At 60.5% G+C, this 45,350-nt stretch carries 38 protein-coding genes; 10 read left to right on the top strand and 28 right to left on the bottom strand.

Features of this window, described 5'->3' with window-relative positions; genetic code table 11:
• From DYL59_RS26520 to DYL59_RS26585, 14 genes are all read right to left on the bottom strand, one after another.
• Positions 1 to 511 (bottom strand): ribonucleotide-diphosphate reductase subunit beta (locus DYL59_RS26520; protein ID WP_193557583.1); only part of this gene is annotated, 511 nt, incomplete at its 3' end.
• A gap of 225 nt (positions 512 to 736) precedes the next feature.
• Positions 737 to 2,131: a hypothetical protein gene (locus DYL59_RS26525; RefSeq protein WP_135291801.1), complete on the bottom strand. Its 1,395-nt coding sequence runs from the start codon at positions 2,129 to 2,131 to the stop codon at positions 737 to 739.
• A complete protein-coding gene (locus DYL59_RS26530; RefSeq protein ID WP_135291802.1) occupies positions 2,124 to 3,491 on the bottom strand; it encodes a CHAT domain-containing protein in 1,368 nt (455 codons plus the stop codon). Before DYL59_RS26530 ends, DYL59_RS26525 begins: the two co-directional genes overlap by 8 nt.
• A complete protein-coding gene (locus DYL59_RS26535; RefSeq protein WP_135291803.1) occupies positions 3,491 to 4,936 on the bottom strand; it encodes a hypothetical protein in 1,446 nt (481 codons plus the stop codon). The genes DYL59_RS26530 and DYL59_RS26535 overlap by 1 nt, the downstream gene beginning before the upstream one ends.
• A 19-nt stretch (positions 4,937 to 4,955) precedes the next feature.
• Positions 4,956 to 6,275: an alpha/beta fold hydrolase gene (locus tag DYL59_RS26540; RefSeq protein ID WP_135291804.1), complete on the bottom strand. Its 1,320-nt coding sequence runs from the start codon at positions 6,273 to 6,275 to the stop codon at positions 4,956 to 4,958.
• Between the two features lie 345 nt (positions 6,276 to 6,620).
• Positions 6,621 to 7,943, bottom strand: a complete 1,323-nt coding sequence (locus tag DYL59_RS26545) for a carbohydrate porin (protein WP_135291805.1) — start codon at positions 7,941 to 7,943, stop codon at positions 6,621 to 6,623.
• Positions 7,944 to 8,132: 189 nt separating this feature from the next.
• Positions 8,133 to 8,903, bottom strand: a complete 771-nt coding sequence (locus DYL59_RS26550; protein ID WP_135291806.1) for an L-rhamnose 1-dehydrogenase Lra1 — start codon at positions 8,901 to 8,903, stop codon at positions 8,133 to 8,135.
• 28 nt (positions 8,904 to 8,931) lie between these two features.
• A complete protein-coding gene (rhaT, locus tag DYL59_RS26555; protein WP_135291807.1) occupies positions 8,932 to 9,990 on the bottom strand; it encodes an L-rhamnose/proton symporter RhaT in 1,059 nt (352 codons plus the stop codon).
• Between the two features lie 40 nt (positions 9,991 to 10,030).
• The gene (gene rhaM / locus DYL59_RS26560) at positions 10,031 to 10,351 is read right to left on the bottom strand and encodes an L-rhamnose mutarotase (RefSeq protein ID WP_202877208.1); all 321 of its coding nucleotides are present in this window, start codon (positions 10,349 to 10,351) and stop codon (positions 10,031 to 10,033) included.
• A complete protein-coding gene (locus DYL59_RS26565) occupies positions 10,351 to 11,226 on the bottom strand; it encodes an amidohydrolase family protein (protein ID WP_135291808.1) in 876 nt (291 codons plus the stop codon). The genes rhaM and DYL59_RS26565 overlap by 1 nt, the downstream gene beginning before the upstream one ends.
• A 71-nt stretch (positions 11,227 to 11,297) precedes the next feature.
• On the bottom strand, positions 11,298 to 12,731 hold the full coding sequence (aldA, locus tag DYL59_RS26570) for an aldehyde dehydrogenase (RefSeq protein WP_135291809.1): 1,434 nt from the start codon (positions 12,729 to 12,731) through the stop codon (positions 11,298 to 11,300).
• Between the two features lie 10 nt (positions 12,732 to 12,741).
• A complete protein-coding gene (locus DYL59_RS26575; protein WP_135291810.1) occupies positions 12,742 to 13,542 on the bottom strand; it encodes an HpcH/HpaI aldolase family protein in 801 nt (266 codons plus the stop codon).
• Positions 13,543 to 13,553: 11 nt separating this feature from the next.
• Positions 13,554 to 14,738: an L-rhamnonate dehydratase gene (rhmD, locus tag DYL59_RS26580; RefSeq protein ID WP_135291811.1), complete on the bottom strand. Its 1,185-nt coding sequence runs from the start codon at positions 14,736 to 14,738 to the stop codon at positions 13,554 to 13,556.
• A 16-nt stretch (positions 14,739 to 14,754) separates the two neighbouring features.
• Positions 14,755 to 16,050, bottom strand: coding sequence for an MFS transporter (locus DYL59_RS26585; RefSeq protein ID WP_135291812.1), 1,296 nt, complete (start codon positions 16,048 to 16,050; stop codon positions 14,755 to 14,757).
• A gap of 118 nt (positions 16,051 to 16,168) precedes the next feature.
• Between DYL59_RS26585 and DYL59_RS26590 the strand changes: the two genes are divergently transcribed.
• The 3 genes from DYL59_RS26590 to DYL59_RS26600 all read left to right on the top strand — a co-directional run bounded on the left by DYL59_RS26590 (position 16,169) and on the right by DYL59_RS26600 (position 18,608).
• Positions 16,169 to 17,098, top strand: coding sequence for a LysR family transcriptional regulator (locus tag DYL59_RS26590; RefSeq protein WP_135291813.1), 930 nt, complete (start codon positions 16,169 to 16,171; stop codon positions 17,096 to 17,098).
• 92 nt (positions 17,099 to 17,190) lie between these two features.
• Positions 17,191 to 17,709 (top strand): sigma-70 family RNA polymerase sigma factor, encoded by a 519-nt coding sequence (locus DYL59_RS26595; RefSeq protein ID WP_135291814.1) that lies wholly within the window; start codon positions 17,191 to 17,193, stop codon positions 17,707 to 17,709.
• A complete protein-coding gene (locus tag DYL59_RS26600; protein WP_135291815.1) occupies positions 17,706 to 18,608 on the top strand; it encodes a FecR domain-containing protein in 903 nt (300 codons plus the stop codon). Before DYL59_RS26595 ends, DYL59_RS26600 begins: the two co-directional genes overlap by 4 nt.
• Before the next feature lie 126 nt (positions 18,609 to 18,734).
• Here DYL59_RS26600 and DYL59_RS26605 read toward each other — a convergent pair whose 3' ends face one another.
• From DYL59_RS26605 to DYL59_RS26615, 3 genes are read right to left on the bottom strand one after another with little or no spacing between them, the layout of a single operon-like run.
• Positions 18,735 to 19,451: an ABC transporter ATP-binding protein gene (locus tag DYL59_RS26605; RefSeq protein ID WP_135291816.1), complete on the bottom strand. Its 717-nt coding sequence runs from the start codon at positions 19,449 to 19,451 to the stop codon at positions 18,735 to 18,737.
• Positions 19,448 to 20,275, bottom strand: coding sequence for an ABC transporter permease (locus DYL59_RS26610; RefSeq protein ID WP_135291817.1), 828 nt, complete (start codon positions 20,273 to 20,275; stop codon positions 19,448 to 19,450). The genes DYL59_RS26605 and DYL59_RS26610 overlap by 4 nt, the downstream gene beginning before the upstream one ends.
• Positions 20,276 to 20,285: 10 nt before the next feature.
• The gene (locus tag DYL59_RS26615) at positions 20,286 to 21,242 is read right to left on the bottom strand and encodes an aliphatic sulfonate ABC transporter substrate-binding protein (protein WP_135291818.1); all 957 of its coding nucleotides are present in this window, start codon (positions 21,240 to 21,242) and stop codon (positions 20,286 to 20,288) included.
• A 317-nt stretch (positions 21,243 to 21,559) separates the two neighbouring features.
• Here DYL59_RS26615 and DYL59_RS26620 point away from each other — a divergent pair, with 317 nt between their 5' ends.
• Positions 21,560 to 21,775, top strand: coding sequence for a TOBE domain-containing protein (locus DYL59_RS26620; RefSeq protein ID WP_003173733.1), 216 nt, complete (start codon positions 21,560 to 21,562; stop codon positions 21,773 to 21,775).
• A 117-nt stretch (positions 21,776 to 21,892) separates the two neighbouring features.
• Here the strand turns inward: DYL59_RS26620 and DYL59_RS26625 are convergent, their stop codons facing one another.
• On the bottom strand, positions 21,893 to 23,038 hold the full coding sequence (locus tag DYL59_RS26625; protein ID WP_135291819.1) for a MalY/PatB family protein: 1,146 nt from the start codon (positions 23,036 to 23,038) through the stop codon (positions 21,893 to 21,895).
• 91 nt (positions 23,039 to 23,129) lie between these two features.
• Entirely contained in the window at positions 23,130 to 28,055 is a 4,926-nt protein-coding gene (locus DYL59_RS26630; RefSeq protein ID WP_135291820.1) for a dermonecrotic toxin domain-containing protein, read from the bottom strand.
• Positions 28,056 to 28,549: 494 nt separating this feature from the next.
• On the opposite strand from DYL59_RS26630, the gene ggt reads away from it, so the two are divergent.
• Positions 28,550 to 30,274, top strand: a complete 1,725-nt coding sequence (gene ggt, locus DYL59_RS26635; RefSeq protein ID WP_135291821.1) for a gamma-glutamyltransferase — start codon at positions 28,550 to 28,552, stop codon at positions 30,272 to 30,274.
• A 119-nt stretch (positions 30,275 to 30,393) separates the two neighbouring features.
• On the opposite strand, the gene DYL59_RS26640 is transcribed toward ggt, so the two are convergent.
• The 3 genes from DYL59_RS26640 to DYL59_RS26650 form a co-directional block, all read right to left on the bottom strand.
• Positions 30,394 to 30,918, bottom strand: a complete 525-nt coding sequence (locus tag DYL59_RS26640) for an AAA family ATPase (RefSeq protein WP_135291822.1) — start codon at positions 30,916 to 30,918, stop codon at positions 30,394 to 30,396.
• Positions 30,915 to 31,478, bottom strand: coding sequence for a nicotinamide riboside transporter PnuC (gene pnuC, locus DYL59_RS26645; RefSeq protein ID WP_135291823.1), 564 nt, complete (start codon positions 31,476 to 31,478; stop codon positions 30,915 to 30,917). Before pnuC ends, DYL59_RS26640 begins: the two co-directional genes overlap by 4 nt.
• Before the next feature lie 194 nt (positions 31,479 to 31,672).
• The gene (locus DYL59_RS26650) at positions 31,673 to 33,307 is read right to left on the bottom strand and encodes a methyl-accepting chemotaxis protein (protein WP_135291824.1); all 1,635 of its coding nucleotides are present in this window, start codon (positions 33,305 to 33,307) and stop codon (positions 31,673 to 31,675) included.
• Positions 33,308 to 33,527: 220 nt separating this feature from the next.
• On the opposite strand from DYL59_RS26650, the gene DYL59_RS26655 reads away from it, so the two are divergent.
• Both DYL59_RS26655 and DYL59_RS26660 read left to right on the top strand, forming a co-directional pair.
• The gene (locus DYL59_RS26655; protein WP_135291825.1) at positions 33,528 to 34,358 is read left to right on the top strand and encodes an undecaprenyl-diphosphate phosphatase; all 831 of its coding nucleotides are present in this window, start codon (positions 33,528 to 33,530) and stop codon (positions 34,356 to 34,358) included.
• On the top strand, positions 34,355 to 34,738 hold the full coding sequence (locus DYL59_RS26660; protein ID WP_135291826.1) for a DUF1294 domain-containing protein: 384 nt from the start codon (positions 34,355 to 34,357) through the stop codon (positions 34,736 to 34,738). Before DYL59_RS26655 ends, DYL59_RS26660 begins: the two co-directional genes overlap by 4 nt.
• Here the strand turns inward: DYL59_RS26660 and DYL59_RS26665 are convergent.
• The 3 genes from DYL59_RS26665 to DYL59_RS26675 all read right to left on the bottom strand — a co-directional run bounded on the left by DYL59_RS26665 (position 34,727) and on the right by DYL59_RS26675 (position 37,810).
• Complete coding sequence (locus tag DYL59_RS26665) at positions 34,727 to 35,083, bottom strand: MmcQ/YjbR family DNA-binding protein (RefSeq protein WP_135291827.1); 357 nt, start codon at positions 35,081 to 35,083, stop codon at positions 34,727 to 34,729. The genes DYL59_RS26660 and DYL59_RS26665 overlap by 12 nt on opposite strands.
• Entirely contained in the window at positions 35,080 to 35,988 is a 909-nt protein-coding gene (locus tag DYL59_RS26670) for a LysR substrate-binding domain-containing protein (RefSeq protein ID WP_135291828.1), read from the bottom strand. Before DYL59_RS26670 ends, DYL59_RS26665 begins: the two co-directional genes overlap by 4 nt.
• Before the next feature lie 253 nt (positions 35,989 to 36,241).
• The gene (locus DYL59_RS26675) at positions 36,242 to 37,810 is read right to left on the bottom strand and encodes a hypothetical protein (RefSeq protein ID WP_238340768.1); all 1,569 of its coding nucleotides are present in this window, start codon (positions 37,808 to 37,810) and stop codon (positions 36,242 to 36,244) included.
• A gap of 353 nt (positions 37,811 to 38,163) precedes the next feature.
• Between DYL59_RS26675 and DYL59_RS26680 the strand changes: the two genes are divergently transcribed.
• Together DYL59_RS26680 and DYL59_RS26685 are read left to right on the top strand one after the other, a co-directional pair.
• On the top strand, positions 38,164 to 38,775 hold the full coding sequence (locus tag DYL59_RS26680; protein WP_135291829.1) for an FMN-dependent NADH-azoreductase: 612 nt from the start codon (positions 38,164 to 38,166) through the stop codon (positions 38,773 to 38,775).
• 229 nt (positions 38,776 to 39,004) lie between these two features.
• Positions 39,005 to 40,042 (top strand): alpha/beta hydrolase family protein, encoded by a 1,038-nt coding sequence (locus DYL59_RS26685; protein WP_135291830.1) that lies wholly within the window; start codon positions 39,005 to 39,007, stop codon positions 40,040 to 40,042.
• Here the strand turns inward: DYL59_RS26685 and DYL59_RS26690 are convergent.
• From DYL59_RS26690 to DYL59_RS26700, 3 genes are all read right to left on the bottom strand, one after another.
• Positions 40,036 to 41,211, bottom strand: a complete 1,176-nt coding sequence (locus tag DYL59_RS26690; RefSeq protein ID WP_135291831.1) for an MFS transporter — start codon at positions 41,209 to 41,211, stop codon at positions 40,036 to 40,038. The genes DYL59_RS26685 and DYL59_RS26690 overlap by 7 nt on opposite strands.
• A 163-nt stretch (positions 41,212 to 41,374) precedes the next feature.
• Positions 41,375 to 42,961 carry an ABC-F family ATPase gene (locus tag DYL59_RS26695; RefSeq protein ID WP_135291832.1) on the bottom strand — a complete coding sequence of 529 codons (1,587 nt, stop codon included), beginning with the start codon at positions 42,959 to 42,961 and terminating at the stop codon, positions 41,375 to 41,377.
• Between the two features lie 168 nt (positions 42,962 to 43,129).
• Entirely contained in the window at positions 43,130 to 44,368 is a 1,239-nt protein-coding gene (locus DYL59_RS26700) for an MFS transporter (protein ID WP_135291833.1), read from the bottom strand.
• A gap of 153 nt (positions 44,369 to 44,521) precedes the next feature.
• Here DYL59_RS26700 and DYL59_RS26705 point away from each other — a divergent pair, with 153 nt between their 5' ends.
• Positions 44,522 to 45,334, top strand: a complete 813-nt coding sequence (locus tag DYL59_RS26705) for a class I SAM-dependent methyltransferase (RefSeq protein ID WP_135291834.1) — start codon at positions 44,522 to 44,524, stop codon at positions 45,332 to 45,334.
• The last annotated feature ends 16 nt before the right edge of the window (positions 45,335 to 45,350 follow it).

Genomic DNA, 45,350 nt, shown 5'->3' on the forward strand with positions numbered 1-45,350 from the left:
AGCGGTATACGGCCAGTACCAGGTTGTTGGCCACCAGGGAGTCGGCGGTGGAGAAGAAGCCCAGGTTGCGCATGACGATGCGGCGCTCGTCGTCGGTCAGGCCTTCGGGGTTTTTCCACAGGGCGATGTCGGCGGTCATGTTGACCTCTTGCGGCATCCAGTGGTTGGCGCAGCCGTCGAGGTATTTTTGCCAGGCCCAGTCGTACTTGAAGGGCACGAGTTGGTTGAGGTCGGCGCGGCAGTTGATCATGCGCTTTTCGTCAACGGCGACGCGGGCGGCGGAGCCTTCGAGCTCGGCGAGGCCTTCGGCGACGTCGAGTTTGTCCAGGGCGGCCTTGGCACGCACGATGGCGGCCGAGTCGTTGGCGGTGACGTTGCGCGCTTCCAGTGCCGCAGCAGCGCCGGCACCGTCGAGGCGGTCCATGTTGGCTTCGCTTGCATGGCCGGCGTTGGCGCCCTTGATCACCGCTGCACCGGTGTCTTCGTTGTCGACTTCATCCCAACTCAGCATCGAAATATTCCTTCCTGGTCTGTTCTGACGGTGTGTGAACCCGTCCATAAATAGGCAATTTGCAGGCTTCAAGGCATTGAAATACTGCTCATAGTGTGGTCGGTAAATACCGATGCTGCACACTATGTAGTGGTGTGTTTTGTTTGTGGGCACACTATATGGGGTGTAACAAGGTTGGTCAACGCGACATCGTGTCATCGACACGTTGACCTGGGTGCGGTCCTGTCAGGGCAGGCACACGGTGGGGTCGCCCAGGGTCACCATGGCCAGGCGGTCCATGGCGAGGAGCTTGGCCTTGAGCATTTTGGCGACGGCGTCTGGTTTGTGGTTGTTGTAGGCCTTGACGCCGTTGGAGTGCTCCAGCAAATACCCCGCGACCGCTGAATAGTAGCCATCGATCGCCATGCCAATGGGTTGCCGTGGATTGGCATGCAGCGCGCGGGTCAGCGGATTGACGATCATCTGCTGAACCAGGACCTGCCCGGTATCGGGATCCCGTAGGGTCCAGTCGAAGGTCGGCTCGACATGCCCGACGAACGCCCCCAGCGGTTGCTTGGCGCCCAGCAGAGTACGTGGCAGCGAGGCGGTACAGGGGCCGATCTCGGCAACCTTGCCGAGCATTTCTCCCAGAGACGACTGCGGGTCCACCAGGCCTCTGAACTCCGAAGGTTTATCGGCCCCTGCGGAGCAGCAGGCATGGGCGTACCAAATCGCACCGCTAGGGTTCCAGTGTTGTTGCAGCATCTGTACGTTCAACAGGCTTTGGTCGACATCCACCAGCAGCCCCAATTGCGCCGCCAGCTGTGCTGGTGAGTCCAGCGGGAAGGTGGCGCCATGACTGGTGGTGAGCACAAACGCCGGTTGTGCCTGTTTCAGCGCCTGGTAGAAGCTTTGCAGCCGAGCTTGCTCATCGGTCAGGTAGGCGGGCGTAAACCCGTAGCCCGTCAATGTATCGGACACCCGCTTGGCGATGGTCTTGGCCATCAAATAGCTGATGTCCGGATGGCCGTGGTTGACCGCCCACACCACGGGCGTGTCGAAGTGGCGCGTGTTGCCTGGCCAGTGGTTGAGCAAACCGTTGATGTAGTTCTCCAGGCCTGCCTTGTCCAAGTCCAGGCGCCCGACAAAGGCGTCGGTCTGTAAGCGGTACTGGAAACTCCATGGAATCTCCTTGGGAGAGCCAATGATCAACAGGTAGCGCGGGACCTTGTAGTCACCGATGCCACGGTCGCCGGCCAGATGGGGGTCTGCCGGTGACTTATCGGCGAAGTAGCGACGAAGCTGGCCGGTATTGGCCAGCTCGCTGCGGTAGCGAAAAACTGGTGCATTACCGCGTTGCACCAGCAGCGCCTTGACACATTCGGGCGCATCTGCAGCCTGGGCTTTCTGTTCGTCTGTCCAGTCGTCACTGTCAGGCAACACCAAGCCCCAACCGACTTCCTTGTTTTGCCAATCTTCAAGGTCGGCGGCCGGAGGAACGACGCCGTCCAAGTTAAATTGGTCTTCACTGTCGACATTCACCGACAACGACCAGGCACTGGCAGTCGCAGACACGTCGCCGCTGGCTACCTTGTCGCCGCACCAGGCGTTGCTGAGCAGGTGTGATGGTTCATTAGCCATGGGTGAAGCCTCCTTGTGCGTTGGGCCGCTGATCTTGCGGAATATCGTCGAGTATCTTGTTCACGATTTCATCGGCCAGTTCAGGCGGGATTTTTGCCCCGGTGGCGATCAGCAGTTGGGCGGTGGTCCTCAGTCGCACAGCGTTATCGGCCGCAAGGGGGCGCACGAACAACTGAGCATCCACACTGCGCACATACAGCACCGGCAATGACCAATGGGGCGAGTTCGGCAGGTTGCCTGCCCGCGATTGAGCGATGGCGTCGCGCACGTAATACATGATCGGCGCCAGCTCCAGCGTGGTGCTTGCTTGGGTGTTGAGGTCGGTGCGTGCTTGCAGAATCGACACCAGGGTTTCGGGATAGAACGCCCGCGTAAACCGGTAGGCATCCGCCGACGTGACAGGCTCCATCATCGCCACAACTGCAGGGATCCCGGCGGCGCACACCTTCGCTGCCATGGAGGGTGCGGTTTGTGTCGCTTTACCACTGGAGCAGCAATTGAGCACCATCAACCAGGGGTTCTTCAGTGTCATGCCCAGTTTAGTCAGGTGCTGGGTGGTGACGGTCACCGAGCCATGAGGTACGGCGAGTGGATCGGCGTCGTGCCGGGTATGGTCGGCGCTGGTTGCCAGTTCCAGTTGCTGGCCGTTGCTGTCGCTGAGGCCATGGCAGAAAAAGTGCAGGATATGCGGCGACCAGTTACGAATGGCTTGGGTCAAGTCGCTGGCGTTGGACGGCATTGCCTCAACATTCACGTCGGCCAGGCCGGCGGCCACTTCGGCTCTAATGCTGTCATACAGGTCCTTGCGCCCCACCAGTATGTTTACGCTGATTTCCAGGCCGATTTTCCGGCCTTGGATAACGGCATCACGCAAGGCAGTCCATTCATTTTCCTGATCGTCAATGCCCAGCGCCGAGAGCACCACCATGATTCTGACCGGTGTGACCAACTCACTGGGCGGTATGGGATAGGCACTGGTTTGATTGACGATGCGTCCAATGGGCCAGCGCGAGTCCAATGCAACGAATTGATCACTGGTATTACACAGCATCTCCCAGTTGATCCGCTGGGACGATGCATCGTCGAGCATGATAAACAGCGGGCGTATATCGTTGAGGGGCAGCGTATTCATGGCATCAAGCACCTCGCAAATACCTTGGTGCGAGCGCAATGCATTACGCACCGCAGCGCCTCGCGCAAGCACGGCGTTTTGCTGGGTCAAGACTGCCAGGTGTTCAGGCGCCAGCGGAAACGGGCAGGGTGGATAGGGACCGTTGGTGGGGAAGGGGGTGCGCATCACCTGGGCGTACAGGGTGTCACCGTAGGCATCTATGGAAAGAACCGCGCGTGGATAGGGCATCACTGTTCTCCCTCATCGGCAATGGTGTGGCCGATGTCGTCATGCGTGCCTCGCTGCTCGGCTTCGCCCAAGGCCTGACGAAATTGCTGGATGGTTTGCATCGCAATGGACAAGTCTTGCAAGGCGATTTCCTCGGGGATCACCTCGTCGCGTATCAGCTTCTGGTAGTGCAGCTGGATCTGTTCAGCGGCGCGTTCGGTCGCCGCGATGGCGGGTGAAGTGCTGACGGCCGAAGGGGCAGAGTCGGCGGCTGGTGCATCAGTCTCCAGCGCGTAGGTGTCCAGCACGGTTTTCGCCTGTGCGGCATTGCGCGCATAGCGCACCGTGAGCGCCTCCACGTCCTGTTTGAGCTGATAACGGTCAGGTGGGGCAACGGCGCGCGTGAGCAAATAGGGCTGGCAGTACAGGTACAAGCTGGCATGGTTGTACGCGGGGATTTGCCCGCGGGGGGAGTGGATAAACCGGAAACCTTCCTCCAGCACGTCACAAGAGGCGCGCCTTGCGTCGAACATCATCATCGGTCCTGGCAGCTTCTGGGCGATTTCATCGGCCAGCACCCGCAAGCCCAGTGCGTTATCGCTGTCCGTCGGAAGACTGAAGGAACTGGCCCAGGCGCCAACCTGGATCAGAAAGTTAGTCAGTTCGACGGCGCCCACTGCCCCCGAGAGGAAGTCCTCGCTACGCCCGGTTGGCGCCTGGGCAAACAGCAGCGAACCCTGGCGCCCCGACAAATGCCCATGGCAAATGAAATGCACGGCATCGACACTGTAGCCGCTGAGTGCGGCGCGCATCCAGATCAGCCAAGGTGAGCGCAGGCTGCTGTCGGACAGCCCGCTGGCGGGGTACGCGTCGGTGGTGTAGACGATCACTTCGCAGTCCAGGTGCCCAGTGTGCAGATGCGCCGCCAGGTCACTGTCGGCAAACACATGCAGGCGCACTTCGCGGTCAACACCCCTGACGATGGCGCGCAGGGTGTCGAGCAGATCAGCCTCGGCAAAGGCTTTTTCACTGTTCAACGGGACGCTGGCGCACACCACCACGTCGAGCTGGTCGACGCTTTTTTGAGGCGGCGGAAAGATAAAGTCCGGCAGCATCAACACTGGAATCTGGTGTTCTTCAAGCACGCTTTCCCAAGGCAGAAAGTTCAGCGTGCCGCAGGGCTGTACCAGGTGCACCCATAGACATGAATACCCGGCACCGTGTTGTTGCCATTGCGCATTCAGAGCATCGTTGAGCCCGACGGGGAAGCCCAGTTTTAATTCGTCCGGTGCGTAAAGGGGAACCGAAGAGAGCAACCCGAAGGCCTCTTGCTCACCGCTCCACAACGGTGTGTCCACCAACACCGGCCCTTGATGGTGCTGCAGGGTGCAGACGACTTCTCCCCTGGGTTTGAGCTCGACTTTCAGGGTCACGATATCGTTCTGCTGTTTCAGAAAGTTGGCCATGACTAGCCCCTCTTATGGGTTACGCGTCCTGGCTTGACGCCAGGCTATACGCCAACCACCAGGTCGATGGGTTGCTGATATCGCCGTGGCCGCTGATCGTACGGCTGCCCTGGATGCCCACCACGCGACCACCGGCACCGAAGTCGTAAGCGTCCAGTGGGTCCTTGATGTAGGTCGCAGGCTCCTGGGGGGGCTGTGGGCCGAAACCTCCCAACGCCCCGTACTTGCTCGGTGAGCCGGCGGGAGAGGGTTGCTCGCCCAGGTCCAGGTCACGGCGCAGGGCCAAGTGGAAGGCCTGGCTCAACGCGCTGTCGCGGCTGCTGAAGGTTGCCACCACGGGGCGGGTGATACGTGCAAGGTTGACCCGGTAGCCGCCTTGCAGGGTGCTGTCGGGGATCTTTTCGGCGAAGGCATATTGGGAAATGGCTGGTTGCAGCAGCAACGCCGAATGGATCTTGCGCACGCCTGCGGGCAGGTTGGCGGTGGCGGACATCACCACTTTGCAGCCGTAGGAATGGCCAAGCAAATGCACGCTGGCCTCTGTGTTGGTGGCCAGGATATCGGCCAGTAACCGCGACACACCGGCGCTGCCCACTTTGCCGGCGCGGTCTTTCATTTGCCAGACGGTGAAGGGCTTGATCAATTGGCGCGGGTCAAGGGACTTGAGAGCATCAATGACGCCTGCGGGTGTCGGAGGGGTTTGCGGTACGTCGCGCACCACACCGAATTGGTCATAGTCAGGTTCAGGTTCGGCTGCGACGATGGCCGATACCAGCAGGTCCTGGGCACTGGGCGGGCTGCGTTGCAGGCCTTCATCGTCGTGCTGGCTCTTGAGCGCGTCGGCCAGGATGCCCGCCAGCTCACCGGCTTGTTGTGAGGTTAGCCTGGGCGTCTGGGCCAGTGTCAAAAACGCCTCGCGCTGCGTCGCCGGCAGCGACTGGGCAATGTCGAGCACTTGCTCGCGACCTTCCTCGATGGAGCCTGCGAAGCGTGGTCCGGTTTCATTGTCAAACCAGGCCAGGGCCTGGCTCGGCCAGAAGATCCCTACCAGCAATGGGTTGTAATTGTCCGGGACCTTCAACCCCAGGGCGGTACGCTGGCGGGTGTAGCCGTCGATGAAATTCGCATAACGAGCGCTGGCGACTTCCCAGCCGTTGTTCCAGCCATGGGAGAAGAAAAAGACATCGGTATGGCCAGCAAGATGGTCCAGCAAGTGCTGGCGGGTCAGCGGCGCTTCGCACTGACCGTCCTTGTCAAACGGCACGATGTAGTAGGGGAAGGTCTTGCCTTCGGCAGAGACGCAGTGCTTGAACGGTCCAACGGGCATCAACGCAGGCATATGCAGGTCCTCAAGGCTTATCTGAGCAACGAATTAACAGACGATCAGCGTAAGGATTGAGGTGAAGGAGCGAACGACAGCGACCTGATCTTCCTTGTCACGGCACTTTCCGCAATGGCTGTTTTCCGAGGGGTCGGTTAACGCCGGTTTGCTATTACGCAGCAGTAGATATAGCTGGCAATACGCAACACGCAAGGCGCTTCGGCGGATTTTCACCGGGGTGTGATTGAAAGCACCAGCGCCTGTTTCGTGGGTGTTACACAAGGGGCGGACGACAGTCAAAACCTTGTAAAAAGAAGCCCGCCGGCATCATGGACGTCGGCGGGTGTTGAATGCCGGGAGCGACTAGAAATCGGCGATAAACTGCACACCGCCCACCACGGCACCGCTGGTTTGTGTAAGCCCGCCGGGGTACTTCACGTATTGCAGGTTGGGCCGCACCATCAGCCATTTCGTGGCCTGCACGCCGTAGTTGATCTCGTAGCTGTACTCACGGCGCTGCTCGGGCACGTAGAGCGGGTCGTCGATGGACGTGACGCCGTTGGCGGTATTGAGCATCTGGGTGTTGCGGGTGTAGCGGTCGCTGACTTGCAGTTTGGACGCGCCCAGGCCAAAGGTATCGTCGGGGCGTGCGTCGAACGGGCCACGGTAGATGAGGCCGACCTGGATCAGGTTCTTGATCACGCTCTTGTCAGGATCGTTGACCGTGAGGTTGGCGAACACGTTGAGCCCGCGCTTGTTGTTGCCATCCACGGTGGTCAATTGCTGCTGGCCCGACAGCCACCATCCGCTGTTGCTGGAATACATCCGATACGGCTTTTGGGAGCTGGCGGCATAGTTGCCATCGGCGTCCTTGAGCATGTCCTTGGTGTCGGCGTTGGCGTAGTAGTAACCGGCGTGGTACTCCGATTTAAGGCCGTTGATTTGCGCTTTCCAGATCGCTTCGATGGGAAAGCTGGTGCCCTGGGAGCCGCTGATAAACGGCTTGAAGCCATTGCTGGCTTCGGCGTTGCCGGGGTTTTTGTCATAAGCGCCGACCTGCATTGCGAACTCATCGGTGAACTGGTACTTGGCGCGCACTGCCCACTGGCTGATGGGGAAGCTGTTCCACACACCGTTCCAGTTGCCTTCCTGGGAACCGCACAGGGTGACGTTCTGGAATTCGCAGGGGAACTGGTCGAAATCTTCACCGTGGCCGAAGCGGCCGAGTTTGAGGGCGAATTTTTTGTCGAAGAATTTTTGCTCGTACCAGAACTGCGACAGCCGCCAGGCATTGCCGCCGCCGAACACTTCCATGGTGGAGGTCAGGCCGGTGGCGTTGGGCTGGTGCACGCGGTCGTTGGTGATGTCCTTGCCATGGCGCTCGCCGATACCGATGCGAAAGGTCGCGTCCTGCCAGCCCAGCAGTTTTTGCAAGTCCATATCGACGCCGAGGATCAGTTGGTCGCTCCAGCGTGCGGTGGTGTGGGAGTTGTAGCCGCCACCGAGGTTGGAGCCGACTTCGCCGACGTATTTGAGGGTGAAGTCGTAGCCTTGTTCGGCCAGTTGCGGGCGCAGGCCGTTCCAGTCGCCGAGCATGGCGGGGGAGTTTGGGTCGAGCAAACCCGCGCTGTAGGCACAGGTGGACATGGCGCTGCACAGCAGGGCCAGGGGGAGGGTGGTACGCATGGAAACGCTCCTTGGATTGTTGTTTTTATTGGGGTACTACACAAAACCCAGGCACACAGAGGCCCCTTGTGGGAGGGGGCTTGCTCCCGATAGCAGTGGCTCAGTCGGTACATGTGTGACTGATACACCGGCATCGGGAGCAAGCCCCCTCCCACATTGGAACTGTGGTGTTGGGGAGAGAGCGGGGTGTTACTGGAGGTTTACGTACAGGCCGCCATCCACCAGCAGCGACGCACCGGTCACGTAACGCGCCATGTCCGAGGCAAGGAAGACGATGGGCCCGGCGATGTCATCCGGCTCACCCAGGCGACCCAGCGGTGTGCGCGAGGTCATGTAGGCAAGCTTCTCCTCATCGGCCAAGTCCTCCTTGTTGATATCGGTGGCGATAGTGCCCGGCAGCACCGAGTTGCAGCGAATGCCATACGGCCCCAGCGCAATCGCGCAGGACTGCATCAGCGAATGCAGCCCGGCCTTGGTCGGCGTGTAGTGGGTTTGCATGCCGCCGCCCACCAGGGCGCTGATGGAGCTGACCGCGATGATCGCGCCGCCACGGCCTTGGTTCTTCATTTGGTTGGCCGCTGCCTGCACGGCGAAGTAGGCGCCGTTGAGGTTGGTGTTGACGGTTTTGAGGTAGACCTCGCGGGGCATGTCGAGGAATGAGTGGAACGGGCAGATCCCGGCGTTGTTGACGAACACGTCGACACTGCCAAAGGCCTTCACCGCACCGGCCACCAGTTTGTCGCCGGTGTCCGGGTCGGCCGCATCGCCACCGACTTCGACGGCCTGGCCGCCGAACGCCTTGATCTCTTCAATCAACGAATAAGCGGCTTCAGTACCCTGGCCGCTGCCGCTGTGGCCGATCACCACGCGGGCACCCTGGCGGGCACATTCACGGGCGGCGGCGCGGCCGATGCCACGGGAGGCGCCGGTGATGATCACGGTTTTGTCTGCAAGCAACATAAGGAACTCCTTCAAGAAATAAGCGGCATCAGCCGAGGTAATTGCCGTAGCCGACCATGGCGATTGCGCCCAGGATCACGGCAATGCCCGCCACCAGCACGCCCTTGTTGGCCGCGCTGGTGCCGTGCCATTCACGGAAATACAGGCCCCAGCAGTTGGAGACGATGATGATGAACGACATGTGCAGCACCCAGGAACTGGCGTCGTTTTGCAGGCGGCTTTCGCCCATGCCGTAGAAAAAGAACTGCAAGAACCACAACGTACCGGCGACGGCCACCAGCAGGTAGTTGCCCAGCAGCGGGGTGCTGCGGTCGACGTAATTGTGGAACGTGCGGTTGCGCCAGTTCAGCCACAGGCACCAGATGCCGTTGGTGGTCAGCCCGCCCCACATGATCACCATGAAGGTCACGTTGTTCTGGAACAGGCTGTTGGCGCCATGCTCCACTGCTGCGGCAGCCAGCGGGCGCCCGGCGGAAATGCCGTAGCTGAAACATGCGCTCAGCACGCCCGAGATCACCGCCACCAGCATGCCCTTGCCCAGGGAGAATTCACTGACACTGGCGAACTTCACCGCCTGGGACACTTCCCGTTCCTTGATCAACCCGGCCTTGCCGCACACCGCAATGCCGACCAGCGACACCGCCACGCCCCACAGCACCCAATGCCCGCCCTGGGAGGCCAGCATCGAGGTCAGGGTGCCTTCGGTCTCGGTGGTGAACAGGTCGCGGTACAGCGCCGGCATCAACGCGCCGAGCGCCGAGGTGAGGCCCATGATCAGCGACATGCCCAGGGACAGGCCGAGGTAGCGCATGGTCAGGCCAAACGTCAGCCCACCGATGCCCCACAGCACGCCGAACATATAGGTCCATAGCAGGGTGCTGGTGTCGGCATCGCGCAGGATCTGCACCCAGCCCGGTACCGTCAATTGCGCCGCAATCAGTGGCACGATCAGCCAGGACACCAGTCCGCCGGTGATCCAATAGCTTTCCCAGGCCCAGCCGCGGACCTTTTTGTAGGGGATGTAGAAACTGCCGGAAGCGAAGCCGCCGATAAAGTGCAGAATCACACCAAGGAGAATGATTTCCACGTAGTCGAATCCTTTTTATTGTTGTTGTGGGTCAGTTGGTTCAGGGGCGCGTCAGTTCGAACATCGGCAGCAGGTCGACACTGATCGGCGAGGCATCGGCATGGCTGGGCATGATGTCTTGCATGTAGCTCCACCAGCGTTGCATCAAGGCGGTGCCGGGCAGTTCATCCAGGCCGTGGGCGTCCTCGTGGGTCAGCGTGGCGAACAGGGCGTTGGCGTCTTCGTCGAGGAAGATGCGGTAATCCACCACGCCAGCATCCAGCAGCGCCTGGGCCAGTTCGGGCCAGATCTCATCGTGGCGGCGCCGGTATTCATTGGCCTGGCCGGGGTTGAGGTTCATGCGAAAGGCGCGGGTCTGCATCATTGCGCTCCGTGGGTCGGTGTGTAGATACGCACCGCGTTATGCAGGAAGAACTTGGCTTGCACCGCTTCGGGCTTGTCGGCCATGCAGCGTTTTACGAGCCCCAGGGTGGTGGCGAAATCCGCCAGGTGATCGCTGTTGGGCCAGTCGCTGCCGAAGAAGCAGCGGTCTTCACCAAAGGCTTCCCACAACGCGGCGAGGCGGTCGTTGTAGAACGCGGTGTCGGTGATCAAGCCTTGCGGGCCTGTCTGGGGAATTTCCGCCAGCTTGGCGAACACATTCGGCCGTTCGGCCAGGCGCAGCAGGTCGGCGTGATACACCGCCTCTTCACCTTTTGGCACCTGGGCGTTGGGCAAGTGATCGACGATGATGCGCAGTTCAGGCACGGCATCGCTTAAGTGCAGCAGCGCCTTGATCAAGCGCGGGTTCGGGTTGGCGCTGTCCAGGCTGCGGCCGCTCGCGGCGAGTTGGCGCAGGCCGTCGATAAAACCTGGCCGCGTCCGGTCTTCCAATAAGTCGCGGTCCCACAGGTTGCCGTAGCGCAGGCCCAGGAACAGCGGTTCATCGGCCAGCGTATCGAGGTCGGCGACGAAGCCTTCGTGCAGTGGGTCGAGGTTGCCAACAAAGCCAAGCATGCGTGGCTCATTGCGCAAGGTCTCCAGCAGCCAGCGGTTGTCGTCACGCCACGGGCTGGCTTCAACCGCAATCGCACCGACCACGTTGTGTTGGCTGGCCAGGGCCCAATAATCCGTCGGTAAATGCGCGGCATATAACCGGTTGCCCGGCTCGGGCCAAGGGATTCCCTGGGGGCGGCGCGGGTCGAACAGGTGCAGATGGCTGTCGATGATCGGGCCGCTGTAGGGTGTCAGGGGCATGGGGGCAGTCCTTATCACAAGCACATTTGGAAGGGCCCGCACGCTACCGTGCCCGGGCCCGTTTAACCAGATCAGCTCTGCAGGTACACCACATGGGTGTGGGTGTATTCGTACAAGCCGTGCTTACCATCGGCACCGCCGACCCCGGATTTACGCACGCCGGCATGGAAGCCTTGCATGGCCTCGAAGTTCTCGCGGTTGACGTAGGTTTCGCCAAAGTCGATCTCGCGCACCGCGTGCATGGCCTTGCCCAAATCGCGGGTGTAGATCGACGAGGTCAGGCCATAGTCGCAGTCATTGGCCAGGGCGATGGCTTCGTCCAGGTCGTCGACGATCTGGATTGGCAGCACCGGGCCGAAGATCTCTTCGCGCATGATCTCCATGTCGGCGCGGCAACCGGCCAATACGGTGGGCTGGAAGTGAAAGCCCGCACCGAGGTCGGCAATCTGCCCGCCGCTCACCAGGGTGGCGCCCTGGCTCAATGCGGTGCGCACCTTGCGGTTGACGTTGTCCAGGCCCTGGCGGTTGATCAGCGGGCCCATTTCCACATCGGCCTGGGCGATGGGGTCACCGTAGCGGGTGGCCGACATGGCTGCGCTGATGCGCTCGATAAACTGGTCGGCGACCTTGCGCTCCACGTACACCCGCTCGGCGCAGTTGCACACCTGGCCGGTGTTGATGATGCGCGAATCGCGGATGGCCTTGACCGCCAGATCCAGGTCGGCATCCGCCAGCACGATGGCCGGCGCCTTGCCGCCCAGTTCCAGGTTGAGCTTGGTGATGTTCGGCGCCGCAGCGGTCATGATCCGCGACCCTGTGGCCACGCTGCCGGTGAAGCTGATCATGTCCACGCCCTTGTGGGACGTGAGTGCGCCGCCGACCTGGCCGTCGCCGCAGACCACGTTGAACACGCCGGCGGGCAGGTCGGTTTCGGCCACCAGCTTGGCGAACTCAAAGCAGTTGTTGGGAGTTTCTTCGCTGGGCTTGATCACGATGGTGTTGCCGGTGAGCAACGCCGGGGCCATTTTGCGTGCGATCAAAAAGAACGGGAAATTCCACGGCAGGATCCCAGCCACCACGCCCAGGGGCTTGCGGAACAGGAAGATGTTTTCGTTGGGACGGTCGCTGGTGATGATCTCGCCTTCGATGCGCCGCGCCCACTCGGCCATGTAGTCGAGGTAGTCGGCGGTGAAGTTCACTTCCACTTCGGCCAGGCCGCTGACCTTGCCTTGTTCCAGGGTGATGGTGCGCGCCAGGTGCGCAACGTTCTCGCGCAGCTTGGCGGCGATGCGGCGCAGGTGCCCGGCGCGTTCAATGGCGGGTTTGCGCCCCCAGTCTTTTTGCGCATGGCGGGCGGCGGCGAGGGCCTGGTCGACATCGGCGGCGGTGGCTGCGGGCACCTTGGACAGCAGCGCGCCAGTGGCCGGGTTGAGCACATCGATGTGGGCTTCGCTTGGCACGAAGCGGCCATTGATGAAGTTCTGGTACACGGGAACGGATGACATGGGCAGCTCCTTAATAGGTACGCGACGGGGCTTTGCTTTCGGCAAGCGGGCGGTAACGGGCGAGGGTGGCCAGGGCGCTCTGGCGCAGCAGGCTGATGTCGATGGCCACCGCGATAAAACGGCAACCCCAGGCCTGGTAGCGGCGGGCGTCCTCTTCGTTGGGCGCGAGGATGCCGCACACCTTGCCGGCGGCGAGGGTAGCGTCCACGGCGTGCTTGATGCGCTCCTGCACCTCCGGGTGGCCGGGGTTGCCGGCGTGGCCGAGGCCGATGGACAGGTCAGCCGGGCCGATAAAGACTGCGTGCACGCCCTCGACGGCGGCAATCGCCTCGACGTTTTCTACACCGAGGCGCGACTCCACTTGCACGATCAGGCACAGCTCTTGGTGGGCAGTGTTGAGGTAGTTGTCCACGCCGTCCCAGCGTGTGGCGCGGGTCAGGCCGCCGCCGACACCCCGGATGCCGTGGGGCGGATAGCGCATAGCGCGTACCAGGGCCTGGGCCTGTTCGGCGGTTTCCACCATCGGGATCATCAGCGTTTGCGCACCGACGTCGAGCAGTTGCTTGATCAGGCTGGCGTCGCCATTTACCGCACGCACCACGGGCGCGGTGGTATAGGGCGCCACCGTCTGCAGTTGGTTGAGCACGCTGGGCACGGTGTTCGGTGCGTGCTCGCCGTCGATCAGCATCCAGTCGTAGCCCAGGCTGGCGACGATCTCGGCGGCGTAGCCGGTGGCGAAACCGGCCCAGATGCCGTACTGGGTGGCGTCCTGAGCCAGGGCGGCCTTGAAGCCATTGCGGGGCATGTTCATGGCAGGTTCCCTTAGCGGTTGTATGGACGGTGCAGTTGGCAATCCGGGTTCAGGTCAACGCCGAAGCCCGGCTTGTCCAGCGCCGACAGACGCATACGGCCGTTCACCGGCACCGGCTCGCCAAGCAGTTGCGGGTGGAACATCGGCACCACTTCATCGGCCTTGGGCGCCATCATCAGGAACTCGGCGAACGGGCTGTTATGGCGGGTGGCAACAAAGTGGTAGCTGTAGACCGACGAGCCGTGAGGCACCACCAGCGCGTTGTGGGCATCGGCCAGGGCGGAGATTTTCACCAGCTCAGTGAGCCCGCCGCACCAGCCCACGTCCGGCTGGATAATGTCGCAGCAGCCCATCTCCAGCAGCATGCGGAAACCCCAGCGCGTGGCTTCGTGTTCGCCGGTGGTCACCAACATGCCCTTGGGCACGTTGTTGCGCAGGGCGGCGTAGCCCCAGTAATCGTCCGGCGAGAGTGCCTCTTCGATCCACTTGAGCCCATGCTCATGGGCGCCGATGGCCAACTTGGTGGCGTAGTTCAAGTCCAGGCTCATCCAGCAGTCGAGCATCAGCCAGAAGTCCGGGCCGACCCGCTCGCGCATGGTGGCCAGTTCTTCGAGGTTCTTGCGCAGGCCTTCTTCGCCTTCGCTGGGGCCGTGGTGCAGGGGCATCTTGCCGCCGATAAAGCCCATTTTCTGTGCCAGGTCCGGGCGCGCGCCGGTGGCATAGAACTGCAACTCGTCACGCACGGCGCCGCCGAGCAATTGATGCACCGGCTCCTGGCGGATCTTGCCGAGCAGGTCCCACAGCGCCAGGTCCACGCCGGAGATCGTATTGATCACCAGGCCCTTGCGGCCGTAGTAGAGGGTGGACTGGTACATCTGGTCCCAGATTTTTTCGATATCGGTGACGCGGGCGCCTTCGATAAAGCGCGCCAGGTGTTTCTCGACGATATAGGCCGCCGGTTCACCGCCGGTGGTCACCGCAAAACCCACGGTGCCGTCGCTGGCTTCGATCTCGACCACCAGGGTGCCAAGTACGTTGATGCCGAAGCTGCGGCGGCTCTGGCGATACTCCGGGTATTTGCTCATCGGCGTGGAGATATGGTCGTCGATCCAGTGGCCGTCGCCCTGGTCGTGGTAGTCGGCGCCGCCGCCTCGCAGAACAAAGGCGCGGACGTGTTTGATGGTGAGGTTGCCCATGGTGTGACTCCTGGTTTTAAACAGTGGCCGGCGTATTCGACGCAGTGCGGCCGGGTGAATGGATGCCCAGTACCAGCAATGCCGCGAGTACCGTGGTGGCGGACAGCAGGTACAGGCCGGCTGCCGGGGAGTGGAAGGCGCCTTCGGCCCAATGCTTGAGCACCGGGGCGATAAAACCGCCGAGGGCACCGAACGAATTGATCAATGCAATACCGGCGGCGGCTGCGCTGCCGGCCAGGTAGCTCGACGGAAAGGTCCAGAACACCGGCTGCACCGCGATAAAACCCGACGCGGCAAAGCACAGGGCGAGCATGCCCAGCAGCGGGCTGGCGAAGGTCACCGAGCAGGCGATGCCGGCGGCGGCCATCAGCAGGGTGAGGCAGGCGGTCTGGCGGCGCAGGCCGGTGCGGTCGGAATAGGCCGGGATCCACCAGGCGGCGAACAATGCGCACAGCCAGGGCACCGCCGAGACCAGCCCGACCATCAGGCCGACTTTGGTGCCCAGCAGGCCACCGACTTGGGTGGGCAGGTAAAACACCACGCCGTACACGCTGGCCTGGATCAACAGGTAGATCAGGCACAGGTACAGCACTGAGGGCTGGCACAGCACCTTGAGCAGGCTGTGGCCGTGGGAGGTTTTGTGTTGGTCTTCCTGGTCCAGCAGGCTCTGGATTTGCTGGCGCTCATCCGGGCTGAGCCATTTGGCGTCGGCGGGGCGGTTGTCCAGGTAGAAGTAGGCCCAGATGCCCACCGCCGAGGCCATCAAGCCCTCGACCGCAAACAGCCATTGCCAGCCATGAATGCCTGCCCAGCCGTCCATTTCCAGCAGCAGGCCAGACAGCGGGCTGCCGAAGATAAACGCCAGCGGCGCACCAAAGTAGAAGAAGCCCATGGCCTTGCCGCGCACGGCCTGGGGGAACCAGTAGGTGAGGTACAGGATCACGCCGGGGAAAAAGCCAGCTTCGGCCACCCCCAGCAGGAAGCGCAGGATGTAGAAACTGGTTTCGTTGTGGGCAAACACCATCGCCGCCGAGACCAGGCCCCAACTGACCATGATGCGGCACATCCACAGGCGGGCGCCGACACGGTGCAGGATCAGGTTGCTCGGTACTTCCAGCAGCGCGTAGCCGACGAAGAACACCCCGGCGCCGAACGCGAAGGCGGCATCGCTCAAGCCGGTGTCGGCCTGGAAGGCTTGTTTGGCGAACCCGACATTGGCGCGGTCGAGAAACGCCATGATGTACATCAACAGCAGAAAGGGCAGCAGCCGCCAGGAAATCTTGGCGAGCAGGGGCGCGGGCAGGGTTTTCATAGGGGCAGTCCGGTGTTTTGTTCTTATGGGCCGGACTGTACGGCGGGCGAGCAATGCGCTACAAATCGAATCTCGCTTACAAGTGATACCTTCAGGGTATCGATAAAAAGGGTAACCCATGCGTAGTCCCAGCCTGTTCAACCGCCTGCGCTACAAGCACCTGCATATGCTGGTGGCGCTCAGTTCCAGTCAGAACCTGCATCGCGCCTCCCAGGCCCTGAACATGTCGCAACCGGCCGCGACGCGCATGCTGCGCGAGATCGAGGACATGTTTGGCTGCGACCTGTTCGAGCGTTTGCCTCGGGGCATGCGGCCCACCGCCCTCGGCCAGGAGCTGATCCGCTTCGCCGAGTCAGCCTTGAGCGGCCTGGATCGCTGTGCCGAAGACTTGAGCGCCCGCCAGCAAGGCGGCTATGGCTACTTGTCGATCGGCACCATCATGGGCGCCGCGCCGGACCTGGTGATGGACTCCATCGCCCAGATCAAGACGCTGAACCCGCAATTGCGTATCCGCATCATGGGGGACACCAGTGACCAAGTGATCCAGTTGCTCGAACAGGGGCGCATCGACCTGGGGATCACCCGACGCAACGCCGCCACCGACAGCGAGCATTACACCTTCGAACCCCTGGGCAATGAACGCATGCTGGTGGTGGTGCACGCCGGGCACCCGCTGGTACAGCGTGAGCATCTGGAGTTGGCGGAGTTGGTGAGCGACTGGCCGTGGATCCTGCAACCGCAGACCAGCCCGGCGCGCATCGGCTTCGACCAGGCCTTGCAAGACCTGGCGCTGCCCAGCCCGGCGGACGTGATCGAATGCAATTCGATTTATTCGATGCAGCAACTGATCCAATTGACCGACGCGGTGATGGTGCTTTCGGAAAGTGCCCTGCGCGACTACCTGAAAATGGGCCTGGTGGTGGCCTTGCCCGTGGCCCTGGACGTGCGCCTGGCGCCCTTTGGCCTCTTGCTGCGCAAGGGCGAAGGTGTAAGCCGGGAACTGGGGTTGTTTATCGACCTGCTGCGGCAGAAAGCGGCGATGTTGTAGACGCAATGTTGAAAAGATCATGGTATGCCGACACGATATTAAATAGAATGAATCTCATTTGAGACTCAGTCGCGCCGCGCAGGTTGCTTGCCATGAATGATGCTGTTGCTCCGACCCACGGCCCCGAACCGACCCTGTCGAGCCTGTACCGCGACCATCGCAGCTGGCTCGAAAGCTGGCTGCGCCGGCGCCTGGGCAATGCCTGGGATGCGGCGGACCTGAGCCAGGATACGTTCCTGCGCGTGCTGGCCAGTGCCCAGCCCATTGCGCAGATGCAGGAACCGCGGGCGTACCTGGTGACGGTGGGCAAGCGCCTGCTGGTCAACTTTCATCAGCGGCGCAGCCTTGAACAAGCCTATCTCAATGCCTTGGCTACCTTACCCGAAGCCTGCGTGCCGTCGCCGGAGCAGCGTTGGTTGATGCTCGAAACCCTCCAGGCGCTCGACGAATTGCTCGACGGCCTGCCGGCGCTGGTGCGCCGCGCGTTCCTGTGGAGCCAGCTCGAAGGCCTGGGTTACCGCGAGATTGCCGAGCGCCTGGACGTGTCCGAGCGCACCGTTAAACGCTACATGGCCCAGGCCTACGAGCATTGCCTGCTGGTGGACCTGTGAGCCGTGACGTCGCACGCGCCGCCGCCCAGTGGTTGGCGTTGCTGGAGTCCGGCGCGGCCACAGAGCGCGATCACGCGGCCCTGCAGCACTGGCGCGACAGCCACCCCCAACACGAACAGACCTGGCAGAAAGCCCAGGCCCTGCGCCAGCGATTCAGCGGCTTGCCCCACGCCTTGGCGATGGCCAGCCTCGACCGTCCGCAACCTGCGCGGCGTGCAGTGCTCAAGCGTGCGCTGGGGATCGCGGCCTTGGTACCTGCGGCGTGGCTGATCAGCCGCCAACTGCCCATCGAAGCCTGGCGTGCCGACCTGCACACCGCCACGGGTGAACGCAGGCGCCTGTCATTGGCCGATGGCGCCAGCTTGCAACTCAATACCGCCAGCGCAGTGGACGTGGCGCCTCGACGCATTTCCCTGGTGGAGGGCGAGATGGCGCTGAGCGTGCCGGGTACGCAGGCCATCACCGTCCATACCCGCTATGGCGAGCTCAGCGTGAGCCAGGCGCAAGTCTGCGTGCGACAGCTGGCGAGCGGTTGCCGGGTGTCGGTGCTCAAGGGCACGGTGCAAGTGCGCGACCTGAACGGGCAGTTGGCGACCCTGCAAGGCGGGCAGCAAGCACCGCTCAAAGCCAGCGGGCTCGGTGCCTGGGCACCGTTTGATGTACTGCAACTGGGCTGGCGCGATGGCGTGCTGACGGCGCAGAACCAACCGCTGGGGGATTTTTTGCGGGAGTTGGAGCGTTATCGGCCTGGCGTGTTGCGATGGGACCCGCGTCTGGAACCGCTGCGTGTAACCGGCAGCTTTCGCCTCGACGACACAGACCGAATTCTTAACCTGCTGGCCTCGACATTGGGCTTCGAAGTGCAGGCGCGGACACGTTATTGGGTCACCCTAAGCTGAAATCTCCACAAACCTCCTGTGGGAGCGGGCTTGCTCGCGAAAGCGGTGTGTCAGTCAATATATCCATCACTGACCCATTGCCTTCGCGAGCAAGCCCGCTCCCACATTGGAACTGCGTTGCCAGCCTCAGATCACATGCGCCCGCTGCAACTCGGTCAACGCCTGCACCTTGAGCTGCGCCAGTCGCGGATCACGCCGGTCCCTCGGGTGTGGCAACTCCACCCCCAATGCCTGGCGAATACTGCTCGGGCGGTTATCCATCACCAGCACCCGGTCACTCAAGTAAAGCGCCTCGTCCACATCATGGGTCACCAGCAGCAACGCGATGGCGTGATGCTCGGCCAGTTGCAGCAGCAGGTCCTGCAACTTCATGCGGGTAAACGCATCCACCGCGCTGAACGGCTCATCCAGCAGCAACACCTGCGGGCGTGAATACAAGCCCCGTGCAATCGCCACCCGCTGGGCCATGCCGCCGGACAGTGCCTTGGGCAGCGCCTGGGCAAAGCCCTTTAAGCCGACTTCCTCGATCAACTGGGCGACCCAGGCCTTGTCGTAGTGGCTGTCATCGCTGAAGCCGATGTTCTGTTCCACCGTGAGCCAAGGCATCAGCCGTGGCTCCTGGAACACGAACGCCACTTCGCCGTCGGGGCTGCGCAGTTGGCCCTGATAGTCCTTTTCCAAGCCGGCGACGATGCGCAGCAAGGTGCTTTTGCCGCAGCCACTGGGACCCAGCAGGCTCACGGCTTCGCGAGGCTGCAGGGCCAGTCGTACGTCCTTGAGTACCAGGGTGTCGGCGAAGCTTTTGCGCTCTACTCGAATGTCCAATAACGCTGATGTCGTCATTGCTGTGCCCCTTGACCGTTGAAGGTGTCGCGCCAGGCCAGGCAGCGTTTTTCCAATGCCGCGAGCAGGCCGTCGCTGACTTTGCCCAGTAGCGCCAGCACGATGATCGCCGCCAACACGATATCGGGCCGTGAGGTTTCCCGACCATCGCTGAGCAAGTAACCCAAGCCTTTGGTGGCGGCGATCAATTCGGCCGCCACCAGGAACATCCAGGCCAGACTCAAGCCGCTGCGCAACCCGGTGAACAGGCCGGGCAGGGCCGCCGGCAAGAGGATCCGCCGCACCAGCCGGCGGCGGCTAAAGCCATACATTTGGCCGACTTCCACCAGCTTGCGGTCGATGTCCCGGATGGCCGCTACGCCGTTGAGGTACACCGGAAAAAACGCCCCAATGGCGATCAACACGATCTTGGAGGTTTCGTCGATGCCCAGCCACAGCAACAACAGCGGCACCCAGGCCAGGCTCGGGATCGAGCGCAGCCCGGCGAACGTCGGTTCCAGGTAAGCCTCGGCTTCACGGCTCAGGCCCACCCAGGCGGCAAACACCAGGGCCAGGCTGGCGCCGATGGCAAAGCCCAGCAGCACGCGGCCAAGGCTGGCGCTGATGTGTTTCCACAGTGCGCCTTCGGCCAGCTGGGTCAGGGTTACGGCGATTTCGCTGGGCGCCGGCATCTGGTACGACGGCAGCCAGCCCACGCGCACCACGCCTTCGAGCACCAGCAGGATCAATACCGGCAACACCAGGCCCTTGAGTCGCCGTGGCCAGGCGCTGCGGTTGATCACCGACGGTGCTGCCAGGGGCAATGCTTGGGTTTTGCTGGTCATCACGCGCCCCTTACTTGCCGAAGGAGGTGTCGATCAACTGGTCGATCACCTGGTCTACGTTCACCCCGCGACGCACCAGTTCCTCGGATACCAGGATCGGTGCGGCGGCCTTGGACGACACCACGTCCTTGCTGTTCAGGAACGGTGTGCTCAGGTCGGTGCGCGACAGTTGCAGCTTGGCCACTTCCAACGGCAGGCCGGACTCATCGGCCAGCAGCTTGGCGAATTCATCCGGGTGTTTTACGGCCCAGTCGCGGGCTTTTTCGTAGGCGCCGATGACCTTGGTAATGGTCTGCGGATGCTCCTTGGCGAATTTCTCGGTGACGCTCACCACGCCATAGCTGTTGAAGTCCTTGTTGCGGTACAGCAGGCGCGAACCGGCCTGGATCTCGCTGGCGGCCATGTGTGGATCCAGACCGGCCCAGGCGTCCACGTCACCTTTTTCCAGGGCGGTACGGCCGTCCGGATGCTGCAAGTGCACCAGTTCGACATCGTCTTTTTTCAGCCCGGCCTTTTGCAGGCTGCGCAGGGTGAACAGGTAGGGGTCGGTGCCTTTGGTGGCGGCGATCTTTTTACCTTTGAGGTCGTTGACGCTGTTGAACGGCGAATCCTTGCGCACCACCAGGGCGGTCCATTCGGCACGGCTGTACACGTACACCGATTTGATCGGGCTGCCGTTGGCGCGGCTCAACACGGCCGACAGGCTGGCGGAGGAGGCGAAGTCGACGCCGCCGCTGTTGAGGTATTCCAGGGAGCGGTTGCTGCCCTGGCTCAACACCCAACCGACCTTGGATTGCGGCAGGGCTTGCTCCAGCCAGCCGAAGTGCTTGAGCACCAGGCTGACTGGCGAGTAATAGGCGTAATCCAGGTTGACTTGTGCCGGGTCGGTTTCGGCTGCCTGGGCCAGCGGTTGCAGGCACAGGGCGAGGGCGCAGGCGCCCAGTAAGCGTTGGGTGAAGGGTTTCATGGAACAGCTCCGGCAAGGCGTTGAGAGAAGGCTTTCTTATATTCATAAAAATGAATTGGCATGTTCCATCATGCTTTATAGGAATATGCAGTCTCTGTGCCATCTGCTTAGGCAGCGTCTTTACGGGGCTTGAGGGGCGGGAGGCTGTGGTGTAAGTGGGCAAATTGTTGAACCGCTGTTGGCGGGGCAACAGTTCGTATATATCCATATCGTATAAATAAAGAGTTATATATTCCTTTTAAGTTTTTCTCCGCTGCTGCATCTTGAGGGCCTGCGCATTCGTGCGGATTGACCCAACAGCCAAAAGGAAAGCCGACATGACCATCAAAGCGATCAACGTGCGCAACCAGTTCAAAGGCGTGATCAAGGAAATCCTGCTGGGGGAGGTGGTGTCCGAAATCGATGTGCAAACCGCGTCCGGCATCGTCACTTCGGTGATCACCACCCGTTCGGTGCGTGACCTGGAATTGAAAGTGGGCAGTGAGGTGATTGCCTTTGTGAAGTCCACCGAAGTGTCTATCGCCAAGCTCTGAGGCCGCACCCCTTGTAGGAGCGAGCTTGCTCGCGAAAAAACCGAGAACGCTGCGAACCTTCAGGTTGCTCGCGTTATCGTTGACGTTTTTCGCGAGCAAGCTCGCTCCTACAGGTATTCAGCGAGTACGCAGGGCGCGTTCCATGCGCTGAATCCCTTCTTCCAGCATTGCCCGCGGGCAGCCGAAGTTCAAGCGCACGAACTGTTGGCTGTCATCGCCAAATTCAATCCCCGCACTTAACCCAACCTTGGCCTGCTCCAGGAAGAACTGCTGCGGGTCATCCAGCCCTAAAGCGCTGCAGTCGAGCCAGGCCAGAAAGGTGCCTTGGGGCGCATGCATTACCACGCCAGGCAAACGGGTTTGCACGGCATCGAGCAGGTAGTCGCGGTTGGCTTGCAGGTAGTGCTTGAGTGCATCCAGCCAGTCGCCGCACTGGCTGTAGGCCGCACGGGTGGCTTCCAGGCCCAGGGGGCTGACACTGTCGACCATGCCGCAGCGGGCCTGGTTGAAGCGCTCGCGGATCTCGGCGTTCTGGATCACCGCAAAGCAGGTCTTCAACCCGGCGACGTTATAGGCCTTGCTCGCCGACATCAGGGTGATGGTGCGCGCGGCGATTTGCGGGCTGAGGCTGGCGGTGGGAATGTGACGGCGACCGTCGAAGCACAGTTCGGCGTGAATTTCGTCGCTGATGATCAACGCGCCCTGTTCTAGGCAGGCATTGGCCACGGCCAGCAGTTCCTCACGGGGAAACACCTTGCCCATGGGGTTGTGGGGGTTGCTCAGCAACAGCGCGCCGGCACCGGCCAGGGCATCGCGCATGGCCGCCAGCGGGGTGAGGTATTGGCCGTTGACCAGCTCGAACGGCACTTCGATGCGCGGCAGGTTCCAGTTGCCCGGTGCCAGGCGGATCGGTCGGTAGTTGGGCGTTTGCAACACCACCGGCTGACCCGGCTGCACAAAGGCGTTCAGGGCCATATTGAAACCCGGTTCGACGCCGGGTAAAAACAACAGGTCTTCAGGCAGCACGCGCCAGGCGTACTTGGCCCACAGGTCGGCGACGATGGCTTCACGCACATCCGGGCCGGCCACGCTGTAGCCGAGGATCTGTTGATCGAGACGCTCGCGCAGCGCCTGCAAAATCGCCGGCGGCGCGGCGATATCCATGTCGGCGATCCACATCGGCAACACGTCTGCCGGGTAACGGTTCCATTTGGTGCTGCCGGTGCCGAGGCGGGTGTGGATCGTGTCGAAATCGAAGTGCATGAAGGGGGCTCGTGTCGGGGGGCAGGAATGGCGCTGATTCTAACGCCATTCACTGCCCCGTAGGCGCCGACTATCCGCCTGCGCGCGCGCCTTAGGTGGCGAAGTCGAAAACATCCTTGATCGTCGCCGCGTCGAACACGCCTTTGCCGCGGTCTTGCATCAACGTGAAGGTGCCGTCCGGCTTGATATCGATGCCGGATGACCCCGCGATCACAGTGTCCACGCCGGGTTTTCGGAGGATATCCAGCAAGGGTTTGCGGCCGCTGTGTTCTTGCCCCAGGACTACGCCCATGCCCACGGTAGAGTGGGAATCGAGCCCGCCGACAAAGATCACCTTGCCGCCCTTGTCCAAGGATTTGTTCAGTTTTTCCAGCAACTGAACGACATTCTGGTCCAACAGGCCGAGTTCCAGGCTGCTGCCGGTCAGATGCATCAGGGTACGCTTTTGGTAGACGCCGTCCTTGAGGTCGGTGAGCACGGCCAGGGCCGAGCAGTCCGAGAGGTAGCGGGTGGAGAGGGTGGACGTTGTGTCTTCGACGGTTTGCGAATACCCCATCGAAACTTCGACAGTTTGTGGTGCAGGCAGGGGGCGCGGCACCACGATGCGCGGCTCGGACTTGATTTGCGGCGTACGTTCGGTGCTGTAGCCATGGGCGTAGGGTTTTTTCGGCTCGGCGATCAATGCATCCAGCCACTGTTTGTTCGTCGGGCTCATGGCGTCGTCGGTGCTGGTTCGAATGACCCAGCCATCCGCCGCCCATTTGCGCATGGTCTGCCCCAGCTTTTGCGTGTACTGGGCCGCAGGGCAGGCGATACCTGCCCAGGGGTCGACCACCCAGGCGTCTGCCCACTCGGGCTGGTCGAACCTGACGCTCCCCGAGGATATATTCGACGGGCCGCCTACTACGGTAAACGCGTGGCTGTCGCCGGCGAACCATTCATAGGCACGGCCGCCACTGGTGTTGATGATCTCCCGTGAGAGCGCGGCCATTTCTCCGCAATTGCCGGCACCGGCCTTGACCACGCTCTTGCCGGAAAGCAGCGTGCGCGGGTTGCGGGTTTGGCGCAGCCAATTGACCACCGTGTTGGCTGCCTCTGCCCGGGCCCGGTCGGCGGCCGATCGCACCACGTTGCCAGGCCCCAGGCCCGTGGCCTGCAGGTCTTTTTGTACGCTCTGCAAGGCTTGTTGGGCGTAGATCCCGTTTTGTTGTGCCGGGGTAAGGCTGTCGAAGCCTGCCGGCTTGACCAGTGGGCGCACGTCGACGGGGCTCAATGCAGCGTCTTCCACCCCTGTGGTGCCACGCTGGCGCAACTGGTACGCGATTTCCCGTTTCTGTTCGGCGTTCATGCCTTCGCAGCGGGCTTTGAGTGCATCGACGTCCCCCTTGGCATATCCGGCCTTTTCCAGTTGCTTGTAGACGGTGTCGAGTTTCGGCAGCGCAATGAACCGGTTGTCGAGGGATGTACCGGGCGGCGTCTGTTTGCGGTACAGGGCATTGCGATAGCCTTTGGCGAGGGCTTTGTCGAAATCCGTAGGCACGCACTTGATAAACAACGCGTCGGGCTTTTTCAGCTCGTCGAGTTTGACGTAATAGAACTCGCCGATATCCGCCTCAACCACCAGGTATTTGGAGGCGTCGCCTTTTACCGGGCTGGCGACGACAACGCCGCGCACCTCGCGGCTGTCGTTGCATGAATCGCTGATTGCACCGAGCTTGACCACGCGGGTTTCGGTGTTCAGGAAGGCATTGGCGGTGCCGTCGTAAAGCCCGAATTGTTTGTCGTTGACCACGCTGCCGCGTATTGCGTGCTTGTAGTTGACGGGTTCGGTACGTGGCACAGAGACCAACTTGTCGTCGCTGACCTTATACAGGCGCCTTTCAAAAACGGTGAGGCGGTCGCGCTTGAGCAACTTCTTGGCGCTGGGGTAGAGGCGTACGTGTTCGAGGGCTTGCAACTCCTGTTGCAGCGGGTCCTTGACTGGTTTGAGGCTGCGTACAAAGCAGGTATCACTGACCCCGCGCTTGGCTCGGCCGCCAACTGGCGCGGGGCAATAGGCTTCGAATTCGTCCAGTTCCTTAAGGTCGTCAGACGCTTGCAGGTCGCTCATGACACCGGGCGTTTTCGGGTCGTAGCGATAGACGTGGTTTTCATCGATCACGTCAAAACCGTTGGCGCGGGGCAGGGTATAGGCGTGCTCGGACAGTGGCGTCTCGGTGGACAAGGCGCGGGTGCCGTCGGCAAAGGTTTCGGTACGCAGTGCAATGTCGCGCTTGAGCGGCGGGCGAGTTATGTGGGTCGTGGGTGACAAGGGCTCAATTGCTATATCGAAGGGGTCTTCAATGGCTCCGTCGCTTAGGCTGGTGGCGGAAAACAGCGTATTGAGTGCTCCATCAATTGCATGGGAAACGCCTTGTGAACGCTCGGCCGAGGTGTCGCCGTCAGCGGCTTTCTCGGCGCCCAACGCAAGTTCTGCCAAGCCTGTGCCTGCGGCCAAAGCCACCACCAGCGGCTCCCCGACCGGTGCAAACTTGGCCAGCAGGCCCGCTGCGACGGTCATGTCGTTCAACCAAGTGTCGCGGGTGACTTCGCTGTTGGACTTGATGCAGATATCCGCGTCACTGGCCATGCGCTCTTGAGCGATATTGGCCATGGTGCTGAACAAGTCACCCTGTATCTTGACATTCTGATCATCGATCACCACGTGTTCCTGGTTGCTCCAGTACCCCGAGCCTATGTTTTTCAACGAGGTGTCGACGCCTTTGCCGGCCAGGTAATTGCCGGTGATGAAGGTGCCGACATCGCGCCAGAATCCGTCGTCATCCTGCCGATCCTTGAGACGAAAGTGAGACGCCAGCTTTTTGCGCTTTTCGGGGGCATTGCCCTGGTCGGCGATCCACTTGTCCATGTCCGTTATGGACTTGAAACACAGAAATGCGGGCTTGTTACCCGGGATATATAGGATCTGCCTCCCACCCGCAAGCTTGCTCAAACGCACAATATCGCTGGATATGGCGCCATTGATAACGAGGGCGTGGACCGATGCGCCGGAGCGTTCAACGGGCGCCTCAGCCTTCAGGTGTTCAAGGGTCAGCGGCTGGTTTTCATCGAGCGGCAGGTTGCCGGCGACCGCTGCCATGATGTGGCGGTAGTCGTCCCTGGTCAGGCGCTGTTCTTCCGGGATTTTTTGCTTCTCTTGGGCCGATGCGCCGTTGTAAGCCTTGAGTTGTTGGCGTGCCTGGCTGACGAACTCGCCCTTGAGGCATGCGCGATAGTCGTCGCGATGGGTGTTCCAGAAGGTATCTAGCTGTTGTGTGAATTGGCCCTGGAAATCGGTCTTCCAGGCGGCCTTCATCAGTTGTGATGGGGCCATGGGGAATTGATTGTGCAAGCCGTAGCCTTCCTGGCCATGTCCACGGCCGACTTTGTACAACCCTGCATTCACGTCCAGCTCGCCCGGCAGCCAGTCCTGTTCGCTGAAGTTTTTAAGCAGTGCGTCCGGCAGCGCGAGCGACGAAGACGGCTCTTGGGAAAGGTGTTCCCAGCCGGTCGCGCTCATTGTTTCAGAGGGCATGCCACGGAAGCGGTTTAGAAAAATCTCATCGGCGTTCACGGTCCAGCCGGTTTGCTCGAAGATAAGCTTTTCTGCCCACCTCTTGGCCTCCTGACGCACTACTGGAAGGGCTTGGCCGGTGCTACTCAACAGCTGGGTGTAACGTTCTTTTTCGCGGGTCAGGCGGGCTTTTTCAGCGGCCGCCTTGGCGAGTTTTTCGAAATGGGCGGCGGCAAGCTGCTCGTGCCGTGCGAGGGATTTGAGTGAGCGTGAGGTCAGCTTCAGCGCCTCGTCGGCGGGCGGAAAGCCAAACCCGCCCTGGGCCTTCAGCGTGGCGAGCCTGGATGCGTCGGGGTTGGGTGTTTCGCCGTAAAACGCGCCGATCTCAGCCTCCGTTGCGGCAAACGCCGGGTTGCCCAGCGGCCGTGGGAGTGGCTGCTGCGGGCCGGGCGCGATCACCTTAGCGGCCGCGATCAGCGGGCTGGCGAGCGTATGCCAGCCAGAGTCGTCGTCCAGAGTGAATACTCTGGTCTGGCCCTTCACTTTGGCGGATAACGTGCCCGTCGCCGCCGTGATGACCACCGTGGCCGGGTCGATGCCCTGGTCGTGCATCCACTGAACCACCTGCGGCTGCTCAAGGTGGTCGCGGTAGAGCGTCAGCCACGCACCCATCACGGAGTGTGCAGGCACTTCAATGCGCACTGGCGCTGAGGGTTTGGGGTGTTGTTGTACGGCACGGCTGTAGCTTTCGGCCAGCAGGCTGTCGGCCAGAAAAATATCGGCGTCATTGTTCAGTTGCAGTTTCAGGTCCCGTAGCGCCTCGTGGGTTGTCGGCACAGGCCTACCCGAGGCATGGATGAACTGCGCCAGGCTGACAACGGCGTCTTCGGCACAATGATGCGCTTGGGCATAGGATGAGCCTGGTTTGATGGACATAACGCTTTCGTCCAGCCAACGCTGAAGGAATGCTTGGTCGGAGGGTTCCGAATCCAGTCTATCGAGGATCAATTGCAGCCTAAGGCCCAGTTCATTGCGGTCGTAGATATCCCCAATCAGACGCTGGAAGGTGCGCAAGGTTTGCTCGCCACGGGCCTTCTCGGATTTGACGCGCTGAGGGGACGACACGTGGGCAAACCCTTTGTCCCGTGCCAGCGCGGCGAGGGCGTCAGGGTCGTTGCGGTCTACATCGTAAAAGGCCAGGACGGTCGATAGGGGTAAGGTTGAGTCATAGGCGTCATTAGAGGACATCCCGCGGTTCTGTCCACTATCAATGACGGTGGCGGCCGCCATGATCAATCCAAGGATGGCGGGCTGCGCTTTGTCGCCTGTAAGTTTGATTTCCTTGAGCTGGTTGAGGTGGCGTCCGGTGACGCTGTTGCTGGCGGGGTGAAAGTGGATGTCATCATGGTCAAAACGACCTTGTTCTAAAAACTGCTGCGCAGCCGGACTGTATACCGCGAGCATGAATTGACTGAACCACGCGCCAAGGGTCGAGTCCGGTGGAATGTGCAGAGGCTCGTCATTATTTTCAACAAGCGCGCGATGAACCTCGATAGCCAGTTCGCTATCGGCCTTGGCTCTTTCGGATCTTTTGTCGGGTGTATTCGGCTCGTTGGCGTCGCGTTGGTTCGCCGGGACCATGTGGTACACCATTGATTCGCCGGTGCGTGTGGTGTCTACGGGTGCCGGAGTTTTGCCTGAGGGCGTGAAGGGTACAAAAGTAATCTGCGATAACGGGGAACTGGTCATGGGGGCGGCCCTTGCCTGCATCTGAAAAAGGGATCGCCAATGCCTTGTCAGGCTGGCGTAGCGGCAAGTGAGTGGCGGCGCGATGGCGGCGGTTCCTTTACCGGCACGGTTCTGTGACCGACAGGTTCTGTAAAAAAAACGCCATTGCGCTGGGGAATAGAGTCCGGCCGGGCTATTTTGGTGCACCTCAATAACTAGAGTAGCCATGGATGAAATACCAACCCTTCAGCCGTACCTTGATTGCCACTGCGCTGGTGTTGACGGTCAGCGGTGTGCAAGCCGCTTCCCAGGCCCCGGTGGCTGGCGAAAACGGCATGGTGGTAACGGCCCAGCATTTGGCCACTCATGTGGGCGTGGATGTGCTCAAGGCCGGCGGTAACGCGGTGGATGCCGCGGTGGCCGTGGGCTACGCACTGGCGGTGGTGTACCCGGCGGCGGGCAACCTGGGCGGTGGTGGGTTCATGACCGTGCAGTTGGCCGACGGGCGCAAGACCTTCCTCGACTTCCGAGAAAAAGCCCCGCTGGCGGCCACTGCCGACATGTACCTGGATAAAGACGGCAATGTGGTCGAAGGCCTCAGCGCCAAGGGGCACCTGGCTGTTGGCGTGCCCGGCACCGTTTCCGGCATGGAACTGGCCCTGAGCAAATACGGCACCCTCAAGCGTGCCCAGGTGATTGCCCCGGCGATCAAACTCGCGGAAAACGGCTTTGCCCTGGAGCAGGGTGATATCGACCTGCTGCACACCGCTACCGGCGAGTTCGAAAAAGACAAGGACATGCGCGGTATCTTCCTGCACAACGGCCAGCCGCTGCAGGTGGGTCAGAAACTGGTGCAGAAAGACCTGGCCAAGACCCTCAAGGAAATCTCGGCCAAAGGCAGCGACGGTTTCTATAAAGGGTGGGTGGCCAAGGCTCTGGTGGATTCCAGCCAGGCCGGCAAAGGCATCATCACCCAGGCTGACCTGGACAAATACAAAACCCGCGAACTGGCACCCATCGAGTGCGACTACCGTGGCTACCATGTGGTCTCGGCGCCGCCGCCAAGCTCCGGTGGCGTGGTGATCTGCCAGATCATGAACATTCTCGAAGGCTACCCGATGGCCGACCTGGGCTATCACTCGGCCCAGGGCCTGCACTACCAGATCGAAGCCATGCGCCACGCCTACGTGGACCGTAACAGCTACCTGGGCGACCCGGATTTTGTGAAAAACCCGATTGCCCACCTGCTGGACAAGGGCTACGCCGCCAAGCTGCGCGCCGCCATCGAGCCACAAAAGGCCGGTGATTCCCAGGCAATCAAGCCAGGTGTATCGCCCCATGAAGGCAACAACACCACCCACTATTCCATCGTCGACAAGTGGGGCAATGCCGTTTCGGTCACCTACACCCTCAACGACTGGTTCGGTGCGGGGGTGATGGCGAGCAAGACCGGGGTGATTCTCAACGACGAAATGGACGACTTCACCGTCAAGGTCGGCGTGCCGAACATGTACGGCCTGGTCCAGGGTGAAGCCAACGCCATCGCACCGGGCAAGGCGCCGCTGTCATCGATGAGCCCGACCATCGTGACCAAGGACGGCAAGGCGGTGATGGTAGTCGGCACGCCGGGCGGCAGCCGTATCATCACGGCGACGTTGCTGACCATCCTCAATGTGATCGACTACAAGATGAACATTCAGGAGGCCGTGGACGCGCCGCGTTTCCACCAACAGTGGATGCCGGACACCACCAACCTTGAGACCTTTGCCGTAAGCCCGGACACCCAGAAAATCCTGGAAAGCTGGGGCCATAAGTTTGCCGGCCCGCAAGACGCCAACCACTTGGCGGCGATCCTGGTAGGTGCGCCGTCTCTGGATGGTAAGCCGGTGGGCAATAACCGTTTCTACGGGGCCAATGACCCACGTCGTAACACGGGGCTGTCGCTGGGCTACTAAAGCCGGGTGCAGTCAGAAGTGTGGGGGCGGGCTTGCTCGCGAATGCGCAGTGTCAAACGAAGATGTTTTGACTGATTCACCGCTTTCGCGAGCAAGCCCGCTCCCACAGGGGCACAGTGTTATGCATCAAGCAGTTGTTGCACGGCTGAAAACGCCGCGTTTCTGCGCTCCTCCCAATCCCCCCGAATCACCACTACCGGCTGTTGATGCGCCTGCATCCACGCCAGGCTGTCCTGGAAAAAAGCTTGGCGATCGGCCAATTCCGGCTGGCAGCGCTGGCCATCGGCGGTCCATTCCACATCTTCCGGCGATAACAGCAGGTGCAGGTCGTAGTGGCGGGCCAGCAGTTCAGTGTCGAGCCACGCGGGGTAGTCGCCGAACAGGGTCTGGCTCCAAAGTTTGTTGGTCAGCAAATGGGTATCAAGGATCAACAGGTGGGGCCTTTCGGCACGGGCATCATCTTCCCAGGCCAGTTGGCCGTGGGCGATGGCCGGGATGTCCGCCAGGCAGGTATCGCGCTGATGGTGATCGATGAAATAGCGCACGTATTCGCCCACCACCAAACCACCGAAGTGGGCGTGCAACTGCGCCGCCAACCAGCTTTTGCCGCTGGACTCGGGGCCCGCCAGTACCACCACTTTCATGGTTGCAATGCCGGGTCGGCACGCCACTCACGCCAGCCTTGCACGGCGATCACGGTAAACAAGGCGTACAGCGCTGCGGTGAGATAGAGGCCTTTGTAGAGGAACAGTCCAACGAAGATCACGTCCACGGCAATCCAGAGCGGCCAGCACTGCACGCGTTTCTGGGCCATCCACAGTTGCGCCACCAGGCTGAAGCCGGTGAGGGCGGCGTCCAGCCAGGGTTGCGCGGCGTCGGTCCAATGGGCCATGGCTGCGCCGAGCAACACGCTGCCCACGGCGCCTACGGCCAGGCTGGTCATAATGGCGGGTACGCCCAAGCTCGTGACCTGGCGGCCTTGCTTGACCTCGCCAGCGCGGGTCCATTGCCACCAGCCGTAGACTTGTAGCGCGGCGTACACCACTTGCAACAGCATGTCGGAATAGAGCTTCACGTCGTAAAACACCCAGGTGTACAGCAGCACCATCACCAGGCCGATGGGCCAGCACCAGGGGTTCTGCTTGACCGTCAGCCAGACGGCGATCACCCCCAGGGCGGCGGCGAACAGTTCAAGCCCGGACATGGCAGTTCCTTGGGGAGAGTGGGAGAGGGCGGGGATTGTAACCATAGGCCAGCGATCTTCAAACCACAGGAGGGCCAATGTGGGAGGGGGCTTGCTCCCGATGGCGGTGTGTCAGTCAGCTGATTTGTGGCTGACCTACCGCTATCGGGAGCAAGTCGAATCGTCGCACCGCCCCTCCCACATTTGGATCATTATCAGACTTTGAATTGGCGCAGCAGTCCGTTGAGTTGTTCGCTTAATGAGTGCAAGTGCGCACTGGCCACACTCGACTGCTCTGCCGCCAACGCGGTGCTATGGGACAAACCGGCGGCCTGGGTTACGTTCTGGTTGATGTCTTCGACTACGTGGGCCTGCTGAAGGGTGGCGCTGGCGATCGACGCGTTCAGGCCGTTGAGGTTGCGCAGGGCCTGGCCGATGGCGGTCAGGCTGGCGCCGGCCTGACCGGCTTGCTCGATGGTCAGTTGGGAGGCGCTGTGGCTGTCGCTGATCACCTTGACGGCGGCTTCCGAGTGACCTTGCAGGCGCTCGATCATCACCTGGATCTCGGCGGTGGATTTTTGCGTACGCTGGGCCAGCAGTCGCACTTCATCGGCCACCACCGCAAAGCCACGGCCTTGTTCACCGGCGCGGGCGGCTTCAATCGCTGCGTTGAGGGCCAGCAGGTTGGTCTGGTCGGCGATGGAGCGGATCACTTCCAGCACGCCGCCAATCTGCGTGCTTTCGCTGGACAGGGTGCGGATCACCTCCACGGCTTGGCTGATGGTGCTGGAGAGTTGATCGATCTGTTGCAAGCTGCCGTCGATATTGACCTGGCCTTGCTGTGCCTGTGCCTGGGCGTCGCGCATTTCGCTGGCCGCGTGTTCGGCGTTCTTGGCCACGTCCTGCACGCCGTAGGTCACTTCATTGATGGCGGTGGCCACCAGTTCCATCTGCTGCGATTGTTGCTGGCTGCGGTCGTGGGCCTGGGTGGCATTGTTGCCCAGTTCCTGGGACGACTGGCCCAGGGCGTTGGCGCACACCTGCAACTGGCTCACCACCTGGCGCAGCTTGGCGGTAAAGCTATTGAAGTGCTGCGACAGTTGGGTGACTTCGTCCTGGCCGTGGGTGTCGAGGCTGCGGGTGAGGTCGCTTTCGCCGCTGGCGATATTGCCCATGGCGTTCACCGCCGCCTGCAACGGGCGCACGATGCTGCGGGCGATCAGCGATACCAGCAACGCCATGACCAGCGCGATGCCCAGCCCGATAAACGAGGCTTTCCACACCTGGCCAGTGAATTCGGCCTGCACATCGTCCACGTACACGCCGGAACCGATGATCCAGCCCCAGGGTTCGAACAATTGGATATACGAGGTCTTGGCCACTGGTGCGTCGGCGCCCGGCTTGGGCCAGCGGTAATTGATGATGCCGGCGCCCTTGGCCTTGGCCAGCACCACGAACTCGTTGAACACCGCGAACCCGTCCGGGTCGCGGATGGCCGAGAGGTTCTGGCCGTCGAGCTTGGGGTTGGCCGGATGCATGATCATCACGGGGGTGAGGTCGTTGATCCAGAAATAGTCGTCATGGTCGTAGCGCAGCCCGCGCACCACACTCAGGGCTTGTTTTTGCGCATCTTCACGGGTCATGGCGCCGGTTTTTTCCAGGCCGTGATAAAACGTCAGGATCCCGCTGGCGGTCTGCACCACATGTTGGGTCTGCTGGCGTTTGGCCTGGTACAGGTCGCCATGAATCTGCTTGAGCATCAATAAACCCAAGGCCAGCAGCATCAGAACGGCGACTATCAGGATCAGCCAGAGCCGGCGGCTGATCGACATATTGCGCAAACTGTTCATCGTCCTGTCACTCCATGCTTCTTATAATTGTGGGCGCTGCATCGACTTTTCCCGCGTGTCTGATAGGCTTTCGGCCGGTATTCGGAAAACCTGAATGCCGTCTGATTTTTCACGATTTTTTTGCATGCCGGTGATGAGAATACGCACCAGGCCTTCGCGTCAGTGAACCACTAAAAAATATCAATAAGGCATGCCGCTGCGCATGACCTTTGGGGGAAGCATGGATTTTTGGACCGCCATTCAGGCATTGATTCTTGGCGTTGTGGAGGGGCTTACCGAGTTCCTGCCCATCTCCAGCACCGGCCACCAGATCATCGTGGCCGACTTGCTCGACTTCGGTGGTGAACGTGCAATGGCCTTCAACATCATCATCCAGCTGGGCGCGATCCTCGCGGTGGTGTGGGAGTTTCGCCGCAAGATCCTCGATGTGGTGACGGGGCTGCCGACCCAGCGCAACGCTCAGCGCTTTACTATGAACCTGCTGATCGCGTTCCTGCCGGCGGTGGTGCTGGGGGTGATCTTCGCCGACCTGATCCATCATTACCTGTTCAACCCCATCACGGTTGCCACGGCACTGGTGGTGGGCGGCATCGTCATGTTGTGGGCCGAGCGCCGCGAGCACAGTGTGCATGCCGAGACCGTCGATGACATCACCTGGAAAGATGCATTGAAAGTCGGTTTTGCCCAGTGCCTGGCGATGATCCCGGGCACTTCGCGTTCGGGCTCGACCATTATTGGCGGTCTGCTGTTCGGGCTGTCGCGCAAGACGGCCACCGAGTTTTCGTTCTTCCTGGCCATGCCGACCATGGTCGGTGCGGCGGTGTACTCGGGCTACAAATACCGTGACCTGTTCCAACCGGCGGACTTGCCGGTGTTTGCCGTTGGCTTCGTGACCTCGTTCATCTTTGCGATGATCGCGGTCAAAGGCCTGCTCAAGTTCATCGCCAGCCACAGCTACGCGGCATTTGCCTGGTACCGCATCGGCTTTGGTCTGTTGATTTTGGCAACGTGGCAGTTCGGCTGGATCGACTGGGCGTCGGCCCAGGCATGACGATCCAGCACCCGCGCCTGAAAGCGGCGCTCTTTGTACTGCTGTGCACCGCGCCATTGGTGGGCGCGGTGCTGGTGTGGCTGCGCGGTGAAACGTATATACCGCTGGCGGCCTATGGCGTGGTCAGCCTGATCGCGTTCTTCCTGTATTGGCGTGACAAGCGCAAGGCGCAGACCAACAGTTGGCGCACCCCGGAGAACATCCTGCATGCCGTGGAGCTGGCAGGCGGGTGGCCGGGGGCATTGGTGGCGCAGCAGGTGTTTCGGCACAAGACGCGCAAGGTGTCCTACCAGGTGCTGTTCTGGGTGATCGTGTTGTTGCACCAGGTGTTCTGGCTGGATCAGTTATTCCTGGGCGGCACGCTGTGGTCAGTCCTCTAGCAGCAAACCGATCTGCGTGCGTTTGGGCAATTTACTCACTACAAGCTGGTGGGAACGTTGCAACAAGCTACGCAGTTCTTCGGCGCCCAGCGGGTAGGGCGTGTTCATGATGATCCACTGCGCACGTGCCAGGTAGGGCGCCGGGTGAATACCTGGGCGGTCGACATGGCCAAGAAACAGTTCCTTGTCGACCTTGAACGCCAGCGAATCGCCCCGCAGGTTTTGCAGGGCGAACATCTTGTTGCCGGCAATCGAGAACACGCGTACGCCGCCCCATTTGTAGTCCTCCCGCGCACCGGGCAGGCTCAGGCAGAAGGTGGCGACTTGATCTTCGGTCATGTTCATAACAGGCGGTCTCCGCAGCTTTTGAAGCCTTCTTCCAGGTAGTCGATCCAGGCGCGAATGGCCGGCAGCACGCCGCGTCGGTGCGGGTACACCGCCTGCAGCCAGCCGCCGGGCAGTGACCACTCTGGCAGCAGTTGCACCAGTTGGCCCCTGGCCAGTTCTTCTTCGCAATACATCATCGGCAGCACGGTAAAGCCCAGGCCCATGATTGCGCTGGCTTTGCGTACGATGAAATCGTCGATGCCGAGGCGGGCTTCCATCACCAGTTCGTGGGGGTTTCCCTGGGGGTCGAGGATGCGTTGATGCACCATGCGATCTGCCTCAAGCGCACCGAGTATCGGCAGCTGTTTAAGCTCTTCGAGGGTATTGATTTGTGTGCCTTGCATGAACGTTGGGCTGGCGACCAATACGGTTTGGGCTGCGCGCAGGCGCTTGGTCACCAGTAACGGATCTTCATCCCCATGCTCGCGTACCCGCAGGGCCACATCTATGCCCTCGGCCACCAGGTCTACACGGCGGTTGACCAGGGTCATTTCCAACTGCACCTGAGGGTGCGCCGCGAGAAAACCCGCCACCAGTTCCGGCAGGATGTGTTGGGCCATGCCCACCGGGCAACTGACCCGCAGGCGCCCACGGGGCTCGCTGGACATGCTGGCCACGGCCTCATCGGCCATCTCCGCTTCTAAAAGCATGGCCTGGCAATGGCGCAGGTAGCGTTCGCCAACAGCGGTAAGGGTGAGTTGCCGCGTGGTGCGTTGCAGCAGGCGTGCGCCGAGGCGTTCTTCCAGCTCGGCAATGCGCCGCGACAAGCGCGACTTGGGAATCCCCAGCAGCCGCCCGGCGGCCGCGAAGCCACCGGCTTCCACGACTTTGGCGAAATAGTAGAGGTCGTTGAGGTCTTGCATGGTGGGCCTATTGTCCTGTCAGTGGGACAAACTATCCGCGTGTTGAGATGACAAATCCACTAGAAAATATATTGGCACGCGCCTACAAAAGTGAAGAGATTTGTGAATCAACGTCCGACTTTTTGGAGATCAACTAGTACAAGTAGGATTTCTTGAGCAGCCTCCGGGGAGTATGCAAAAACTGCACTACATCCATAAGTGCATGCTTCATGTGAATGTACTATTTTGTGGTTATCCCTTTATATGCCAAGGTTTAAATGTTGTGGTCGTACAAGCAAGTCATTGCATAGCCATCAATAGGCTTCAGAATCAATTTGAAGTTGTCACCAGTCTTCATTTTCCCTTTCTTTCGTTTAATTTCAGGAATAAAACCTTCGACGAGAAGAACCTTGCGAGGTAACTTGATTACTTGGTCAAAAACTACTAGTGCATTATGTTCATTCTCGACGAAGCGCAATGTTCCAGGTTTTTTTCCACCTAATATTTCGAATTGGTTAATGGTTTCATCATAGTTAACATCGATGATCATTGGCTTTATCAGATTTTCTTCGGGAATCTGGCCTTGGTTTTCTAATATACGACGGATTTCTTCGAGATTTGCCAGCTCTACGGGGCTGAATGTGATGTGTCTGGTGAATATAATTTGTTTTTCAAGTAGCATTGATATGCTTCGTGCCCTGGTAGTGTAAGCTAGGAATGCATTTAGAGCACGAATGTCGTCCCTGCAGGAGTTGAAGTTGCTGGCTCCGCTAAAAACCACTTCGCCCCTATGCTCTATTATCAGTGAAAGCTCCCAACCATTCGCTAAGCGTTGATATAGCTTTGCTATTTTTGCTAGATAAGGGAGCGATCCAAGTTTTTGCTCCTCCCATAGTGTGAGATCTATATGCAGGCTAATGGTTTGGGTATCGTCATGTAGCATGAGGTTTTTTCTGAAGCCTATGGTAATCAAGCCTTCAAAAGCTTTTCCCTCGAACGCTAATGACTTTTCACCGCCAGTGATTTGGCCGTTCACTTCGGTTAAGTGGTCTACTAAATCTGTTTCGGGATCAATCAATTCGACTCTTGCTGATACATCACGACTTAGAGGCGAAAAGACTAACTTTCCGCCTTCGGGGTCTTCGGATACAAGGTGCGAAAGAAGATTGGAACCCTGGACTGATGCGTCAAGTAGATTAATTTCGAGTTTCTTACCATGATCGAAGAGGTTTTTTAATCCTTCTTCATAACCGTCATTTTGTTTTGCGTTGATATGAAAGCGGACGCGTACTGGTTCTCTCGCTTTAATTTCGATGAGGGAAATTCCGTCTACAAGGCTAGAGGTAACGGAAAAGCGATGATCTAAGCGTTCAAGAAACTGCTCTTGCTCACGGTGTGCTTTGGCTATCGCTCCGGCAAGGCTGAGCTTGGGTTGTCGATTTTCAAGGGCCTCAAGTAATTTTCCGATTGCTGCGTCTGAGGCTTGAGGCCTTTTACCCAACGAATCTTTTGCCTTGTCCTCTGCAGATGTTTTCCATTTGAGCAAGAGTTCCGCAGGATATATTTCAACGTCTCTGTCAATAATGACTGAGCAGTTTGAGCAGAGCCATATCCCATTATTTATGTGAATCCGTTCCTCACTTGTCATGCTTGCTAAATAGCGTTTACCACCAGGTGCTGCGGCGTGTATGTGAGCCGCAACCCCGATGCTGGTGACCTTCTCACTACCACATGGGCCGGAGGTCGGTACTCTGCACTCAGGATTCGAGCAAGCTTCGCCCGCTCGCTGTCGCATGGTCGTTATAGTCGACTGCAGAAAATCGTCGCGTCTTTTTGTGGCCAACTGTGCGATCCTTCAAATCGTTCACTGGGACGAATTCTACCTATTAAATATTCATCTGGCTTCTTAGCGGTGACGTTCAAAAAATTTATTTTTGTGAAGAGAGGATCCGCCTTTGTGTCTGAAGCTGCTGCCAGCGACGGAAAAATGCGCTTGGGGGATCTCAACAATTAGCAATATCTCTTCTTCATGCTAGGTGGGGTTCCTGCGCAACCCAATACTAGTTAGATCCTTTTGTTAGATTGTCCTGCTGGCAGGACAAATAGTCGCGTACTAGCGGTCTAATCGCTTATAGGATTCGTCTGTAGGATTGGCCTCACTTGATCGCCACTGACGATCCTACTCGGAGAATTCAAATGAAACTGTTGCACATCGATTCCAGCATCCTCGGCGACAACTCGGCTTCCCGTCAGCTCAGCGCTGGCGTGGTCAAGGCTTGGCAAGTAGCTGAACCGGGCGTGGAAGTGACCTACCGTGACGTGGCCGCCGAAGGCATCAATCACTTCTCCGGCGCCACCCTGGGTGCCCTGGGCACTCCGGCCGAGCAACGCAGCGCCGCCCAGCAGCAAGAAGCTGAACTGAGCGCCAAGACCCTGGCTGAATTCCTCGCCGCCGACGCCGTGGTAATCGCCGCACCGATGTACAACTTCACCATCCCGACCCAGCTCAAAGCCTGGATCGACCGCATCGCCGTTGCCGGCCAGACCTTCCGCTACACCGAAGCCGGTCCGGAAGGCCTGTGTGGTAACAAGAAGGTCATCATCGTGTCCACTTCGGGTGGCTTGCACGCCGGTCAAGCCACCGGTGTGGCCCATGAAGACTACTTGAAAGTGCTGCTGGGCTTCCTCGGCATCACCGACATCGAGTTCGTGCGTGCCCACGGCCTGGCGTACGGTGATGAAGTGCGCACCAAGTCCCTGAGCGACGCCAATGTATTGATCAACGAACAATTGTTCGCTGCCGCGTAAAGCTTGTGTAAAACAAGGCTTTTGCCCGTATCAATCTGAAACGGGACGTCTAAACTCTGTATTCTGATCGCCTCACAACGACCGGACTACGGAGTTTTTTCGTTTACCCGCTGTCACTATTTTGGCCCAGGTTATGCACGCAGGGGTTTATCACCCGGTGCGAGCGCCTTGAACCATGGACTTTCCAATCAGACATGCAGGTCTTTACGCAGCAAAGGTGGACATCCTCATGATGCGTCTTTGTGCAGTTATGGTTCTTTCTCTGCTCGGTGGCCTGGTTTCAGTGCATGCCGCGCCTGCGCCGCACCCCCATTGGAGTGTGGGCTTCCACCGCATGAGCTTTCTCGACCCGCTCGATTTGCAGCCGATGAAAGCCATCGCGTTCTACCCCTCCACCGATGCCCCGCACACCACACAGTTGGGTGCCTATCACGTCGCCGCGTCTGAAGATTCGAAGATCGCCATCGGGCGTTTCCCGATGTTGATGCTGTCCCACGGCAACACCGGTACGCCCCTGGCCCTGCATGACCTGGCCACTTCCCTGGCGCGCAAGGGTTTTGTGGTGGTGGCAGTGCTGCATCCGGGGGACAACTACAAGGACCATAGCCGCCTGGGCACAGTGAGCAACCTGTACGGGCGGCCGATCCAGATTTCCGAAGCCATCACCGCCACCCTAGGCGATCCCATGCTATCGCCGTTCGTCAACGTCGATCAGGTGGGCGTTATTGGCTATTCGGCCGGTGGCGAAACCGCGTTGATCCTGGCCGGGGCCAAACCGGATTTTGATCGCCTTCGCCGCTACTGCCAGGAGCGCCCGGAGGACCGCGACGCCTGTACCACCAAGGGCGAACTGGTGGTCGACCGCGACGACCTGCAACCTCAGGCCGATCCGCGTATTCACGCACTGATGCTAATGGCGCCGCTGAGCCTGATGTTTGGCCGTCATACCCTCGCCGATGTGCATGTGCCGGTGCTGCTCTACAGCGGCGACGGCGACAAACTGGTGGCCGTCGACAAGAACGCCGCCGCCCTGGCGCGCAAGTTGCCAGAGCCGCCAAACTTCAAGCTGCTGGCCGGGGCAGGGCACTTTGTGTTCATGGCGCCGTGTGACGACGATCAATTGGCCGCCATGCCCGCGATTTGTACCGATGCCGATGGTGTCGACCGCGAAGGCATCCACCGCGACCTGATCTCTGAGGCGGGCCGGTTTTTCAGCCACACCCTTGGCCAAGCCACGCGCGCCGGTATGCAGACCGCGGATCAGTAAGCGCGGCGCTGGAGGGCGACGGTTACGCCCAGGGCGGTGACTGACAGCAAGGCTGCGCAAAAGAAGATCCAGCCATAGCCGAGGTTCAGCGCCACGGCGCCCATCAATGGCCCCGCAATCGCCAAGGCCAGGTCAAAGAACACCGCATACGCACTTAACCCGGCGCCTCGACTGCCGTTGGGCACCTGCTTGATGGCTTCCACGCCGAGCGCTGGGTACACCAGCGACAAGCCAAACCCAGTGAGCCCGGCGCCAATCAACGCCACGCCGGTGGACGGTGCCAGCCACAGCAGGGTCAGGCCCAGGGTTTCGATGATCATGCAAGCGATTGCCGCGCGGAACCCGCCAAAGCGGCTGATGGCCGAGATGAACACCAACCGCGAAAGGATAAAACACACGCCAAATACCGTCAGGCAGTACGCCGCACCGGTCCAGCCATGGTTGAGGTAGTACAGGGTAATAAAGGTGGTGAGGGTGCCGTAGCCAATCGAAGACAGGCACAGGCTGGCACCAAACGGCGCGATACGCCCAAACACCGCCCAAAACGGCAGGCGTTCACCGCGTACTATCGGCGCCGAGGGCTTGTTGCGGATCAACACCAGGCCCAGCGCCGACAGGGCTGACAGCGCAAGGCCAAGGCTGGCGTAGCCGTATTCGGCAACCATCACCACCCCCAGCGGCGCACCGATGGCGATGGCGCCGTAGGAGGCGATGCCGTTCCATGAGATGGACCGCGCCGTGTGCTCGGCCCCCACCTGGCCCATGCACCAACTGATGGTGCCCACGCCGATCAAACCCTGGGCCACCCCCAGCAACACGCGCGCGGCAATCAGAATGCCCAGGCTCACGGTAGGTGTGCTTTCCAGCAACGTTGCCAGAAAGGTCAGCACGCCACTGGCCAGAATCCCCGCCAACCCCAGCACAATCGCACGCTTGGAGCCGACGTTATCCGACATCCTCCCGGCCAGCGGACGACTGAGCAGGGTGGCCAGGTACTGAGCGCCAATGGCAATGCCCGCCACGACCGCGCTGAACCCCAATTGCTCATGGACATAGCCTGGAATTACCGCAATCGGCAGACCGATGCAGATAAAGGCGATGAAGGTATAGAAGACGATGGAGACGATCTGCAGCGTGATCGACGCAGTGCTGGGGACGGTGGCAGACATGGGCACTCGTTCGCGGGCGGGCGGTGAGGGCATCATGGCAAGGGTCTGGGGGAAAAGAAAGCAGGCTAACGATTAATGATGGTGTTCCATTAGATGCAAAAAGCCCCATCACTATGGACGGGGCTCTAACTTGCCGCTTGCAGCTGAAAACTAATCGCTGCCCTTAAAACACCACGCCTTGGCTGCGCAGGTAGTCGTCGTAGGTGCCGCTGAAGTCGATTACGCCGGTGGCACTCAGCTCGATGATGCGGGTAGCCAGGGACGATACGAACTCACGGTCATGGCTGACGAAGATCAGCGTGCCTGGGTAGTTCTCCAGCGCCAGGTTCAGCGCTTCGATGGATTCCATGTCCAAGTGGTTGGTCGGTTCGTCCATGATCAGCACGTTCGGCTTTTGCAGGATCAGCTTGCCGAACAGCATGCGGCCTTGCTCACCACCAGAGATCACCTTCACCGACTTCTGGATCTCGTCGTTGGAGAACAGCATGCGACCCAGGGTGCCACGGATCATCTGCTCGCCTTGGGTCCACTGGCCCATCCAGTCGAACAGGGTCACGTCGTCTTCGAAGTCATGGGCGTGGTCCTGGGCGTAGTAGCCCAGTTCTGCGGCGTCGGTCCACTTGACGCTACCGGCATCCGGGGTCAGTTCGTTGACGAGGGTGCGCAGCAGGGTGGTCTTGCCGATACCGTTCGGGCCGATGATCGCCACGCGCTCGCCGGCTTCAACCTGGAAGCTGAAGTCCTTGAACAGTGGCTTGCCGTCAAAGCCTTTGGCCATACGCTCGACGATGACCGCCTGGCGGTGCAGCTTTTTGTTCTGCTCGAAACGGATGAACGGGCTTACACGGCTCGAAGGCTTGACCTCGGCCAGCTGGATCTTGTCAATCGCCTTGGCACGGGAAGTGGCCTGCTTGGCTTTGGAGGCGTTGGCCGAGAAGCGGCTGACGAAGGATTGCAGTTCGGAGATCTGCGCCTTCTTCTTGGCGTTGTCCGACAGCAACTGCTCGCGGGACTGGGTCGCCACGGTCATGTACTCGTCGTAGTTGCCTGGGAACAGACGCAGCTCGCCGTAGTCCAGGTCAGCCATGTGGGTGCACACGCTGTTCAGGAAGTGACGGTCGTGAGAGATGATGATCATCAGGCTGGAACGCTGGGTCAGGATGTTTTCCAGCCAGCGGATGGTGTTGATGTCCAAGTGGTTGGTCGGTTCGTCGAGCAACAGCACTTCAGGATCGGAGAACAGCGCCTGGGCCAGCAATACACGCAGCTTCCAGCCTGGGGACACTTCGCTCATCGGGCCAAAGTGTTGCTCCAGCGGAATACCCAGGCCCAGCAGCAGCTCACCGGCGCGGGACTCGGCGGTGTAGCCGTCCATCTCGGCGAATTCGGTTTCCAGCTCGGCCACGGCCATGCCGTCTTCTTCGCTCATTTCCGGCAGCGAGTAGATACGATCGCGCTCGGCCTTGACCTTCCACAGCTCCTCGTGACCCATGATCACGGTGTCGAGCACGGTGAATTCTTCGTAGGCGAACTGGTCCTGGCGCAGTTTACCCAGGCGCACATTCGGCTCCAGCATGACCTGGCCGCCGGACGGGTCGAGGTCGCCACCGAGGATTTTCATGAAGGTCGACTTGCCGCAACCGTTGGCACCGATCAAACCATAACGGTTGCCGCCGCCGAACTTGACCGAGACGTTCTCGAAAAGCGGCTTGGCGCCGAACTGCATGGTGATGTTAGCTGTGGAGATCAATTACTTTACCTATCAATGGGTTGCGAGCATGGCGGCAGGTGCCTTCAGGCATGCATCAACAGCGACATCAAGGCGCGAAACCCGGTCGCTGAACAGAAATTGGGGGTGTGTGTTGGAATTTGGCGCGCATTGTCGCATATGTGGGGCGACAGTTGTATGGCGAAGATATCAGGCCGCCGTTACGTGGCCGACAAACGCCGGCTTGGCCAATGTCTCCGGCATAGCCAGCCATAACAGCGCCAACGCCACCGCCGCCACACCGGCCAGGGTCAGGAACGCCGCGTTGTAGCCGGCCTGTTGCACCACGAAACCGGCCAGGCTGCTGCTCAGCGCTGCGCCCAGGCCGAATACGGTGGACAGCGCACCCAGGCTCACATTGAAGCGGCCGGTGCCGTGGGTCAGGTCTTTGACGATCACGGGGAACAAGGCGCCGAAAATACCCGCACCGATGCCGTCGAGCATTTGCACTGCCACGAGCCAGTAAGGATCGTCGTAGACGGTATAGAGCACGCCTCGCAGCGGCAGGATGAGGAACCCGGCCAGCAGCAAGGGCTTGCGCCCCCAGGTATCGGCCTTGATCCCCACCAGCCAGGCCATGGGTACCATCACCAGTTGCGCGGCGACGATGCACGCCGAGGTCAGGGGCGTGGCCATTTGCAGGTTGATCTGTGACAGCTTCTGGCTGACCAGTGGCAGCATCGCCGCATTGGCCAAGTGGAACAAGGCGCAGCAGATGGCGAACAACAGCAGTGGACGATTGCCCAGGAGTACCCTGAGGCCAGAGGGCTGCGAGTGATCGCTGGCCTGGGCGGGGTCGAAGCCTCGGGCCACGTCATGGTCGATGGCCTTCGCGGATACACAACTGACGGCCACCACGCTGGCCAGTGCCATGAAGGCCATCAGGTAAAACACTACCACGGGCCCGAACAGGTAAGCCGAGCCACCGGCCAACAATGCTGCCACGGCGTTGCCCGCGTGATTGAAGGTTTCGTTGCGGCCGGTTCGGCGGGTGAACGCACGAGGGCCAGTGATGCCCAGGGAAATCGCGGAGATCGCCGGGGCAAAGACTGATGCGGCTGCGGCACTGGCCGCTTGCGTCAGCGCCACCCAGGTAAAGGAACTGACAAAGGGCAGGATCACGCAACTGCCAGTAACCAGTAGTGCGGCAAGCGCGATGACTGCGCGTTTAGCCCGTGTGCGGTCGATCAGCGCGCCGGCCGGGCCCTGGGTGAGCAGGGCGGCGATACCCGCCAGGGTCATGACCACGCCGATACTGGCCGGGTCCCATTTGTGCACGGCCAGCAAATAGATCGCAAGGTAAGGGCCAAGGCCGTCACGCACATCCGCCAGGAAGAAATTCAAGCTGTCCAGGGACAGGGTATTACGCAGATCGGAGTGCTTGGCCATGACGGGGACTACACAAGGGGCGTTCAACGGCTGAACACTCAGCGGTAATGACCGTCGGGGTTTGCGTTAAGTTTCGCCCGTTTCTCGGGGTTTTAATCACCGGGCACTTGGCTTATTTTCTGACGTTTGGTTTGACGACGTTTAGGAGACGCAATGGACATGCCCTCAGCTCAGCAGGCGATTGCCTGCAACAAGGACGCCTGGGACCAATCTGCCAGCCTGCACAAAACCACGGCCACCTGGGCTGCGCTGCTGCAGTCAGTGAGCAACCCTGGGTTTTCCTGCCTCGACCCCACCCTCACCGGCGTGCTGCAAGACCTCGGCGTGGCTGGCAAGGCGGTGGTGCAACTGTGCTGTAACAACGGTCGCGAGAGCTTGTCGCTGTACGCCTTGGGCGCAAGCGCCGTGGTGGGGGTGGATCAATCCCCGGCGTTTCTGCAACAGGCCCGCGAGTTGGCTGCTGTATCGCCCCACAGTCCCGAATTTATCGAAAGCGACATCCATCACCTGCCACCCCACTTGCACGAGCGCTTCGATATCGCCCTGGTGACCATCGGTGTGCTCGGTTGGATGCCGGATGTGGCGCAATTCATGGGTCATGTGGCCAGCACCTTGAAGCCGGGTGGCAGCCTGGTGATGTATGAAACCCATCCGTTCCTCGAAGTGTTCGACCCCAGGGCCGTCAACCCATTGCTGCCCGCCAGTTCGTACTTTCAGCGTGAGCCGTTTGTGTTGAACGAATCCATCGTCTACGAAGGCTTAGAGGAAGAGCCTGGGCCGACCTCCTACTGGTTCGTGCACACCTTGGGCGATGTGGTCAGCGCGGCCATTGATGCCGATTTGCAGATCACTCATCTGCAAGAATACCCCCACTCCAATCGTGAAGAGCTCTACGACCAATACGAGCACCAGCCAGCCCAACTGCCGCTGTGCTTTACCTTGACCGCGATCAAGCGCCGTGCCTGAGCGCTCGATGGCCGGG

The organism is Pseudomonas kairouanensis, assembly GCF_004682055.1.
Taxonomy (GTDB): Bacteria; Pseudomonadota; Gammaproteobacteria; order Pseudomonadales; family Pseudomonadaceae; genus Aquipseudomonas; species Aquipseudomonas kairouanensis.

What these genes read in the sequence shown, in the direction of transcription:
- DYL59_RS26525 (WP_135291801.1), bottom strand. Translation starts at nt 2,131, where the DNA reads ATGGCTAATGAACCATCACACCTGCTCAGCAACGCCTGGTGCGGCGAC.
- DYL59_RS26530 (WP_135291802.1), bottom strand. Translation starts at nt 3,491, where the DNA reads ATGCCCTATCCACGCGCGGTTCTTTCCATAGATGCCTACGGTGACACC.
- DYL59_RS26535 (WP_135291803.1), bottom strand. Translation starts at nt 4,936, where the DNA reads ATGGCCAACTTTCTGAAACAGCAGAACGATATCGTGACCCTGAAAGTC.
- DYL59_RS26540 (WP_135291804.1), bottom strand. Translation starts at nt 6,275, where the DNA reads ATGCCTGCGTTGATGCCCGTTGGACCGTTCAAGCACTGCGTCTCTGCC.
- DYL59_RS26545 (WP_135291805.1), bottom strand. Translation starts at nt 7,943, where the DNA reads ATGCGTACCACCCTCCCCCTGGCCCTGCTGTGCAGCGCCATGTCCACC.
- DYL59_RS26550 (WP_135291806.1), bottom strand. Translation starts at nt 8,903, where the DNA reads ATGTTGCTTGCAGACAAAACCGTGATCATCACCGGCGCCTCCCGTGGC.
- rhaM (WP_202877208.1), bottom strand. Translation starts at nt 10,351, where the DNA reads ATGCAGACCCGCGCCTTTCGCATGAACCTCAACCCCGGCCAGGCCAAT.
- DYL59_RS26565 (WP_135291808.1), bottom strand. Translation starts at nt 11,226, where the DNA reads ATGCCCCTGACACCCTACAGCGGCCCGATCATCGACAGCCATCTGCAC.
- aldA (WP_135291809.1), bottom strand. Translation starts at nt 12,731, where the DNA reads ATGTCATCCGTTCCCGTGTACCAGAACTTCATCAATGGCCGCTTCGTG.
- DYL59_RS26575 (WP_135291810.1), bottom strand. Translation starts at nt 13,542, where the DNA reads ATGAACATGCCCCGCAATGGCTTCAAGGCCGCCCTGGCTCAGGACGCC.
- rhmD (WP_135291811.1), bottom strand. Translation starts at nt 14,738, where the DNA reads ATGGGCAACCTCACCATCAAACACGTCCGCGCCTTTGTTCTGCGAGGC.
- DYL59_RS26585 (WP_135291812.1), bottom strand. Translation starts at nt 16,050, where the DNA reads ATGAAAACCCTGCCCGCGCCCCTGCTCGCCAAGATTTCCTGGCGGCTG.
- DYL59_RS26590 (WP_135291813.1), top strand. Translation starts at nt 16,169, where the DNA reads ATGCGTAGTCCCAGCCTGTTCAACCGCCTGCGCTACAAGCACCTGCAT.
- DYL59_RS26595 (WP_135291814.1), top strand. Translation starts at nt 17,191, where the DNA reads ATGAATGATGCTGTTGCTCCGACCCACGGCCCCGAACCGACCCTGTCG.
- DYL59_RS26605 (WP_135291816.1), bottom strand. Translation starts at nt 19,451, where the DNA reads ATGACGACATCAGCGTTATTGGACATTCGAGTAGAGCGCAAAAGCTTC.
- DYL59_RS26610 (WP_135291817.1), bottom strand. Translation starts at nt 20,275, where the DNA reads ATGACCAGCAAAACCCAAGCATTGCCCCTGGCAGCACCGTCGGTGATC.
- DYL59_RS26615 (WP_135291818.1), bottom strand. Translation starts at nt 21,242, where the DNA reads ATGAAACCCTTCACCCAACGCTTACTGGGCGCCTGCGCCCTCGCCCTG.
- DYL59_RS26620 (WP_003173733.1), top strand. Translation starts at nt 21,560, where the DNA reads ATGACCATCAAAGCGATCAACGTGCGCAACCAGTTCAAAGGCGTGATC.
- DYL59_RS26625 (WP_135291819.1), bottom strand. Translation starts at nt 23,038, where the DNA reads ATGCACTTCGATTTCGACACGATCCACACCCGCCTCGGCACCGGCAGC.
- DYL59_RS26630 (WP_135291820.1), bottom strand. Translation starts at nt 28,055, where the DNA reads ATGCTCGCGGTATACAGTCCGGCTGCGCAGCAGTTTTTAGAACAAGGT.
- ggt (WP_135291821.1), top strand. Translation starts at nt 28,550, where the DNA reads ATGAAATACCAACCCTTCAGCCGTACCTTGATTGCCACTGCGCTGGTG.
- DYL59_RS26640 (WP_135291822.1), bottom strand. Translation starts at nt 30,918, where the DNA reads ATGAAAGTGGTGGTACTGGCGGGCCCCGAGTCCAGCGGCAAAAGCTGG.
- pnuC (WP_135291823.1), bottom strand. Translation starts at nt 31,478, where the DNA reads ATGTCCGGGCTTGAACTGTTCGCCGCCGCCCTGGGGGTGATCGCCGTC.
- DYL59_RS26650 (WP_135291824.1), bottom strand. Translation starts at nt 33,307, where the DNA reads ATGAACAGTTTGCGCAATATGTCGATCAGCCGCCGGCTCTGGCTGATC.
- DYL59_RS26655 (WP_135291825.1), top strand. Translation starts at nt 33,528, where the DNA reads ATGGATTTTTGGACCGCCATTCAGGCATTGATTCTTGGCGTTGTGGAG.
- DYL59_RS26660 (WP_135291826.1), top strand. Translation starts at nt 34,355, where the DNA reads ATGACGATCCAGCACCCGCGCCTGAAAGCGGCGCTCTTTGTACTGCTG.
- DYL59_RS26665 (WP_135291827.1), bottom strand. Translation starts at nt 35,083, where the DNA reads ATGAACATGACCGAAGATCAAGTCGCCACCTTCTGCCTGAGCCTGCCC.
- DYL59_RS26670 (WP_135291828.1), bottom strand. Translation starts at nt 35,988, where the DNA reads ATGCAAGACCTCAACGACCTCTACTATTTCGCCAAAGTCGTGGAAGCC.
- DYL59_RS26680 (WP_135291829.1), top strand. Translation starts at nt 38,164, where the DNA reads ATGAAACTGTTGCACATCGATTCCAGCATCCTCGGCGACAACTCGGCT.
- DYL59_RS26685 (WP_135291830.1), top strand. Translation starts at nt 39,005, where the DNA reads ATGATGCGTCTTTGTGCAGTTATGGTTCTTTCTCTGCTCGGTGGCCTG.
- DYL59_RS26690 (WP_135291831.1), bottom strand. Translation starts at nt 41,211, where the DNA reads ATGTCTGCCACCGTCCCCAGCACTGCGTCGATCACGCTGCAGATCGTC.
- DYL59_RS26700 (WP_135291833.1), bottom strand. Translation starts at nt 44,368, where the DNA reads ATGGCCAAGCACTCCGATCTGCGTAATACCCTGTCCCTGGACAGCTTG.
- DYL59_RS26705 (WP_135291834.1), top strand. Translation starts at nt 44,522, where the DNA reads ATGGACATGCCCTCAGCTCAGCAGGCGATTGCCTGCAACAAGGACGCC.